This is a genomic window from Salinigranum salinum (assembly GCF_009176545.1).
GTDB lineage: Archaea > Halobacteriota > Halobacteria > Halobacteriales > Haloferacaceae > Salinigranum > Salinigranum salinum.
The window spans coordinates 1,296,834-1,351,264 of sequence record NZ_VTOJ01000001.1; the positions used below are offsets into that span (position 1 = coordinate 1,296,834).

Annotated in this window: 58 protein-coding genes (2 of these 58 cut by a window edge); 29 read left to right on the forward strand and 29 right to left on the reverse strand. The window is 68.5% G+C overall.

Going from position 1 to position 54,431, the window contains the following annotated elements; translation table 11 throughout:
• The 12 genes from FZP69_RS06155 to FZP69_RS06210 form a co-directional block, all read left to right on the forward strand.
• Window positions 1-474, forward strand: the 3' end of a protein-coding gene (locus FZP69_RS06155; protein ID WP_152040463.1) for a complex I subunit 1/NuoH family protein. 603 nt of this gene lie to the left of the window's left edge; the window shows 474 of its 1,077 coding nt (coding positions 604-1,077); its start codon lies beyond the left edge, outside the window; the stop codon is at window positions 472-474.
• On the forward strand, window positions 475-936 hold the full coding sequence (locus tag FZP69_RS06160; RefSeq protein WP_152040464.1) for a NuoI/complex I 23 kDa subunit family protein: 462 nt from the start codon (window positions 475-477) through the stop codon (window positions 934-936).
• Window positions 937-1,175: 239 nt separating this feature from the next.
• The gene (locus FZP69_RS06165; protein WP_152040465.1) at window positions 1,176-1,994 is read left to right on the forward strand and encodes an SIMPL domain-containing protein; all 819 of its coding nucleotides are present in this window, start codon (window positions 1,176-1,178) and stop codon (window positions 1,992-1,994) included.
• Window positions 1,995-2,209: 215 nt separating this feature from the next.
• Window positions 2,210-2,500 carry an NADH-quinone oxidoreductase subunit J gene (locus FZP69_RS06170; RefSeq protein ID WP_152040466.1) on the forward strand — a complete coding sequence of 97 codons (291 nt, stop codon included), beginning with the start codon at window positions 2,210-2,212 and terminating at the stop codon, window positions 2,498-2,500.
• The gene (locus FZP69_RS06175; RefSeq protein ID WP_152040467.1) at window positions 2,497-2,904 is read left to right on the forward strand and encodes a proton-conducting membrane transporter; all 408 of its coding nucleotides are present in this window, start codon (window positions 2,497-2,499) and stop codon (window positions 2,902-2,904) included. The genes FZP69_RS06170 and FZP69_RS06175 overlap by 4 nt, the downstream gene beginning before the upstream one ends.
• Complete coding sequence (gene nuoK / locus FZP69_RS06180) at window positions 2,904-3,206, forward strand: NADH-quinone oxidoreductase subunit NuoK (protein WP_152040468.1); 303 nt, start codon at window positions 2,904-2,906, stop codon at window positions 3,204-3,206. The genes FZP69_RS06175 and nuoK overlap by 1 nt, the downstream gene beginning before the upstream one ends.
• Before the next feature lies 1 nt (window position 3,207).
• On the forward strand, window positions 3,208-5,226 hold the full coding sequence (nuoL, locus tag FZP69_RS06185; protein ID WP_152040469.1) for an NADH-quinone oxidoreductase subunit L: 2,019 nt from the start codon (window positions 3,208-3,210) through the stop codon (window positions 5,224-5,226).
• Window positions 5,223-6,746, forward strand: a complete 1,524-nt coding sequence (locus FZP69_RS06190) for a complex I subunit 4 family protein (protein WP_152040470.1) — start codon at window positions 5,223-5,225, stop codon at window positions 6,744-6,746. Before nuoL ends, FZP69_RS06190 begins: the two co-directional genes overlap by 4 nt.
• A gap of 84 nt (window positions 6,747-6,830) precedes the next feature.
• A complete protein-coding gene (locus FZP69_RS06195; RefSeq protein WP_240137579.1) occupies window positions 6,831-8,300 on the forward strand; it encodes an NADH-quinone oxidoreductase subunit N in 1,470 nt (489 codons plus the stop codon).
• 179 nt (window positions 8,301-8,479) lie between these two features.
• Window positions 8,480-8,821, forward strand: coding sequence for a hypothetical protein (locus FZP69_RS06200; protein ID WP_152040472.1), 342 nt, complete (start codon window positions 8,480-8,482; stop codon window positions 8,819-8,821).
• Between the two features lie 74 nt (window positions 8,822-8,895).
• Window positions 8,896-10,359: a DHH family phosphoesterase gene (locus FZP69_RS06205; protein WP_152040473.1), complete on the forward strand. Its 1,464-nt coding sequence runs from the start codon at window positions 8,896-8,898 to the stop codon at window positions 10,357-10,359.
• A gap of 78 nt (window positions 10,360-10,437) precedes the next feature.
• Complete coding sequence (locus FZP69_RS06210) at window positions 10,438-11,220, forward strand: CBS domain-containing protein (RefSeq protein ID WP_152040474.1); 783 nt, start codon at window positions 10,438-10,440, stop codon at window positions 11,218-11,220.
• A 17-nt stretch (window positions 11,221-11,237) separates the two neighbouring features.
• Here FZP69_RS06210 and FZP69_RS06215 read toward each other — a convergent pair whose 3' ends face one another.
• From FZP69_RS06215 to FZP69_RS06220, 3 genes are all read right to left on the reverse strand, one after another.
• On the reverse strand, window positions 11,238-11,543 hold the full coding sequence (locus FZP69_RS06215; RefSeq protein ID WP_321168776.1) for a DUF7543 family protein: 306 nt from the start codon (window positions 11,541-11,543) through the stop codon (window positions 11,238-11,240).
• A gap of 40 nt (window positions 11,544-11,583) precedes the next feature.
• Window positions 11,584-11,712, reverse strand: a complete 129-nt coding sequence (locus FZP69_RS23210) for a hypothetical protein (protein ID WP_275689343.1) — start codon at window positions 11,710-11,712, stop codon at window positions 11,584-11,586.
• An 84-nt stretch (window positions 11,713-11,796) separates the two neighbouring features.
• Entirely contained in the window at window positions 11,797-12,825 is a 1,029-nt protein-coding gene (locus FZP69_RS06220; RefSeq protein ID WP_152040475.1) for a DUF7544 domain-containing protein, read from the reverse strand.
• 114 nt (window positions 12,826-12,939) lie between these two features.
• Here FZP69_RS06220 and FZP69_RS06225 point away from each other — a divergent pair, with 114 nt between their 5' ends.
• A complete protein-coding gene (locus FZP69_RS06225; RefSeq protein WP_152040476.1) occupies window positions 12,940-14,076 on the forward strand; it encodes a M24 family metallopeptidase in 1,137 nt (378 codons plus the stop codon).
• A gap of 67 nt (window positions 14,077-14,143) precedes the next feature.
• Here the strand turns inward: FZP69_RS06225 and FZP69_RS06230 are convergent, their stop codons facing one another.
• From FZP69_RS06230 to FZP69_RS06250, 5 genes are all read right to left on the reverse strand, one after another.
• Window positions 14,144-15,472: an MFS transporter gene (locus FZP69_RS06230; protein WP_152040477.1), complete on the reverse strand. Its 1,329-nt coding sequence runs from the start codon at window positions 15,470-15,472 to the stop codon at window positions 14,144-14,146.
• A 109-nt stretch (window positions 15,473-15,581) separates the two neighbouring features.
• Complete coding sequence (locus tag FZP69_RS06235; RefSeq protein WP_152040478.1) at window positions 15,582-16,667, reverse strand: phosphotransacetylase family protein; 1,086 nt, start codon at window positions 16,665-16,667, stop codon at window positions 15,582-15,584.
• On the reverse strand, window positions 16,664-18,832 hold the full coding sequence (locus tag FZP69_RS06240; RefSeq protein ID WP_152040479.1) for an acetate--CoA ligase family protein: 2,169 nt from the start codon (window positions 18,830-18,832) through the stop codon (window positions 16,664-16,666). Before FZP69_RS06240 ends, FZP69_RS06235 begins: the two co-directional genes overlap by 4 nt.
• A gap of 127 nt (window positions 18,833-18,959) precedes the next feature.
• A complete protein-coding gene (locus FZP69_RS06245) occupies window positions 18,960-19,262 on the reverse strand; it encodes a hypothetical protein (RefSeq protein WP_152040480.1) in 303 nt (100 codons plus the stop codon).
• 140 nt (window positions 19,263-19,402) lie between these two features.
• Window positions 19,403-19,879: a YbaK/EbsC family protein gene (locus FZP69_RS06250; protein ID WP_152040481.1), complete on the reverse strand. Its 477-nt coding sequence runs from the start codon at window positions 19,877-19,879 to the stop codon at window positions 19,403-19,405.
• A 399-nt stretch (window positions 19,880-20,278) separates the two neighbouring features.
• Between FZP69_RS06250 and FZP69_RS06255 the strand changes: the two genes are divergently transcribed.
• Entirely contained in the window at window positions 20,279-21,121 is an 843-nt protein-coding gene (locus FZP69_RS06255; RefSeq protein ID WP_152040482.1) for a ZIP family metal transporter, read from the forward strand.
• A gap of 138 nt (window positions 21,122-21,259) precedes the next feature.
• Window positions 21,260-21,433 (forward strand): hypothetical protein, encoded by a 174-nt coding sequence (locus FZP69_RS22415; RefSeq protein ID WP_192918485.1) that lies wholly within the window; start codon window positions 21,260-21,262, stop codon window positions 21,431-21,433.
• A gap of 121 nt (window positions 21,434-21,554) precedes the next feature.
• Here FZP69_RS22415 and FZP69_RS06260 read toward each other — a convergent pair whose 3' ends face one another.
• The 3 genes from FZP69_RS06260 to FZP69_RS06270 all read right to left on the reverse strand — a co-directional run bounded on the left by FZP69_RS06260 (window position 21,555) and on the right by FZP69_RS06270 (window position 24,205).
• Window positions 21,555-22,571, reverse strand: a complete 1,017-nt coding sequence (locus tag FZP69_RS06260; RefSeq protein WP_152040483.1) for a type II toxin-antitoxin system RelE family toxin — start codon at window positions 22,569-22,571, stop codon at window positions 21,555-21,557.
• 151 nt (window positions 22,572-22,722) lie between these two features.
• Window positions 22,723-23,007, reverse strand: a complete 285-nt coding sequence (locus FZP69_RS06265; protein WP_152040484.1) for a DUF7545 family protein — start codon at window positions 23,005-23,007, stop codon at window positions 22,723-22,725.
• Between the two features lie 121 nt (window positions 23,008-23,128).
• Window positions 23,129-24,205: an NAD(P)/FAD-dependent oxidoreductase gene (locus FZP69_RS06270; RefSeq protein WP_152040485.1), complete on the reverse strand. Its 1,077-nt coding sequence runs from the start codon at window positions 24,203-24,205 to the stop codon at window positions 23,129-23,131.
• Between the two features lie 191 nt (window positions 24,206-24,396).
• On the opposite strand from FZP69_RS06270, the gene FZP69_RS06275 reads away from it, so the two are divergent.
• The 3 genes from FZP69_RS06275 (at window position 24,397) to FZP69_RS06285 (ending at window position 25,437) form a co-directional block, all read left to right on the forward strand.
• Window positions 24,397-24,678, forward strand: coding sequence for a DUF357 domain-containing protein (locus FZP69_RS06275; RefSeq protein WP_152040486.1), 282 nt, complete (start codon window positions 24,397-24,399; stop codon window positions 24,676-24,678).
• A gap of 83 nt (window positions 24,679-24,761) precedes the next feature.
• Entirely contained in the window at window positions 24,762-25,037 is a 276-nt protein-coding gene (locus tag FZP69_RS06280; protein ID WP_152040487.1) for a winged helix-turn-helix domain-containing protein, read from the forward strand.
• 94 nt (window positions 25,038-25,131) lie between these two features.
• A complete protein-coding gene (locus FZP69_RS06285) occupies window positions 25,132-25,437 on the forward strand; it encodes a hypothetical protein (RefSeq protein WP_152040488.1) in 306 nt (101 codons plus the stop codon).
• Window positions 25,438-25,828: 391 nt separating this feature from the next.
• Here FZP69_RS06285 and cysS read toward each other — a convergent pair whose 3' ends face one another.
• From cysS to FZP69_RS06300, 3 genes are all read right to left on the reverse strand, one after another.
• A complete protein-coding gene (cysS, locus tag FZP69_RS06290; RefSeq protein WP_152040489.1) occupies window positions 25,829-27,310 on the reverse strand; it encodes a cysteine--tRNA ligase in 1,482 nt (493 codons plus the stop codon).
• Window positions 27,311-27,389: 79 nt separating this feature from the next.
• Complete coding sequence (locus FZP69_RS06295) at window positions 27,390-28,007, reverse strand: hypothetical protein (RefSeq protein ID WP_152040490.1); 618 nt, start codon at window positions 28,005-28,007, stop codon at window positions 27,390-27,392.
• A gap of 150 nt (window positions 28,008-28,157) precedes the next feature.
• On the reverse strand, window positions 28,158-28,691 hold the full coding sequence (locus FZP69_RS06300) for a DUF7523 family protein (RefSeq protein ID WP_152040491.1): 534 nt from the start codon (window positions 28,689-28,691) through the stop codon (window positions 28,158-28,160).
• A 163-nt stretch (window positions 28,692-28,854) separates the two neighbouring features.
• On the opposite strand from FZP69_RS06300, the gene FZP69_RS06305 reads away from it, so the two are divergent.
• Window positions 28,855-29,733, forward strand: a complete 879-nt coding sequence (locus FZP69_RS06305; protein WP_152040492.1) for a CbiX/SirB N-terminal domain-containing protein — start codon at window positions 28,855-28,857, stop codon at window positions 29,731-29,733.
• Between the two features lie 48 nt (window positions 29,734-29,781).
• Here FZP69_RS06305 and FZP69_RS06310 read toward each other — a convergent pair whose 3' ends face one another.
• From FZP69_RS06310 to FZP69_RS06320, 3 genes are all read right to left on the reverse strand, one after another.
• Complete coding sequence (locus tag FZP69_RS06310; protein WP_152040493.1) at window positions 29,782-30,093, reverse strand: DUF7521 family protein; 312 nt, start codon at window positions 30,091-30,093, stop codon at window positions 29,782-29,784.
• Between the two features lies 1 nt (window position 30,094).
• The gene (locus FZP69_RS06315; protein ID WP_152040494.1) at window positions 30,095-30,466 is read right to left on the reverse strand and encodes an ArsR/SmtB family transcription factor; all 372 of its coding nucleotides are present in this window, start codon (window positions 30,464-30,466) and stop codon (window positions 30,095-30,097) included.
• A gap of 123 nt (window positions 30,467-30,589) precedes the next feature.
• Window positions 30,590-31,795 (reverse strand): outer membrane lipoprotein-sorting protein, encoded by a 1,206-nt coding sequence (locus FZP69_RS06320; RefSeq protein WP_152040495.1) that lies wholly within the window; start codon window positions 31,793-31,795, stop codon window positions 30,590-30,592.
• 381 nt (window positions 31,796-32,176) lie between these two features.
• Between FZP69_RS06320 and FZP69_RS06325 the strand changes: the two genes are divergently transcribed.
• A complete protein-coding gene (locus FZP69_RS06325; RefSeq protein WP_192918486.1) occupies window positions 32,177-33,400 on the forward strand; it encodes a DR2241 family protein in 1,224 nt (407 codons plus the stop codon).
• 127 nt (window positions 33,401-33,527) lie between these two features.
• Here the strand turns inward: FZP69_RS06325 and FZP69_RS06330 are convergent, their stop codons facing one another.
• The 3 genes from FZP69_RS06330 to FZP69_RS06340 form a co-directional block, all read right to left on the reverse strand.
• Window positions 33,528-34,109, reverse strand: a complete 582-nt coding sequence (locus FZP69_RS06330) for a DUF7524 family protein (RefSeq protein ID WP_152040496.1) — start codon at window positions 34,107-34,109, stop codon at window positions 33,528-33,530.
• Window positions 34,110-34,216: 107 nt separating this feature from the next.
• A complete protein-coding gene (locus tag FZP69_RS06335) occupies window positions 34,217-34,402 on the reverse strand; it encodes a methytransferase partner Trm112 (protein ID WP_152040497.1) in 186 nt (61 codons plus the stop codon).
• A 233-nt stretch (window positions 34,403-34,635) separates the two neighbouring features.
• Window positions 34,636-35,967 (reverse strand): adenylosuccinate synthase, encoded by a 1,332-nt coding sequence (locus FZP69_RS06340; RefSeq protein ID WP_152040498.1) that lies wholly within the window; start codon window positions 35,965-35,967, stop codon window positions 34,636-34,638.
• A 201-nt stretch (window positions 35,968-36,168) separates the two neighbouring features.
• On the opposite strand from FZP69_RS06340, the gene dcd reads away from it, so the two are divergent.
• From dcd to FZP69_RS06365, 5 genes are all read left to right on the forward strand, one after another.
• The gene (gene dcd / locus FZP69_RS06345) at window positions 36,169-36,789 is read left to right on the forward strand and encodes a dCTP deaminase (protein WP_152040499.1); all 621 of its coding nucleotides are present in this window, start codon (window positions 36,169-36,171) and stop codon (window positions 36,787-36,789) included.
• Window positions 36,786-37,691, forward strand: a complete 906-nt coding sequence (locus tag FZP69_RS06350; RefSeq protein WP_152040500.1) for a thiamine-phosphate synthase family protein — start codon at window positions 36,786-36,788, stop codon at window positions 37,689-37,691. The genes dcd and FZP69_RS06350 overlap by 4 nt, the downstream gene beginning before the upstream one ends.
• A gap of 7 nt (window positions 37,692-37,698) precedes the next feature.
• Window positions 37,699-38,454, forward strand: a complete 756-nt coding sequence (locus FZP69_RS06355) for a class I SAM-dependent methyltransferase (protein ID WP_152040501.1) — start codon at window positions 37,699-37,701, stop codon at window positions 38,452-38,454.
• Window positions 38,455-38,595: 141 nt separating this feature from the next.
• Entirely contained in the window at window positions 38,596-39,624 is a 1,029-nt protein-coding gene (locus tag FZP69_RS06360; RefSeq protein ID WP_152040502.1) for a glutathione S-transferase family protein, read from the forward strand.
• 109 nt (window positions 39,625-39,733) lie between these two features.
• On the forward strand, window positions 39,734-40,792 hold the full coding sequence (locus FZP69_RS06365) for a molybdopterin-dependent oxidoreductase (protein ID WP_152040503.1): 1,059 nt from the start codon (window positions 39,734-39,736) through the stop codon (window positions 40,790-40,792).
• A 42-nt stretch (window positions 40,793-40,834) separates the two neighbouring features.
• Here FZP69_RS06365 and FZP69_RS06370 read toward each other — a convergent pair whose 3' ends face one another.
• The 3 genes from FZP69_RS06370 to aspS form a co-directional block, all read right to left on the reverse strand.
• Window positions 40,835-41,620, reverse strand: a complete 786-nt coding sequence (locus tag FZP69_RS06370; protein WP_152040504.1) for a 4-phosphopantoate--beta-alanine ligase — start codon at window positions 41,618-41,620, stop codon at window positions 40,835-40,837.
• Between the two features lie 45 nt (window positions 41,621-41,665).
• Entirely contained in the window at window positions 41,666-42,505 is an 840-nt protein-coding gene (locus FZP69_RS06375) for a pantoate kinase (RefSeq protein ID WP_152040505.1), read from the reverse strand.
• A gap of 423 nt (window positions 42,506-42,928) precedes the next feature.
• Window positions 42,929-44,233, reverse strand: coding sequence for an aspartate--tRNA(Asn) ligase (gene aspS / locus FZP69_RS06380; protein ID WP_152040506.1), 1,305 nt, complete (start codon window positions 44,231-44,233; stop codon window positions 42,929-42,931).
• Window positions 44,234-44,395: 162 nt separating this feature from the next.
• Between aspS and FZP69_RS06385 the strand changes: the two genes are divergently transcribed.
• Complete coding sequence (locus tag FZP69_RS06385; RefSeq protein ID WP_152040507.1) at window positions 44,396-45,169, forward strand: DUF4013 domain-containing protein; 774 nt, start codon at window positions 44,396-44,398, stop codon at window positions 45,167-45,169.
• A 63-nt stretch (window positions 45,170-45,232) separates the two neighbouring features.
• Here the strand turns inward: FZP69_RS06385 and FZP69_RS06390 are convergent, their stop codons facing one another.
• Entirely contained in the window at window positions 45,233-45,715 is a 483-nt protein-coding gene (locus tag FZP69_RS06390) for a DUF7522 family protein (protein ID WP_321168779.1), read from the reverse strand.
• 89 nt (window positions 45,716-45,804) lie between these two features.
• On the reverse strand, window positions 45,805-46,524 hold the full coding sequence (locus FZP69_RS06395) for a phosphoglycerol geranylgeranyltransferase (RefSeq protein WP_152040508.1): 720 nt from the start codon (window positions 46,522-46,524) through the stop codon (window positions 45,805-45,807).
• Window positions 46,525-46,642: 118 nt separating this feature from the next.
• On the opposite strand from FZP69_RS06395, the gene FZP69_RS06400 reads away from it, so the two are divergent.
• Window positions 46,643-47,830: a PQQ-binding-like beta-propeller repeat protein gene (locus tag FZP69_RS06400; RefSeq protein ID WP_152040509.1), complete on the forward strand. Its 1,188-nt coding sequence runs from the start codon at window positions 46,643-46,645 to the stop codon at window positions 47,828-47,830.
• 30 nt (window positions 47,831-47,860) lie between these two features.
• On the opposite strand, the gene FZP69_RS06405 is transcribed toward FZP69_RS06400, so the two are convergent.
• Window positions 47,861-50,386 carry a DNA topoisomerase I gene (locus FZP69_RS06405; protein WP_152040510.1) on the reverse strand — a complete coding sequence of 842 codons (2,526 nt, stop codon included), beginning with the start codon at window positions 50,384-50,386 and terminating at the stop codon, window positions 47,861-47,863.
• 315 nt (window positions 50,387-50,701) lie between these two features.
• Between FZP69_RS06405 and FZP69_RS06410 the strand changes: the two genes are divergently transcribed.
• Together FZP69_RS06410 and FZP69_RS06415 are read left to right on the forward strand one after the other, a co-directional pair.
• Entirely contained in the window at window positions 50,702-51,451 is a 750-nt protein-coding gene (locus tag FZP69_RS06410) for a hypothetical protein (RefSeq protein ID WP_152040511.1), read from the forward strand.
• 79 nt (window positions 51,452-51,530) lie between these two features.
• A complete protein-coding gene (locus FZP69_RS06415) occupies window positions 51,531-51,719 on the forward strand; it encodes a hypothetical protein (protein ID WP_152040512.1) in 189 nt (62 codons plus the stop codon).
• A gap of 205 nt (window positions 51,720-51,924) precedes the next feature.
• Here FZP69_RS06415 and gatB read toward each other — a convergent pair whose 3' ends face one another.
• The 3 genes in view from gatB to FZP69_RS06430 are tightly spaced (at most 60 nt apart) and all read right to left on the reverse strand, a layout consistent with a single transcriptional unit that may run on beyond the window.
• Window positions 51,925-53,445 (reverse strand): Asp-tRNA(Asn)/Glu-tRNA(Gln) amidotransferase subunit GatB, encoded by a 1,521-nt coding sequence (gene gatB, locus FZP69_RS06420; RefSeq protein WP_152040513.1) that lies wholly within the window; start codon window positions 53,443-53,445, stop codon window positions 51,925-51,927.
• A gap of 43 nt (window positions 53,446-53,488) precedes the next feature.
• The gene (locus FZP69_RS06425; RefSeq protein ID WP_204959919.1) at window positions 53,489-54,109 is read right to left on the reverse strand and encodes a DedA family protein; all 621 of its coding nucleotides are present in this window, start codon (window positions 54,107-54,109) and stop codon (window positions 53,489-53,491) included.
• Between the two features lie 60 nt (window positions 54,110-54,169).
• Window positions 54,170-54,431 carry the 3' end of an SDR family NAD(P)-dependent oxidoreductase gene (locus FZP69_RS06430; protein WP_152040515.1) on the reverse strand. The gene runs 557 nt beyond the window's last position, so the window shows 262 of its 819 coding nt (coding positions 558-819); its start codon lies beyond the right edge, outside the window — the gene reads right to left on this strand; it ends in the stop codon at window positions 54,170-54,172.

Consider the following 54,431-nt stretch of genomic DNA (forward strand, 5'->3'; position numbering starts at 1 on the left):
ATCGTCGCCGCGCAGACGGAGCCGCTCCTCACGGTTGGAGGCGTGTCGATCCCGAGCTGGTTCGCGTTCGTCAACCCGTTCGCGTTCGTGCTGTTCATGGCGGCGAACATGGCCGAGATCGGCCGCAACCCGTTCGACATCCCGGAGGCGCCGACCGAGATCGTCGCGGGCTACCAGACGGAGTACTCTTCGGTGTACTTCGTGCTGTTCTACCTCGGCGAGTTCATCCACATCTTCCTCGGCGGCGCGCTCGCCGCCGTGCTCTTCCTCGGCGGCCCGGCCGGCCCGGTCCTCCCGGGCTTCGTCTGGATGATCATCAAGATGTGGGCCTTCTTCCTGTTCACGCAGTGGTGCCGCTCGGCGGTGCCCCGCGTGCGTATCGACCAGCTCATCGAGATCGGCTGGAAGGGCATGCTCGTGCTCTCGTTCGCGAACCTGGTGCTCACGGCCATCATCGTGGGAGTGATCGCATAAATGATTGGAATACTCAAGGGCATGGCGACGACGATGAAACACGCACTGGACGGGCAGACGTTCACGGTCGAGTATCCGGACGTCGCGCCCGAGGTCAGCCCCCGCTTCCGGGGGGTCCACAAGTTCTCACAGGAGCGGTGCATCTGGTGCCGCCAGTGCGAGAACGTCTGTCCGAACGACACCATCCAGATCGTCACGGACGACAAGCGCAACGGCGAGCAGTACAACCTCCACATCGGGCAGTGCATCTACTGTCGGCTGTGCGAGGAGGTCTGCCCCGTCGACGCCATCTTGCTCACGCAGAACTTCGAGTTCACTGCGGACACCAAGAACGACTTCGTCTACAACAAAGAACAGCTGAAGAACGTCCCCTGGTACAAGGGGATGGACCCGCTCAACGAGCGCAACCCCGACCGCACCGCGTGGGTCGGGGAGGCCGACGGCGAGATCGACTACCAGTAACCCGCAGGGACCGGACGGCTCGGCCCGCCGGGTGACTTCGACGGCATCACTGATTCTCCGCGTGTCGAGGCGGGCCGACAGCGCGAGACGAACCGACGGCGTCACCTCCTAGATCTACGGGCTTCGACGGACGGGCCGATCGACCGGCCCGTCCGGACCGACGACGACCACGGGAGGCGAAAACGGCGATTTGACTCTTCTGAAAGCACATACCGTCCGCCACACAACGCCGACACCGTATGCCCCTCCACAGACGGACACTGCTCGCCGTCGTCCTGGCAGTCCTCCTGGCGACCGCCGGCTGTGCCGGCGCGCCGCTGTCGGGATCGACCGACGCAGGGTCGAACGCACAGCAGTCGACCACCGCCGCCGACCGGACGATCCACGTCGCCGGCTCCGGGAGCGCCGAGGCCCGTCCGAACCAGGCGAAGGTCGGCGTCGCCGTCGTCGCCACCGCCGACGACGCGGCGACCGCTCGCCAGCGCCTCGCCGCGAACGTCTCGCGGATGCGCCAGGCGCTCGTCGAGATCGGCGTCGACGAGACCCAGATCACGACCAGACATTACGATATCGACCGTGACCGCCGTCGTCCCCGCCCCGACGAGGAGGGTGGCGAGCGCGAGATCCAGTACCGCGCGTGGCACGCCTTCGAGATCACCGTCACCGAGACCGACCGCGTCGGGACGGTCATCGACACCGCCGTCCGGAACGGCGCGACCGAGATCAACCGCATCGAGTTCACGCTCTCGACCGAGCGGCGCCGCGAACTCGAGGCCGACGCGCGGAGCGCGGCGATGGCCGACGCGCGGCAGAAGGCGCAGTCGCTGGCCGCGGACGCCGACCTCACCGTCACGGGCGTGAAGGTCATCCGGACCGGCGGGAGCGACTCGCCACGACCGGTCGGCGACACCGCCGCGATGGCGACGGCGACCCCGACCGCCGAGGCCAGTACCGACCTCGAATCGGGTCCCGTAACCGTGGTGACGAGGGTCCGCGTGGTGTACAACGCCGCCCCTGTAGGGGACGAAACGACGACCGAGGCGGCGACCACCAGCTGATCGATTCCCGCGACTCATCTCGACGCCCTCCGCGTTCGACCTTCCGGACCGGGTTCTCCGGTCGAACCGGGGTGTCTGCGATCCTTCCGGTTCGGATTCAGGTGTCGAGCCTCCGCTCGACCGGGCCAGCGTCCTGCGCGCTCCCGCGCGTGACGCGCCCGACTGCGCGGTGTAAACGGTAAGCTTCAAACCGAATCCCCCAGAAGGGCCTTACAATGGCTACCGTGTATGAACTGGCCGCGTTCCTGCTGTTCGCCCTGGTGACCGTGGGGAGCAGCCTCGGCGTCGTCCTCGTGCGTGACGTCTGGCACTCCGCGCTCTTCCTCGGGGCGGCGCTCCTGAGCGTCGCGGTGCACTACGTGATGTTGCAGGCGGAGTTCCTCGCCGCCATGCAGATCCTCGTCTACGTGGGCGGGGTGCTCATCCTCATCACGTTCGCCGTGATGCTGACGCGGACGGATCCAGAACCGGACGCAGAGTCACAGACGGAGGTGAGCCGCACATGAAACCGACGACCAGACCCGAACTCGACCTCGGATCGCACCTCGCACCGGGGCTCGCGGCGTTCGCGCTGTTCGTCGTGATGGCCGGCGCGTTCATCACGGCGCAGTTCCCCGACCCGCAGGGGTTCCCCGCCGACGCGAACATCACCGCGAGCATCGGCTACGCGATGTTCAACCTCGACTTCGGCTCGGTGCCGTCGGAGTCGTTCCTCGTCGCGTTCCTCGTCATCGCGATCGCCCTCGACGCCGCGCTCGACGGGGCGATCATCCTCGCACGCCGGGAGCAGGACGGCGAGACGGTGTCGCTGCTCGCCGACGGCGGGACGGAGCTGAAGCGTGCCGTTCTCGGCGCGACGGACGCCGACGACGCGGCCGACGGCGAAACCGACGTGGGGGGTGACCGCTGATGGTCCCGCCACAGTGGTATCTGCTCCTCGCCGGCGCGGTGTTCTGCATCGGGCTGTTCGGCATCCTGACCAAGCGCAACGCGCTGTTGTTCCTGATGTCGGTCGAGCTCATGCTGAACGCCGCGAACATCAACCTCGTCGCCTTCTCGCAGTTCTGGGGGAACGTGACGGGACAGACCTTTGGGTTATTTACGATGGCGCTCGCCGCTGCCGAGGTCGCCGTGGGAATCGGCATCATCCTCGTCCTGTACCGCAACTTCAACGACATCGACGTCACCGTCCCGAACACGATGAGGTGGTAAGATGGCGGGGATATTCGACTTCGCGCCGGCCATCGTCCTGTTCCCGTTCTTCTCGTTCGTGATCGCCCTCTTCGCCGGACGGTACATGCCGAAGGGCGGGGCGCTGGCGGGGATCGCAGCGACCGGCGGATCGCTCCTCCTCTCTATCGGCGTCGTGTTGCAGGTCGCCGGTGGCGGAACGTACAACCAGACGATCTACACGTGGGCCGAGGGGCTGGAGGCCGTCGACCTGACGTTCGGCCTGCTTCTCGACCCGCTGAGCGCGATGATGCTCGTCATCGTCTCGCTCGTCGCGTTCCTCGTCCACGTCTTCTCGCTCGGCTACATGAACGACGAGGGCGAGACCGGCCTGCCGCGGTACTACGCCGCGCTCGGCCTGTTCAGCGCGTCGATGCTCGGCTTCGTCGTCAGCGACAACCTGCTGATGGCGTTCATGTTCTTCGAGCTCGTCGGGCTGTGTTCGTACCTGCTCATCGGCTTCTGGTTCCGCGAGGCCGGTCCGCCGTCGGCGGCGAAGAAGGCGTTCCTCGTCACCAGATTCGGCGACTACTTCTTCCTCGTCGGCGTCGTCGCCGTCTTCGCCACGTTCGGCACCGCGGCGTTCGCGGGGAGCGAGGCGTTCCCCGTGCTCGCCGAGGAGGCTCTCGCCGGCGAGGCGAGCGTCAACACGTTCGGCTTCGCCCCACAGACGTGGTTCACCATCGTCGGCCTCCTCGTGCTCGGGGGCGTCATCGGCAAATCCGCGCAGTTCCCGCTGCACACGTGGCTGCCCGACGCGATGGAGGGCCCGACGCCCGTTTCGGCCCTGATCCACGCCGCGACGATGGTCGCCGCCGGCGTCTACCTCGTCGCCCGGATGTACGGCTTCTACGCCGTCTCGCCGACGGCGCTCGCGATCATCGCCTTCGTCGGCGGCTTCACCGCCCTGGCGGCGGCGACGATGGGCGTCGTCAAGCGCGAGATCAAGCAGGTGCTCGCGTACTCGACCATCTCACAGTACGGCTACATCATGCTCGGACTCGGGGCGGGCGGCTACGTCGCGGCGACCTTCCACCTGATGACCCACGCGTTCTTCAAGGCGCTGCTGTTCCTGGGTGCGGGGTCGGTCATCATCGCCATGCACCACAACGAGGACATGTGGGACATGGGCGGGCTGAAGGAGAAGATGCCCGTCACGTACTACACGTTCCTCGCTGGATCGCTCGCGCTCGCGGGGATCTTCCCGTTCTCGGGGTTCTGGTCGAAGGACGAGGTGCTGTACGAGACGCTCATCCACGGCCTGGGTAGCTCGCCGATCCTCCTCGCCGCCTACGCGATGGGACTCGTCGCGGTGTTCTTCACCGGCTTCTACACCTTCCGGATGGTGTTCCTCACCTTCCACGGCGAGCCGCGGACCGCTACTGCAGAGGATCCCCACGGCGTCCGCTGGAACGTGAAGGCCCCGCTCGTGGTCCTGGGGACGCTCGCCGTCGTCGCGGGCGTCGTCAACATGGTGCCCATCGAGAAACTGCTGGGCATCGGCGGGATCGACTTCCTCCACCAGTGGCTCGACGGCGGCTTCGAGTCGCTCACCGCTCACCACTACGGCGACGTCCTCCCGTACAGCTCGTCGTACATCGGTGGCGAGGCCGCGACCGTGGCCATCGGGGCCGCCGTCTCGCTGGGGCTCGCTATCGGCGGTGCCCTGCTCGCCAGGTCGCTGTACGACGTCCCCGAGCCGGTCGAACACACCGACCGACTCGGCGGCATCAAGACGCTGCTGTACAACAACTACTACCAAGACGAGTACCAGGTCTGGCTCGCGGAGGAGGTCGTCCGGCCGATCGCCCGCATCGCCGACAAGTTCGACCAGGGCGTCGTCGACGGCGTCGTCAACGGGATCTCGTCGGTGAGCCTCTTCACGGGGTCGCGGATGCGACGCGTCCAGACCGGCGTCGTCTCTAACTACGCCGTCCTGCTCACACTGGGGCTGACGGCGCTCTTGGTAGTGTTCGGTCTGATGGGAGGCTGGTTCGCATGATCATCGAAGCACTCATCGCCGTCACGTTCGTCGCCGCGCTCGCCGTGCTCGTCGCCCCCGACGAGTACGCGGGCCGGCTGGCGGCCGTGCTCAGTCTGGTGCCCGTAGTGGGCGCGCTCTGGATGTGGCTACAGTTCGACGCGAGCGGGAACGCCCTGATGGACGGGACCATCGCGTTCGAGACGGACGTCGTGTGGTTCACGTTGGGTGGATTCGACCTCCACTGGTTCGTCGGCGTCGACGGCATCTCGCTGCCGCTGGTGGTGCTGACGACGATCCTGACGACGCTGTCGATCGTCTCGGCGTGGACGCCGATCGACGAACGGCAGAGCCAGTTCTACGGGCTGATGCTGTTCATGGAGGCCAATCTGTTGGGCGTGTTCACGGCGCTGGACTTCTTCGTCTGGTTCGTCTTCTGGGAGGCCGTCCTCGTCCCGATGTACTTCCTCGTCGGCGTCTGGGGCGGTCCCCGGAGAAAGTACGCCGCGATCAAGTTCTTCGTCTACACGAACGTCGCCTCGCTGGTGATGTTCATCGGCTTCATCGCGCTGGTGTTCGGGCTGGGTGACTCGGTCGGCTCGACCCGCCTGCCGGAGATCGCGATGGCGCTCCGTGGCGGGGAACTCGGCTCGCTGTTCGGGATCGGAGCCGGGACGCTCGCCACCGCGGCATTCGTCGCGATGTTCTTCGGCTTCGCGGTGAAGGTGCCCGTCGCCCCCCTGCACACGTGGCTGCCCGACGCCCACGTCGAGGCCCCCACGCCCGTGTCGGTGATGCTGGCGGGCGTCCTCCTGAAGATGGGGACGTACGCGCTGTTGCGGTTCAACTTCACGATGCTCCCCGACGTCGCCGTCCAGCTGGCGGTACCGATCGCCCTCCTGGCCGTGATCTCGGTGATCTACGGCGCGATGCTCGCGCTCGCCCAGGAGGACCTCAAGCGCATCGTCGCCTACTCGTCGGTGTCGTCGATGGGGTACGTCATCCTCGGGCTCGTCGCGTACACCACGTACGGCGTCGGTGGCGCGACGTTCCAGATGGTCGCTCACGGCCTCATCTCGGGGCTGATGTTCATGACTGTCGGCGTGGTCTACAACACGACCCACACCCGGATGGTCGGCGACATGTCGGGTATCGCCGATAGAATGCCCGTCACCGCGGGCATCTTCGTCGCCGGCGCGTTCGCCTACATGGGGCTGCCGCTGATGGCCGGCTTCGCGGGCGAGTTCTTCATCTTCAAGGGCGCGTTCGAGTCGACGACGTTCGCGGGGATGCCGCTGTTCACCGCGGCGGCGATGTTCGGCATCGTCATCGTCGCGGGGTACCTGCTCTTCGCGATGCAGCGGACGCTGTTCGGCCCGTTCCGCTTCGACGGCGACTACACGATCTCCGAAGCGCCCGTCCACGACGTGGCTCCCCTCGCGGTGTTGCTCGCGCTCATCATCGTCCTGGGAGTTGCGCCGGACCTGTTCTTCGGGATGATCCAGGACGCCGTCAACCCCATCCTGGGAGGTGTCTCGTAGATGTTCGACCTCACGCTCACGCCCGCATCAACGTCCACGTTCGCCCTGCAGTCGTCCGGCGCGACGCTCCCCGACTGGGCCGCCATGGCACCGGTCATCGCGCTCGCCGCGACGGCACTCGTCCTGCTGTTGATCGACACGATCGACCCCGACACGTCGAACAACACGCTGCTGGCGGGCGTCGCGACGGTCGGCGCGCTGGTGTCGTTCGGCTTCGCCGGCTGGTTCCTCGTCGCCGGCACCGGTCAGCCCGCCACTGGCGGTGCCATCGAACTGTACGGCGCGTCGATCGTCGTCGACGGGATGGCGCTGTTCTTCCAGCTCATCTTCGCCTCCGTGACAGCGCTGGTCGTCGTCGCGTCGTTCGACTACCTCGAGGGCGAGGAGTACCAGGGCGAGTTCTACTCGCTCGTGCTGTTCGCCGCGACGGGGATGGCGCTGATGGCGGCCTCGAACTCCCTGGCGACGGCGTTCGTCTCGCTCGAACTCGCCTCGCTGCCCTCGTACGCGCTCGTCGCGTTCCTCAAGCGCAACCGGGGGAGCGTCGAAGCGAGTCTCAAATACTTCCTCATCGGCGCGGTCTCCTCGGCCGTCTTCGCGTTCGGTATCTCGCTGGTGTACGCCACCACCGGGACGCTCGTCCTCGGTGACGTCGCCGCGGGGCTCGCCGAGGCGACCGGCATGGTCGGCGTCGCCGGGATCGGCGTGTTCATGATCCTCGGCGGCTTCGCGTTCAAGACCGCCTCCGTTCCGTTCCACTTCTGGGCACCCGAAGCGTACGAGGGCGCGCCCACGCCCATCTCGGGCTTCCTCTCGTCGGCGTCGAAGGCGGCCGGCTTCGCGGTGGCGTTCCGCGTGTTCACCGTCGCGTTCCCCGTGAGCGAACTCGTGCCGATGGGGATCGACTGGCCGCTCGCCTTCGCGGTGCTGGCCGTCGTCACGATGACGCTCGGCAACTTCGCGGCGGCGACACAGGAGAACGTCAAGCGGATGCTGGCGTACTCCTCGATCGGTCACGCCGGCTACGCGCTCATCGGGCTCGCCGCCCTCTCCGGTGGCGGGCCGAACGGCGATGTCGTCGGCGCGTCGATGGCCCACTTGCTGGTGTACGGCTTCATGAACACCGGCGCGTTCATCTTCATCGCCATGGTCGAACACTGGGACCTCGGGCGGACGTTCGAGGACCTCAACGGCCTCTCGACGCAGGCGCCGATGGCCTGCGTCGCGATGACCGTCTTCATGTTCTCCCTGGCGGGGCTGCCGCCGTTCGGCGGCTTCCTCTCGAAGTACGCCCTCTTCTACTCGGCCATCGAGGGTGGCTTCTGGTGGCTCGCGGCCGTGGGGGCGGTGAACAGCGCGCTGTCGCTGTTCTACTACTCGCGCGTCGTGAAGGCGATGTGGATCGAAGACCCCGTCGCGGATCTCGAACTCGGCTCGCGTCCCATGGGGCTGTACGTCGCCGTGATGGCCGCCGCGCTCGGCACGCTCCTCCTCCTGCCCGCGTTCGGTCCGGTCGTCGAGACGGCGCAGGCGTCGGCCGCGGCGCTGTTCTGACCGCCGCGCCCGGTCTCTCGGTCCACCCGCTCACCGGTTCTTCGATTCCCCAGTCCTCGCCCGAACGGCGGCCTCGTCTCGTCTCGTGCGGGTCGTCGACGCCCCGGTCGGACGACCCGTCCCGGCTCACGCACGACAGCGCGACTGTTATGCGTCGGCGGGTCGTCGCCGCGGCACCGATGCCACACGGCCCCGCCCGACTCCTGTTCGGTCTCTGTCTGCTCGTGCTCGCGAGCACGGCGTCCGTCCCCGGTTCGGCTCTCCCCACCGGTAGCGACCACCCGGAGACGACCGAGTCGCCGACGCTCGCTTCGAGCGACTCGGTCGGAGCCGCTCGAGTGACCACGGACGCGACGAACTCGCTCGGCGGGGACGACCAGCCACCCGCGAACGCGGGCGCGGACCGGTCTGGGAGCGACGGTGAGACGAGTACCGCGACGACGAACGGCATCAGCGGCCTCCTCGTCGGCGTCGCGGTCGCCGCCATCCTCCTGTGGCGACGCTGGCGGCGGTCGTCGTAGTCACACACGTCGTGGGGGATCCGCGCCGCACGAGTGCCGGCAGGGTTTTTTGCCCTCACTGGCATCTACGTACTATGTCGCGGCCTAGTCGCCTCGTTCTGGGGTGCAGTCCCGTCGCCCGGACCGTCGTCGACGCGGTCAAGAGCCGTCCGGGGAGCCTCCACGTCGTCTCCGAGGCGCGCAGCCGCGTCGAGTCGCTCCGCGAGAGCGGCGTCGACGCGACACACGACGATCCGACGGACTCCGAGACGTACCCGGAGTGGGCGACGGAGGTCGTCGTCGCGGGGCCCGACCCGGAGACGAACCTGGCTGCCGCTCGCGCCGCCCGTGATCGGTTCCCCGCGGCGCTCCTCGTCGCCTACGCCGGTTCCGACCCCGCTCCCGACGTGATCGAACAGCTCCACACGGTCGCCGACCGCGTGATCGACCCCCACGGGGCGCTCGCGACCGCGGTCGTCGACCTCCTGCGCGGGACGGACGCCACTCGCGTCGCCCGCCTCCTGCGCGTCCTCCGGAACGTCGACGGGCCGCTGGCGGTCGTGATGCACGACAACCCCGACCCGGATGCCATCGCGTCGGCGCTCGCGCTCGCCCGCATCGCCGACCAGGTGGACGTCGATGCGACGCCGTGTTACTTCGGCGAGATCTCCCACCAGGAGAACCAGGCCATGGTCAACCTCCTCGATCTGGAGCTCACCGTCCTCTCCCCCGGGACCGACATGTCCGACTACGCCGGGATCGCGCTCGTCGACCACTCGCGGCCCGGCGTCAACGACGGTCTGTCGCCGGACACCCGCATCGACATCGCCATCGACCACCACCCGCCACGTGCGCCGGTCGAGGCGCGGTGTCTCGACCTCCGCAGCGGCGTGGGAGCGACCAGCACGCTCCTGACGCACTACCTCAGGCGGCTCCAGATCGAACCGGACACGCGACTCGCCACTGCGCTGCTGTTCGGCATCCGGATCGACACCAAGGACTTCTCCCGAGAGGTGTCCGAGGCGGACTTCGAGGCGGCGGCGTTCCTCTGTGAACACGCCGACCACTCGCTCCTCGATCGGGTCGAGAGCCCGAGCATGGGTCCCGAGGTGCTCGACACGCTCGCGCGTGCCATCCGTAACCGCGAGGTGCGCGGCGACGCGCTGGCCACGAACGTCGGATCGATCCGCGACCGCGACGCGCTGGCGCAGGCGGCCGACCACCTCCTCGGCATGGAGGGGGTCACCGTCTCGCTCGTCTACGGCTACATGAACGAGACGATCTACGTCTCCGGGCGTGCTCGTGGGACCGACGTCGACCTCGGGGAGACGCTCCGCGAGGCGTTCGGCACGATCGGGAGCGCGGGGGGCCACGCCGACATGGCCGGCGCGCAGATCCAGATGGGCATCCTGAGCGACGAGAACGTCGAGAGCGCGGCGGCGCTCGCGTCGCAGGTCACCGAGGCGGTCAGCGGCCGGTTCTACGAGACGCTCGAGACCGCTCCGTCGACGTCGCCGTACGACGACGGCGAGATCGCCCTCGAGTACCCGTTCGAGTGATCGGGCGAGGTCGTGCGATCTCGTGACCGCGCGAGTCGAGTGCGTAGGGTTTTGCCCTCCGTCGCCGTAGGCTCTCCCATGACCGGGACGGCGACCGTCAAGGAGTACATGACCAGGGACGTCGCGACGGCGTCCCCAACCGACACGGTCGGGGAGGTCGCTCGACGCATCGTCGAGAGCGACGGACACAACGGCTTTCCCGTCTGCGAGACGCGCAAGGTCGAGGGGTTCGTCACCGCGAGCGACCTCCTCCTCGCCGACGATGACGCGCTCATCTTCACCGTCATGACCGAGGACCTCATCGTCGCCCACCCGGACATGGACGTCAACGACGCCGCACGGGTCATCCTCCGGTCGGGGATCCGGAAGCTTCCGGTCGTCGACGACGCCGGCAACCTCGTCGGCATCATCTCCAACACGGACGTCATCCGCTCGCAGATCGAACGCGCCACGCCCGAGAAGGTGGGCAAACTGATGCGCACGCTCGAACAGATCCACGGCATCACTGTCCACGAGGAGCGCGACGCGATCGCTCTGGACGACCTCATCCCCACGCAAGCGCGGGTGTACGCCGACGAACTCGAGGGACGGCAGTACGAGCTCGAGAACGGTCTCGCCGAACCGCTCGTCGTCATCGACAACGCGGGGACACTCCTGCTCGCCGACGGACACCACCGCGTGATGGCTGCCGATCGGCTGGGGATCGAGGAGATGGACGCGTACGTCATCGTGGTCGACGACCCCGTCGAACTGGGGATGGAGCGAACCGCCGAGAAGGAGGGGCTCCGATCGATCGGCGACATCGAGATCGTCGACTACGCGCGCCACCCGCTGGTCGAGACGACCCGTCGCCTCCAGTGACCGGTGCGGCCGGGACGTTACCCGGGTTCGCTCTCACTCGCACTTTCACTCTCGGTCGCTGTCTCGCCCCCGTCGTCGCTCCCGGGCTCGCCGGCGATGTCGTACGTCGACTGCCACGCGGTGACGATCCGGTCCGCGTCCGCCCGCGTCTCGGTCCGTTCTTCACGGTAGAGCGACCCCTCGGGTGCCTGCGTCAGCCGGTCGAGCCTGACCACCCACGTCCCGTCGGCGCGTCGACGCCGCCGCAGGGTCGCCCAGCCGTCGGCGCGCTCCCACTCGACCAGCGACCCGTCCGCTCCACGCCGTCGCTCCGTCCAGCCCATAGACGTCGGTCGTCGCCGACCGGCCTGTAGCTTACGTCCGCTAGTTGCGCCTCGCCGTCCCGCAGCGACGACACACCGGGTAGCCGAACCGGTTGTACTCGACGTTCGTCGTACAGTCGCTCGCGCCGCAGTGTGCACAGTCGTACACCGACACCCACTCGAATGACATACAGGATACGAAGAATTTCAAGAACGTAGTTATGAGCTCCATGCAGGCGATTAACGAGGGATTTATCCCGCGTTCGTCGCGGTGTCACGCCCGTCGAGTCGGCGGCTCCCCCACGAGGTCGAGACGGTCGTCGAGATCGCCCAGCACGAAGAGCCCGTAGTACCGGAAGTACGTGACGACGGGGACCTGGACCAGGACGCTCACGGCGACGACCGCGGCGACGAAGCCGACGGCGAGGCCGGCGGCGACGGCCAGTCCGGCCCCCCGGAGACCGACAGTGAACGCGACCGCCCCACCGGCGAGCACGAACGGGATGGCGACGACCAGCGCCGCGAGACCGACGACGAGGCCGACGACGAAACTCGCCGCGACGCCGAGGCCGAACCGGATCAGGACGAAGAGGGCGACTTCTCGCCACTCCGAGCGGATCAGCGGCAGGAGGCGGCGCCACGCCGAGAGCACGGTGCGGCCCTCGGCGATCATCGTCGGCACGACCAGGTCGGTCGTCAGTCGGAGGACGAGCAGTCCGACGATCCACGCGACGCCGACGCCGACGACGAGCAGGGGGACGAACAGGGTTCCCGCGACGTCGACCGAGACCACACCGACGGCGACGAGGACCGGCAGGGCACCGAGGAAGACGAGCACCGCCACGACCGCCATCCGGAAGACGAACAGCCGGAGTCCGGGGGTGAGAAACTGTCGGAACGGTCGACGGAGCTCGACCCGCCGGACGCGGAGGCACGCCACGAGGACGAACTCCATGACCGCACCGACGATCGCGTGGACGACGACGAGCGCGACGAGGACGGCGGCCGCGCCGAGGATCGCCGCGCCGACACTCTCCGGGGAAACCGTCGGGAGCGATGGGAGGTCGACGTCGGCGACGGTGGCTCCCGGCGGCCGTGGTGACGACACCGCGCCCTGTGCGGCCTGTCCCGCTCCACCGGCCCCGCCGACGCCGCCGACGAAGAACGTCACGACGGCGAGACGGAGCCACGCACGCCAGGAGACGGGCACGAGGAGCGACTGCGTCGCGGCCCGTGCGTCGTCAAGCGACTCGACGGCGTCCCACGACATCGTCTCGTAGAGCCCGACGCCCGCGTCGTACAAAAATCGCGTGGAGCCGTCCCGGGCATGTGACTGCTCCAGTACCGTCGCGTTCGCTCCCTGGACCGACGACGCCCACGCGGTACTGTATTGCCCACCCGTCCACAACTACTGCGCATGACCGAGACGCCACACGAACGCCGCACCCGTGCCTGTCAGGAACGCCTCCGCGACGGCGACGCCGCGGCCGTCGTGCTCTCACCGGGCGCGAACCTGCAGTATCTGACCGGGATCGCGGAGTCCCCGAGCGAACGGCACTTCCTCTGCGTCGTCCCCCGCGAGGGGGGGCCGGTGTTCCTCGTCCCCGAACTCTCCGGCACGCAGGTCCGCGAACAGACTTGGGTCGCCCACGTCCGGACGTGGGCCGACGACGACGACCCCACGGCCGCGCTTCGCGAGACTGTCGCCGACTGCGGCCTCGGCTCGGGCCGGGTGTTCCTCGACGACACGATGCCCGCACGGTTCTGCCTCGACGTCCAGCGAGCCTTCGGTGGCGAACGGGGTCGACAGCGACCGTTCGGTCTGGCGAGCGAGGTGCTCGGGCCGCTCCGTGCCCGGAAGGACGACGCGGAACTCGTTGCGTTACGCCGGGCCGGGGAGATCGCGGACGAGGTCGCGCTGAGCCTCCGACGCGACGCCGCGGACCTCGTGGGGCGGTCGGAGGCATCGCTCGCCCGCGAGATCGAACACCGACTCGCGGCGGCCGGCGGCGACGGCGTCTCCTTCGAGCCGATCGTCGCCGCGGGGCCAAACGGCGCGAAGCCGCACCACGGACACGGCGAGCGGACGATCGAACCGGGCGACCCCGTCGTCGTCGACTTCGGGACGTGGGTCGACGGCTACGCGAGCGACACCACCCGGACGATCGTCTTCGCAGGCGATCCCTCGGAGGAGTTCGAGCGGGTCCACGCCGTGGTCGCGGCGGCACAGGCCGCGGGGGTCGACGCGGTCGAGCCCGGCGTCGAGGCACGCGCCGTCGACCGGGCGGTCCGCGAAGTGGTCGAAGAGGCGGGCTACGGCGACGCGTTCGTCCACCGCACCGGCCACGGCGTCGGCCTCGAGATCCACGAGGAACCATACATTGCTACCGACTCGGAGACGGTGCTCGAACCGGGCATGGTGTTCAGCGTCGAGCCCGGCGTCTATCTCGACGGGGCGTTCGGGGTCCGGATCGAGGACCTCGTGGTCGTCACCGACGACGGCTGCGAGCGGCTCAACGATTCGCCGCGTGAGTGGCGTGTCGACGCCGCGTGAGTGGTCGAGGCCGGCGGTGGTGGTCGTTCCCTCGCGGTCACTCGCACTCGGTCGCCGCCGCTCGCACTCAGTCGTCGTCGCAGTAGCCGCACTCGGCCGTCGGCCCGCAGATGCTCTCGCCGGGCCCGATCGTCCGCCGGGCTTGCACAACTGCCGACTCTGTGGGTGCAGTCGTCGCCCCGGCTCCGGCCTCGGTCGCCTCCGTCTCGCTCGTCTCGGGCAGGTACACCCAGATAAGCGCCCCGATGAGGAGCATGGCTCCGGCCGCCGCGACGGCGCTCCCGCCGTAGCCGACGGAGGCGAACGCGACGCCCGCGACGGCCCCGCCCAGCCCGGAGCCGACCTGCCCGACGCCGACGGTGAGACTCATGAGCGATCCGCGTCTGTCGCCCGAGACGAGTTCCGTGAGGAGCGTCTGGAACGGCGTCGCACGCGAGGCGAACAGTCCCATCGCGAGGAAGAAGACGGCGTAGGCGGCGACCGTGCCACCGACGACGAACGGGGTGGCGGCCATCACGACGGCCACGCCCACGCTGGCGGCGACGATCACCCGTTTCCGCCCCACCCGGTCGGAGAGCACGCCCGCCCGCGGCCCCGCGATCACGTTGGCGACGCCGCCGACGAGGAACATCCCGCCGACGGCGCCGGCGGTCATCCCGACCGAGGACTCGAGCCACGTCGGCAGGTAGGTGGTGTAGAGGGCGTTCCCGCCGAACATCACGACGAAGACGACGGTGGCGGCGGCGATCTCGGGCCGCCGGAGGAGCGACCCGTACCCCGCGAGGGCGCTCCGGATCGAGAGCCGGCCGGTCGCCAGGGCCACGCTCGGAACGGGTAACAGCCACCAGACCAGCACCGTCTCGACCGCGAGGAGGACCGCGAAGGCGACGAACGGCGCGCGGAAACCGAACCACGCGGCGAGCAGCGACCCCAGCGGGATGCCGGCGATCTGGCCCGCGGCGAAGCCGCTGAACACCCAGCCGTTCGCCCAGCCTCTGCGGGTCGGGGCGAAGTAGTCGCCGACGTACGCGACCGCCGCGCCATTGAGGACGCCGCCCGCGACGCCCGCGAACGCCCGGACCGCGACGAGCGACGCGAACCCGTTCGCGGTCCAGTGTAACCCCAGCGCGACGGCCATGAACGCGGAGCCGACGAGGAGGACGCGGTGGCGGCCGACGTGGTCGGAGACGGGGCCGACGACGAGCGCGAAGACGCCCACGCTCACCGAGTACGCCGTGATGAGCACGCCGAGTAAGGCCTCCTCGGTGCCGAGTTGTTCGGCGATCCGCGGGAGGATCGGCGCGACAACGAGCGCCTGCGTCCCGGTGGCGAACACCAGGAGCCAGAGCACGAAGACGACCAGCCGGTCCGACCGTTCGCGGGTGTTCGTGCTCACGCGTCGGGACTCCCGGTACGGTCGGTGTCGAACGTCACGCGAGCGGTAGGTCGTCGGCCGTGATAACGCTGCCTCGACCGGGTCGTGGGTCGTCGTCCGTGGGCGCGGGCTACGCCTCGTCGCCGTCTCCGGCACCGACGAGCGCGTCGACGTCGGCGTGTTCGAACAGCAGGTCGTGCATCAGATCGACAGTCTTCTCGTCGCGGGTCCGCCCACTGTGGACGACGTCCTCGCAGCGCTCGACGATCGAGAGGGTGTCACCGCTGACCAGGAGGACGGGGACGCCCCGCTGTTCGGCCTTGCCGACGACGGCTCCTGGCGGGCGGTGTGCGCCCGTGAGCAGGAGACACTTCACGCCCGGTGCCTCGAGCGCGGCGGTGTGGATCTCGGCGCGGTCGCCGCCGGTGATGACGGCGGCGTTCTTCGTCCGGCGGAAGTACCGCAACGCCTCGTCGCCGCCCATGGCACCCACCAGGAACCGTTCGACGAAGACGTCGGTCGGCGCGTCGTTGACGACCTCGGCACCGAGTTCGGTCGCGAGGTCGGCGACGGTGACGCCGGCGAGTTCCTGGACGCGCGGGACGATGCCCACGACGGGCACGCCGCGCCCCTCGAGGAACGGGACGACGTCCTCTTCGAGTTCGTCGTACAGCGAGTCGGCGACGCGGTTGAACAGGACGCCGGCGAGGTCGTCACCGATGTCGGCGACCGCCGCGAGCACGTCGTCGAGGTCCCGCGGACCGGTGTACTCCGTCACGAGGAGTACCTCGGCGCCGAGGAGGTCGGCGATCTGTGGGTCGGTGAGGTCGACGATCCCGCCCGTGGTGTGACTGCCGCCGCCCTCGACGAGCACGAGGTCGCGCCCCTCCGCGAGGGAGTCGTACTGTTCGCGGACGACCGCGGCGAGTTCGTCGGGGTCCTCCTGGCCCCTGATGGCGCCCTGGACGAACGTCGGCGAGTAGACGATGGGCTCCATCTGGTGCATCTCCGAGTCGAGGTCGAGGAGGTCGCGCGCGAGCATCGGGTCGCGATCGAGCGTCTTCCCGACGTTCGACTGCAGGCGCGTCCCCTTCGGTTTCATGTAGCCGACGTCGAGGCCGCGCTCCTTGGCGAGGAGGCCCAGCGCGAGGGTGATCGCCGTCTTGCCTGTGCTCTCTCCGGTCGAGGTAACGAGTAGTGTCTTGGTCTGGGTCATTGGTCGGGCTCCGTGTCGACGAGCGTCTGCTCGTTCGGTTCGTCTGTGGCGTCGGCGTCGCCCGCGTCGACGGCGAGTTCGTCGAGGTCGACCGTCAGCCGGACGTCGATCGCCTGCGCGCCCTCGGGCGTCGCCACCAGCGGGTTGATGTCGAGTTCGAGGATCGCCGGGAAGTCCGTCACCAGCTGTGAGAGCCGCTGGATCGTCTCCGCGACGGTCTCGACGTCGACGGGGTCGCGCCCGCGTGCGCCCCGCAGGAGCGGCGCGGCGTTGATCTCGCCGGTCATCTCCCGCGCCTCCGTGCCGGAGACGGGTGCGACGCGGAACGTGGTGTCCTCGAGCACCTCGACGAAGATACCGCCGAGGCCGAACAGCACCAGCGGCCCGAACTGTGGATCGCGGTTCGTGCCGACGATGGTCTCCACACCCGCGTCGAGGTCGACGATCTCCTGGACCTGGACGCCGAGGATCTCGGCGTCGGGCTGGTAGTTGTGGGCGCGGGTGACGAGGTCCTCGTACGCGTCGTACACCTCCTCGTTCGGCACGCCGACCTTCACGCCGCCGATGTCCGACTTGTGGAGGATGTCGGGTGAGACGATCTTCATGACGACGTCACCGTCGATCGCCTCCGCGAGCTCCAGCGCGTCGGACGGGTCGGCCGCGATCCCGCCCTGAGGGGTTGGGATGCCGTACGCGTCGAGGAGGTCCATCGCCTCGACACCCAGGCGTGGTTCGTCGCGGTCGACCGCCCGCGCGAGCACGTCGCGCGCCGCCTCGCGGTCGACGTCGAACTCGGTCGGGGAGTCGTACTCGCGCGTCGAGATCTCCCTGAACCGGACCAGCGCGTCGAGGCCCTCGACCGCGCGGGCGGGGTCGAAGTAGTTCGGGATGCCCGCGTCGTCGAGGACGTCGGCGGCCGCCTCGACGCGGCTCCCGCCCATGAAGCACGCGGTGACCGGCTTACCGTGTTTCCGCTGGAGTTCGACCGTGTCGCGGGCGAGTCCTTCGTAGTCGAGCACCGCGGTCGGACACGAGAGCACGAGCGCACAGCCGACGTTCTCGTCGCCGAGGGCGACGTCGAGCGCCTCCCGGAAGCGGGCGTTGTCGGCGTCGCCGACGATGTCGACGGGGTTGTAGATGTTGCCCTCCTCGGGGAGCGTCTCGGAGAACGCGTCGAGCGTCTCGTCGGTGAACGAGGCCATCCCCAGCCGGGAGTCGCCGACGGCGTCCGTGGACATGACGCCGGGGCCGCCGGCGTTCGTGATCACGGCCACCTGGTCGTTCTCCGGCATCGGCTGTGACTCGAGGACGCGCGCGGCGTCGAACAGTTCCTGGACCGAGTCGGCCCGGATGACGCCCGCCTGGTCGAGGCCGGTCTCGTACGCCTGCTCGGACCCCGCGAGCGTCCCGGTGTGTGACGACGCGGCCTGTGCGCCCGCCTCGGTCCGGCCGGACTTGACGAGGACGACCGGCGTCTCCTGGGTCACCTCGCGCGCGGTGTCGATGAACGCTCTCCCTTCTTCGATCCCCTCGAGGTAGCCGATGATGACGTCCGTCTCGGGATCGTCACCCCACTCGCTCACGAAGTCCGCCTCGTCGAGGACCGCCTTGTTCCCCAGCGAGACGACGTCTTTGAAGCCGATACCCTGGTCGTTGGCCCAGTCGAGCACCGCCGTGATGAACGCCCCCGACTGCGACATGAACGACAGTCCGCCGGGCAGCGCGTTGTCCGGGCCGAACGTCGCGTTCAGCCCGCGCCGGGTCGACAGGACGCCGAGCGAGTTGGGGCCGACGAGGTTCATGCCGTACTCCTCGGCGACCGCGGTCAGTTCGTCCTCGCGCGCGGCTCCCTCGCTGCCGGTCTCGCCGAAGCCGGCGGTGATGACGACCACGTTCGAGACGCCGCTCTCGCCCGCCTCTCGGACGACGTCGACGGCGACCGACGGCGGGACGACGACCACGGCGAGGTCGGCGTCGGCCTCACCGACCGACCCGACGCAGGGCCGACCGAGCACCTCGTCGCGCTTGGGGTTCACGGGGACCACCTCCCCTTCGTAGTCGGCGAGGAGGTTCTCCATGATGGCGCGGCCGACCGACCCCTCGCGGTCCGTGGCGCCGACGACGGCGACGCGTTCGGGGGCAAACAGTGCAGCTAACTCTCCCATCGCTCTCGGGTTCACTCGGGACGGAATTAAAACCGTCTCCTCTCGCCCGGCGAGCGCTGTCACGCCCACCCGGGACTCCGACACGGGACGACGACGGGGATCCGGCGGCAGTCGACGCCCTCGGTGCTCAGACGACGTCGTCCGGGTCGTACCGTGCACGCACCCGCTCGGCTTCGGCGGCGTAGCGCTCGCGCGTCTCCGCGTCGTCGACGGCCCCCAGCGAGTCGGCGGCCACGTCCACGGCTGCCGTCGTGTCGCGTCGATCGGAGAAGCTCACCAGCGCCCGCTCCTTGCGGTAGTAGCGGCTCCCGTCGGGGGTGGCGTAGACGAGGATGATGATGTTCTGTTCGTCGTCGGAGTAGGTCCGCTCGACGAGCCAGACGCGCGTCTCCTCGCTCGATCCGACGACCGTCCCTGAGTCGGAGGTCATACGCACCGTCGGCGGTCGAGCGGCAAAAGTCCGACCGCGATTGCCGCCGAGTGAGAACCACCCCCACCTCGGTCGTCCGGCGACGTGTCGTCGACGCGAACACGTTCGCCGTCCGGTCCCCTGACCGATCGGGGCGGGCGCTACTCGGCGACGGCCACCACGTCCGCGTTGGCGAGGCGGCGGAGGTCGGCGGGAGCGATCGGGAACACCGCCTCGGGCGTGCCGGCCGCGGCCCACACCGTCTCGTGCGCGAGGAGCGTCTCGTCGAGGACGACGGGCAACGTCGCGTCGTGACAGAAGGGTGGGACGCCGCCGATCGACCAGCCGACGACGTCGGCGATCCGGTCGGGGTCGGCCATTCCGACCGCCGACTCGTCGACTTCGTAGTGGTCGGCGAGCCGCGTCTCGCTCACCCGGTTGGCACCGCTCGTCACGACGATCACGAGGTCCCCGTCGACGACGAACACCAGGCTACTGGCGATCTGCGCGACCTCGCAGCCGATGGCCGCCGCCGCGTCCGCCGCGGTCTTCGTTCCACCCGTGAACTCCCGGACGTCGACGTTGACGCCGTGATGGTCCCGTGCCCGGTCGGCGAACTCGGCCGCTCGTGGATGCATACCGGAGCGAGACCGTCGGGCGACAAAAACTCCGGGGCGATCCCTCCGCGCCGTCGCGGTGACCTGTCGGTATCTCTCCTGATACTTGCGTGACTGGATTTATGTACACGCTCGCGAACACCGGAACGCGCACAGTCGACGGCGGTCGGTCGATCGGGGGAGAGGGGAGATCGACTGCGCACCCACCCACTGCACCACAGCCCCGTGGCGACCGACGTCGATGCGCGCCCCACTGTTACCATGTGTCCCGGGCGGTCCGCTACCGCCCGCTTTCGGCTCCACGCGACTCCCAGTCCTGGCCCCACCGCTCCGTGAGCGTCGCCGACGTGAGTTTAGGTCTCCCGAAACCTATCGAGTAGATGATAATATTTATCGGCACACCGATGGTAGCGTCGCCCGATGGTCGAACTCGCGAACCTCACGTTCGTCTTCGTGGCCGGGTTCGTCACGGCGCTCGCCACGGGCATCGGGGCGGTCCCGTTCTTCTTCGTCGAGGACGTCGGCGACCGCTGGAACGTCGCGCTGTGGGGGATCGCCTCCGGCATCATGGTCTCCGCGTCGGTCTTCGGGCTCGTCCTCGAAGCGTTCGGATCGTACGTGACGCTCTCGTTCGACGGCCTCCGGGTCGGTGTCGTCCCGAACAGGCTCGTCGGGTTGCTGGCTCTCGGCCTGTTGACGGGCGTCGTCCTCGTCGTGGTCGCCCACCGGATCATCGACGACTACGAAGTGTCTCCCAAACGATACGAACAGGCGGACTTCAAGAAGCTCCTGTTGATCCTCGGCATCCTCACGGTCCACTCCTTCCCCGAGGGGGTCGCCGTCGGCGTCGCCTTCGCCGACCTCGGCTTCTCGGGCCCGACGGTCTTCGGCTTCGTCGTTCCCGTCCTGGGGATCTTCATGACTCTCGCCATCTCGATCCACAACGTCCCCGAGGGGCTCGCGATCTCCATCCCGCTGCGGGCGATGGGTGTCTCGGAGTGGCGGATGGTCTGGTGGGCCGTCTTCTCGTCGCTGCCACAGCCCGTGGGTGCGGTCATCGCCTTCTACTTCGTGCGTCTCGCCCGCGAGTTCCTCCCCTTCGGTTTCGGCTTCGCCGCCGGCGCGATGATCTACCTGGTGCTCACGGAGTTCATCCCCGAGGCACTCGAACTCGGGCAGGGACTCCCCGGCGGCGGGCGGAGCGAACTCGTCACCGGCCTCCTCGTCGGCTTCGCGGTGATGGTGCCGCTGGCGTTCCTGTGACCGCTCTCCGTTCGGATTACTCTCGGACCGTCCCCCTCGTGCTTCCCGCTCGTCGGGAGCGACGCCCGCGACCGAACGATCTGACGGGTCGGTACCCAGTCCCGTCTCGGGCGAAACTTTGTCGTGTGTCGAGTCCTCATGGTACAACGTACCATGTGTCACCACGTCGATTCCTACCGATGGGACGTCCGAACAGCCGACGAGTTCGACGAGGAGCCGGACGAGTCCGAGGAGCCCGAGACGCCGGCGTTCCTCGTCGAAGAGTCCGCCGAGGACGTCGACCTGCTGACCGACGGCGGCGACGAGGAGTAATCGGATCACAGGGTGGCGTTCAGCCGTGGTCCGCTTTAGGACCACGGTCCCTCCCCAGTGACCACAACCGCTTCTTTTCAATCGTCGCGTTCCGTGACGCCGGGTAGTGTCGCCCGGTCTGTCAGGAGCCACCGTCCATCGGTTTTCCCTCTCGATCGGTGAAGCCAGCGATTCCCCTCTCGGACGCGCCTTCGAGCCACTCTTTCGTCTCGTCGGAGACGTCCACGTCGATCTGGACCAACGCTACCGCGTGGAGCGGTCCAAACTCACTCACGAGGTAGGTTATCGCGACCCCGGACTCCACGTACACCAGCGTCTCGATTCCCTCCCGTTCGGAGATCTTGTAGTATCCGTCCTCGTTCCCACTCGGACTCGGGTCGTCCCGCACGCTCTCGATCGCGTTCATGACTCTCTGCCGTTGCGAACGCTCCAGCGATTCCAGCTCACGATTGATCTCGTCTCTAGCGAAGACTCTGGTCCGGCCCAGGCGTTCACCTTCGAGCTCCACCTCGTGTACGCCCTCCGGGAGGTGCGACAAGATCTCGTCATACACGCTTTCGTTGGCTCGCGCCCCAATTCGGCTGCCCACTTCGACACCCGCCCTGGTTTTGTTCCCGACCACACGGCTCGCCTTCCGAACGGCCGACTTCGACCGATCGAAGATGGAGGAGACGTCGGTCGGGTCGGAACTGTCTGAAACAGCGGGGCCGTCGCTCGTGCCGGTACGTGCTTCCTCGTCGGGCCCATCGCGTATCGGGTACTCTTCGATGGACACGTTCGACCCGTCTGCCGGGATCGTCCTCGTCGAACCCCTTCTCAGACCCTTCGAAATGGTCCTGGCACCCCAACCGACCGCTTCCCGACCGAAGAACACGTCTCCTCTTCGGCTTATCGCCACCGCCAACTCGTCTCCTCCGTCAGTCGCGTCCGTCCCGTCGTGATCCTTGAGGAACTGGTACAGCAAGCCAACGAGCGCGAGAAGCGTGGCGATGCTCGCAGATTCTATGGTCAACGCACCGATCCGCAAAACCGCCGTGAGAATCAACGTGAGTACCAGCGCTACGAGGACGGCGGTCAGCAACTTCCCGATCGGCGTCCTCCTCCTGGCTCTCGGACGGACCAGGCTCTCTCTGTTCACGAGAACGTATCGACTCAGAAATATTTATACATTATTCTATGTGATATTTTTTACGTACGTTTCCACGGATCGTCCCCGGAAGCGGACGGTTCGCGTGTGGATCTCTCACCTCGCTCTCGTGTGTTCAACGGGTACGAACCGTTTGATCCGTTTAGTGCGAGTGGCCCATCGCGTCGGCGAGCGAGACGCCGAAGCGTGCCTCGAACAGCTCTTCCATCTTCTCGTTGAGCGCCTGGAGGTCCTCCGGAGTGCCCCCTTCGGCGTGGTGGACGACGACGTGTGCCTGCTGTGCGAACGACTGGACGACGATGTCGCCGACGACGTCGGTCGGCTCCTCGCCCTGTTCGGCGAAGACGTCGACGAGCCCTGCCGGGAGTTCGATCTCTTCGACGTCGCCGTCGGGTCCTTCGATGGTGTACGTCTCTGTTTCGACCATATCCTCCCTGGGAGGTCACCACTAATGGGTCTGTGGTATTCGGACCGTGACGGCGCACGGCTGTGTGCGGCGAGACGAGCGACGAGACGAGTGAGCGCCGGAGCGAACGCCCGGAGGTCGGTCAGTCGTCGGACTCGGCCGCGGCGGGTTCGCCCGTCTCGACGCCCGCACGTTCGAGGTCCTCGAGGTAGCCGTCGGCGTCGATGGCGGCCTTACAGCCCATCGACCCCGCCGTGATCGCTTGCTGGTAGTGGTAGTCGACGACGTCGCCGGCCCCGAAGATCCCGTCGACGTCCGTGGCGGTCTGGCCGCCGTCGAAGCCGCCCGCGGTCTTGAGGTAGCCTTCGTCGTCCATCCGGACGCCCGTCCCCTCAAGGTAGGCGGTGTTCGGCGTGTGGCCGATGGCGTAGAACACCGCACCGACGTCGAAGTCGAACTCCTCGACCTCGTCGGCCCGGTCGGAGTCGAGCTTCTCTTTCGGGTGCCCCTCGGGGTGACGGACGAGGATGACGTGGTCGACACCGTCCTCCGGACTGCCGTGGATCTCGGTCAACTCGGTGTTGCGCATGATCTCGATCTCCCCCGCGTCGACCTTCTCCATGGTGCGGTCGATCCAGTAGTCCTCGGCGCGGAACTCCTCGCGGCGGTGGACCAGATACACCGTCGAGGCGAACTTGGTGAGGAAGTTCGCCTCCTCCATCGCGGCGTCGCCCCCGCCGACGACCATGATCTTCTCGTCGCGGAAGAACGCGCCGTCACAGGTCGCACACGTCGAGAGTCCGTAGCCCATGAGCTCGTCCTCCCCGGGAACCCCCAGCGTACGGGCGGAGGCACCCGACGCGGCGATGACGGCGTCGGCGGTGTAGACGTCGCCGTTCTTCAGTTCGAGCCGGAAGGGCCGTGACGAATCGTCGACGTCGACGACGATGCCGTGTTTCACCTCGGCACCGAAGCGCTTGGCCTGCTCCTTCATGTTCGTCACCAGTTCGGGCCCCGAGATGCCCTCGGGGAAGCCGGGGTAGTTGTCGACTTCGGTCGTGAGGGTGAGCTGTCCCCCGGGCTCGTCGCCCTCGAACACGAGCGGTTCGTTGTTCGAGCGCGCCGCGTAGATGGCGGCCGTGAGCCCCGCGATGCCGGACCCCGCGATGACGAGCCGACGGTGTTCGACGTCGTCGGCGTCCTGAGACGTTCCTGTCATTGGACCATGATTGCCCGCGACGGGCTATTACGCTTGTGCTGTCGTGCAACGAGCGACGCCCACTCGCCGGACGCTGGCGTGTCGCACGGTCACTGCAGGACGACGGAGCTACACACTCCACGCCGCCGGCAGGGTCGCCGACTCCGGCGGGCCGCCGAAGCGCTCTTTGGCCGTGAGTGGGTGGCTCAGGCATGGCCGATCTACACGAGAAGACGGAGCGATACGAGGGGATGCTGGCGGACGCGCTCGCCGCGGCGACCGTCACCGTCCCGCCCGGGACGCCGCTCGGCGACGCCGCAGTCGAGTGCGAGGAGATGGCCCGCTCGTACCTCGACGACGGTCGCCACTTCCGGGACGAGGACGATCCCGTGAACGCGCTGGCGTCGTTCTCGTACGGCTACGGGTGGCTCGACGCCGGTGTCCGGATGGGGCTGTTCGACGTGCCGACCGACTCACACCTGTTCACCATGTGATGAACTTCGTCCGTCTCCCGCCTCTCCCCCACGACTATCCTCTGTCGATGACCTTACGTATCGGGGGTGTGTCGGGTGGGGTGATGGAGGCGGTCCTCTGGTACGTGTTCACCGGGACGCGAGGCGGAACGAACCGCCTCCGTATCCTCAAAGCGCTCGACGAGCGACCGCGAAACGCGAACCAGCTCGCCGAGGACCTCGACCTGGACTACAAGACGATCCGCCACCACCTCGACGTTCTCGGCGAGAACGACGTCGTACAGAAGAGCGGCGACGGCTACGGAGCGGTGTACCTCCCTTCCGACCGGGCCCGTCACCACTGGGAGACGATCGAGACCATCATGGAGCAGGTAGAGTGAACCCGAACACGAGCACGAGCGGACGGACGCGAACGCCGACTATGGACGAATTTGGGAAAGTGTATTTCAGGTCTCGACCGCTAGGGAGAGGTAGATGAGTATCTGGTTCGACGTAGCGCGGGCGACAGCAGCCCTGAACATCCTGCTTCTCGCCGTCTTGTTGTCCGTCTGGGGGCGAAACTACCTCGACCTCCGCTCGAAGCACGCCCTGGGACTCATGGTGTTTGCGCTCCTCCTCCTCCTCGAGAACGCCGTCGCGCTCTACATCTACCTCCTTGACCCGACGCTCTCGGTCTGGTTCTCCTCGGCCGTCCCCGCGATCGCCTGGCGCGGGATGATGTCGCTGCACGTGCTCGAGACCGTCGGCATCGGCTTCCTCGTGTGGATCACGATGGACTGAGACGACCACCGACGACCCCGGCGCATCCACGAACGGATCTCTCGCCCTTCGACGTGTCCGCGGGCGGGACGAAACTCTCACTCGACGAGCTTCACCCTCTCACTCGACGAACTCCACTCCCGTTGAACGACGTTACGTTCTTCACCCGGCCCAACACCGCGTACGCGTGCCGTCGGAGCTGGCCGGTGCGGACCCGACGCGACGCGATCCGTGCGCGCTGACCGACGTCTCACAGCCGGCGCTCGGAGGTCGTCGGGGTCCCGAGTGCGCGGGTGGGTATGGCAGGTGGGGCTGATCCTGTTTGACGCCGTTTGGTCGGTCGCTGGCAGACGAGTTCCGGTCAGTGGTGGACGTCGCCGACGGAGCCACGGCCGAACGGACGGTCGCGTCCTCACGGCAACCGGTACGTCGGGCCGTCCGCACTGTCGCCGACCTCAACACCGAGCGCCTCCAGTTCGTCGCGGAGGGCGTCGGCACGGTCGTAGTTACCCGCTTCGCGCTCCTCCTCGCGTACCGAGAGGACGAGTTCCACGAGATCGCCGGCGAGCCCGGCGTCCCCCTGATCCGTCGACCCGAACTGGAGGCCGAACACGTCGCCAGCGAGGTCGTCGAACGTCTCGATGACCGCCTTGAGCCCGCGGTAGTCGTACGCCTCGTTCGCGAGGTGGGAGTTCACCGCACGCGTGAGTTCGAGGAGCGCCGCCATCGCCTCCCGGACGTTGAAGTCGTCGTTCATCGCCTCGCGGAACGCCTCTCGCGTCGTCTCGACCGCCGTCCGGAGCGACTCGTCTTCGACCTTCGTTCGCGCGTCGACGCTGTCGCAGGCGGCGACCGCGTCCTCGTAGGTGCGTTCCAGGCGTTCGAAGCGCTCTTGAGCCTCGCGCATGGCCGCCTCCGAGAACGTCTGTTTCGTGCCGTACTGCGTCCCGAGGTAGAACGTCCGGAGGACGTTCACGCCCCAGCGCTCCAGGGCGTCGGCGACGTAGAAGTAGTTGCCGAGCGACGAGGACATCTTCTCGCCCGCCGTCTCGAGCAGACCGGTGTGGAGCCAGTACTTCGCGAACTGCTGGCCCGTCGCCGCCTCGGACTGGGCGATCTCGTTCTCGTGGTGCGGGAACACCAGGTCGTGCCCCCCGATGTGGACGTCGATAGTCGCGTCGAGGTGCGTCGTCGACATCGCGGAGCACTCGATGTGCCACCCCGGTCGCCCCTCGCTCCACGGGGAGTCCCACGTCTCGCCCGCCTCGCCCTCCAGGGGGGGGAGGTCGGGGTCGCGGTGTTCGGCGACGTCGTCGGGGGTGACGCCGCCAGCCTTCCAGAGCGCGAAGTCGGCTGGGTGACGCTTCTCCGACAGCTCGTCGTCCGGCCCCTGTGCCTCTAGCTCTTCCACGCGCTGGTTCGACAGCTTGCCGTACGCCTCGAACGTCGCGACGTCGAAGTAGACGGAGCCGTCGGTCTCGTAGGCGTACCCCTTCTCGACGAGCGTCTCGATCAGGTCGACGATCTCGGGGACGTGTTCTGAGACCCGGGGGTACACCGCCGCGCGCAGGAGGTTGAGACCCCGCATGTCCTCGATGACGCTCGCGGTGAACCGCCGGGCGACCTCGCGCTCGGAGTCGCCGAGGTCGTCCTCGCCGACGCGGGCGACGATCTTCTCGTTCACGTCGGTGAAGTTCTCGACGTGCCTGGTCGAGTAGCCCTCGTGTTCGAGCCAGCGGTGGATCACGTCGGCGTGGGTCCACACCCGCGCGTGGCCGAGGTGGGCGTCGTCCGAGACCGTCAGCCCACAGACGTACAGGAGGACCTCGTCGCCGACTGGTTCGAACGGTTCCTGTTCGCCCGAGAGGGTGTTGGTCACGGACAGTCCCGTCATGGTCCGAGGGTCGACGCGCGGCTTTTTCAACTCGTCGGAACGACCCGCACACCGAACCTCTCCGGCCCGACCCGCCGGGCTACTCGGGCCGGCCGCGTTCGCCGCGTCTGATCGCCGCCTTCGTCCCCTCGTCGAGCGTCTCCTTCACGAAGTCGGGCATCTCCGGCGGGAGGCCGTCGGTGGTGTCGTAGACCGACTCTATCCGTGATTCGCCAGCCGCCCGGGTGCCGCCGTCCGTCGTCGCCTGCGTCCGCGACTGGTCGCTGCCCTCCGCGGCGGCTTCGACCGAGCGGAGTCCGTCGAGCGCCTCGTCGATCTCGGTCGCGGTGTCGGACTGCGACCGGACGCTCTCGAGCAGCCCCTCGAGTTCGGCCGACACCTCGTCGGCCCGGTCGGCGGTCTCGTCGACCTGTCGGGCGAGTTCGGCGCTCGTCGCGGCCTGGTCGTCGGTCGCTCGCGCCACCTCCTCGATGCCCGAGGACGCCTCTCCGACGGCGTCGCGGATGCGTTCGAGGCGCGTCATCGACTCCTCGACCTCGTCGATCCCCCGTCGGATGTGGTCGTCGACGTCGTCGAGGCTGATCGCCGTCTCGATCTCGTCTCGGTCCTGGCCGATCTGCTCGGCCAGCTGCTCGGCCGAGACGCCCGTTCCGACGGAGTCGCCGGGTGCGATCGATTCCGTACGACAACGGACCACGGTGGGACGATAACGCTACGTCCTCAGTTATTACTCACGAGAGAGATCCCATTCGACGGGGACCTCACCGGCACTCGACGGCCGTGAGGCTACCGCTCGCGCCCCCGTGTGCCGTCACGACGGTCCGCTCTCCCGGCGACGGCCCGTCCGTCACTCGGGAACCGACTCGAGCGCCGCCTCGACCACCTGGAGCGCCGTTCCGCCCTGTCGCCGGGGGACGACGACGACCAGTTCGCCGCCGACGACGCCGGCCGCGTCGACCACCACCGACGCCGCGTCGAGCCGAGAGAGCACGGACCCGAGGGCCCGCGCGTCCACGTCACCCCGTGCGCGAACAGCCGTCATCTCTCCACCGCGGACGATCCACCGGTCACCGACCGCGACGACGAGATCGGCCGTCTCCTCGACGGCGAACGGCTCCGTCGAGTCGCCGTCACCCACGTCGTCGACCGGGTCGGCGAGTCCGACGCCGCTCTGCATCCGGACGGGCGCGCCGCAGTTGTGGGTGGACGGCGGGTCGAGCTCCTCGGCGTAGCGCCGGAGGGCGGTCGCCACCGCGTCGGCGTCGCCGTCGAGTGCGAGGTAGTCCGCGGCGGCGCGGTAGTTGACGACGCCGGCCGCGAGCGCGCGGTGGAGGAACGGCTCGGACCGGACGGCCTCGCGGGCCTCGGCTGCGAGTGACATGTGCCACCTCTCGCCGTCGGAGCGCAAAAAACCGCCGTCGGCGTCGTCTCCCACTCACTCCCTCGGCATCGCCGCTCACTCACACCGTCGTCCCCCAGTCGCGGATGCGTCCCGGGCGGTCGGAGCCGAAGTCCATAAGGACGCGCCAGCCTCTCTCTCGAGTATGAGCGCGCTCGTCATCGTCGCCCACGGGTCGCACCTGAACCCCGACTCCTCGACGCCCACCCACGACCACGCCGACACGATCCGCGCCGTGGAGGCGTTCGACGAGGTTCGCACGGGATTCTGGAAGGAAGAGCCGTCGTTCCGCGAGGTGCTCCGGACCGTCGACTCGGACGAGGTGTACGCCGTTCCGCTGTTCGTCAGCGAGGGCTACTTCACGGAGCAGGTGATCCCGCGCGAACTCCGGCTTGCGGGGTGGGACCCCGAGGCGTGGGACTCCGACGGTACCAGCGCGACCCACGTGACCCTCACCGCGGAGGACACGGGGCAGACGGTCCACTACTGCGGCCCCGTGGGCACGCACGACTCGATGACCGACGTGATCGTCCGCCGGGCCGAGTCGGTCACGGGCGACTCCGACGTCGGCGCGGGGTTCGGCCTCTGCGTCGTCGGCCACGGCACGAAGCGCAACGAGAACTCCGCGAAGGCGATCGAGTACCACGCCCGCCGGGTCGAGGCGATGGATCGGTTCGACGAGGTCCGGGCGCTGTTCATGGACGAGGACCCCGAGATCGACGACGTGACCGACTACTTCGAGACGGACGACGTCGTCGTCGTCCCGCTGTTCATCGCCGACGGCTTCCACACCCAGGAGGACATCCCCGAGGACATGGGACTGACCGACGACTACCGGACCGGGTGGGACACTCCCGCGACCGTCGACGGCCGCCGCATCTGGTACGCTGGCGCGGTCGGTACCGAGCCGCTGATGGCCGACGTGGTGCTCGAACGGGCCGCCGACGCGGGGGCCGACGTCGGACGGGCCATCGATCAGATTCGGGAGGAGACGCGGCAGACCGACGCCGCGGCGGGCGACTGACTGGGTAGAATCGGCGGTTCGTCGACGCCGTGTCCCGTGTTCTGCCGCCTACTTCCGGACGTGTAGCGAGTACGCGATGAGCACGACGCCGAGGAACTGGAAGCCGCGAGTGACGAGTGTGAGCGGCTGCTGGAACGTGAGCGGCAACACCCCCTGCCGGAGCAGGACGGAGCCCACGAACGCGACGAGGAAGGCGACGGCGGTGAGACAGAACAGCCCGAGCGAGAGCGCCCGCATCGTCCGGCTGTCGTGGCGGCGGTAGCCGCGGTACGCCTGGTAGCCGACGTAGCTGCCGACGACGGTCGACCCGAACGCCAGCACGAGGATGAGCCACTCCACGACGAGGTCGACGGCGACCATCTCAGAGGCCCTCCCACATCTTCACGAAGCGGTCGGCCGTGTCCTCCTCGGTCGCCCCCGGAAACGCCTCCGTCGACGCCCGCTCGACGACCGCCTCGAACGTCCCCTCGTCGAGTGAGACGGACACTTCCGAGAGCGTCGCGGTGAATTCGCTGTAGTCGTTGCCACCCGGCTCGACGCGGGTCTGTTCTTCGATCAGGTCGAACTCCTTCAGCCGGCCGACCCGCCGGTAGACCGTGGGCAGGGACATCCCGCACCGGTCGGCGATCTGGTTTGCGGACATGGGTTTCACGCTCGTTGCCGCGAGGATCTCCCGGGCGTACTCGTCGCTGAGCAACTCCAGCAGGTCGCCCAGCGCCGGGTCTTCACTCACGGATTCGTCGCCGGGCGGGACGACAATAAAGGGCGTCTCCGAGTTTCCCGCCCAGAAGCCAGCGTCCCCGAGTCGGATGGCCGTTCCCGGGTCGGATGGTCGTTCCCGCGTCCGACTCCCTGATCAGGTCGTCGCGTCGACCGACCGGGCGATCCGCACGAGCGTCCCGTTGTCGACGGGGCCCTGGACGGAGTAGGCGTAGCCGTCGGCCGTCCAGCCGATCACGTTGATCTCCCCGTGACGGTTCAGTCGCGCCGTGTGGGCCCCGACGTCGACGGCGGTCCCGGTCGAGGAGACGAACCGGTCGTCGTTGTTGACCGCGATCCGGACCGGCGGTTCGTCACCCCGGCGCTCGTACTCCAGCGTGACCACGGTAGGGTCGTCCGACCGGTGGCTCGCACGGCGGAGTTCGTACCCCTCGGGCACGTCCGGGTCGGGCACCGGCATCGAGACGTTCGTGGCCAGGGCGTCGCGCGTGAGGTACGACCGGATCCACGTCTTCTCGACGTCTGCCGGGAGACGCTCGCGGTCGAACCGGAAGGTTTCCGGCGGGATATCTGGGTTGAACGTGACGTTCCGGTAGGTTGTCAGATACTCGTACCGGTCGCCGTGCGCGACGAACTCGACCCGGTGTTTGAGTGGGTAGAGGTACTCGGTGTCGAGCCACATCGTCTGGTCCTTGAGCGAGGCGTTCGGCGACACCGGGTCGACTTCGAGGCGGTAGGTCTGCCGTTCGTCGACCGGCTCGGTGCCGTTGTACCGGACCCTGACCAGGTGGTCGCGGTAGGACGTCGACCCGTTCGCGGCGCCCTCCGTGTCGTCGTCGCGTGGCACCTGCGGGAGCGCGGAGACGCCCGGCGTCGGCCGGGGGATCGTCTCGTTCTCGCGGGCCGCAGCGAGCAGGTCGAGATACCGAGGCTCCCGGCTTCGGTCGGGGCTCACGAGGTACGAGACGGTCTGCTCCTCGGGACGGTACAGCACTGTCATCGTCTCGTTCGTGACCGTCAGGTGCCCCTCTGTGGCGTACACCCGGTCGGTGACGTTCGACTCCACCGACCGGGTGCGACTCCGGTACCCCAGCGGTTCGAGTCGCTGTTTCACCGCGCTGACGGTGACGGTCGTCCCTCCTGCCGTGTGTTGGACCGTCCGCACCGTCGCGTCGAGCGTCTCGAGCGACGCCGCGCGTTCCTCGGCCTCGTCGGGGGCCGGAAGCGCCGGCTGTGGCTCGGCGAGGCTGGTCAGTCCCGCGCAACCGGACAGCGGGACGACGAGGAGGAGGACGAAGCTGACGGCGACGGCTCGGTGCGTGAGAGGACTCGACCGGGTCATGGGTGCATCTCGTCGGATCGGGGTGGGCGGCGACCGACCCGATGCGTCCGGATGTGACGGCGACACGGATAAGTTCGGCGCACGTACCCGTCGGTACCGCCGGTCGACGCCGACACCGGGTGGATCGCTGCGTGGTGACAGTCTAGGCCAGACATGCTCGGCGAACGTGACGAACGAGGAGGGCCGGGGGCTGCAGCGTCAGCGGGGACTGATTCGCTGCGTCTCGGTCGTCGGCCGGACAGAGTATATAACCAGTAACCGAGTTTCCGACTCAGAAAACGGGCCACCACGAGCGACTCTCGTCGTCGTGGAGTCGTGCCACGCGTGGCGCGGAACGGGTGAACCGGCCGACTTTTTCCGTTCCACCCCTTGGCTCCGGATATGACTACCGAACACGTCGCGCACGCCGACGCGCTGGCGAGGGCCGCCGCCGACGGCATCGACTTCGACGGCCTCCGCGTCTCGTCGGAGGCCGACGGCTACACGTTCGAGACGCCGGTCGAGGAGCACACCGGACTCGACGAGACCGGCCTCCGTGACGTCGCCGCCGACTCGGCGTACGCGACGAACTGGTACTTCTGGCACGCGGTCGCCCCGCAGAAGACCGACCGGTGGGCGTTCCTCCGGTGGCTCGAGGGGGCCGATGGCGGTGACGAGGCCGCGAGCGACGTCACCGAGCGGTACGAGTCGCTCGCCGACGGTGTGACGACCGAGTGGGGTCAATTGCTCGTCACCGCGACGCTCGGCGAGACTGGCCGCCGCCGGTACTACCTCCGGCACGTCGACGACGTGGACGTGGAGGCGGCGGCGCTCGCGAACCACGACGACCCGCTCGCCGCCCGAGACCTGGCGAAACGGGACGAACGCGGCCGGTACCGCCCCCTGAAGACCGCGCCCTCGCTCCGGACGGGGTGGCGGCTCGCAGATCTGGACCCGGCCGCCCTCGTCGAGGCGGTCGAGGCGTTCTACCCGGCGACGATCGCCAACTGGCACCGCGAGCGCGCGGGCGACCTCGACGTGAACCACTGGCGGGAGACGATGGAGCGACAGACCGGGATGTACGGCGTCGTCGAGACCTGGGATCGCGGCGAGGGGTACGAGCACGTCAACTGGGTCGCCGAGGCGTGCTGTGACGACTCGCAGTGCCTCAAACGCCGCGAGTGGCAGTACGACTCGACCACGGACCTCGATGTCGACGGCGGCGACGGTGTCTTCCCCTGTCGGGAGCCCTGCTCGGTCGTGATCGCTGCGGCGCGCACCTGGACGAAGCTCGAGGCCGAGGAGCCGCGGACGTACGAGTTCGAGCTCACACCGTCGGAGAAAGAACAGCTCGAGGCGGTAATCGACGCGGTCGCGGACGGCCGGATCGACGACATCAGAGAGGCCGACGTCTACGAGGGTGCGAACCGCTACCGGACGCGCTTCCTCCGCGCGAAACTGTTCGACGACGAGGGGAACCTGGCCGGGGTGCCGACCGACCCGGACGAGCACGGTGACACCGGTGACGACGCCGACCACGACGACGCCGATCACGACGACACGTCGGAGGAAGACGCCGGAGGTGCGGACGACGACGAGACCGAGGTCGAGGCGGACGACGACTGATCGTCGGGGTCACTCTCTCGAGATGACGACTGACTGTCGGTTTCACTCTCTCTCGGGACGACGTGCAGGGAGGTGGATCGATCCCTGACGAGACGGGACGACCGGTAGGGCCGGCCGAGTCGCGCGGTCACTTCGCGATGAAGATGAGCGCCGCGATCGCCCCCCCGAGGACCACGCCGACGCCGACGAGCACCGCGGGACTGTTGGCACCGACGAAGACCACGGCCCCGATGGCGACGGCGACCGCCAGGAGGACGAAGAGGACGAACGGAAGCGCGTCGGGGCCGGGGAGTCCGCCGAGCACCCTGGCGAGCGCCGACTGCTGTGGCTGCTGGGGCTTCGGTTTCGAGAGCGACTCGTCGACGGCGACGTGTCGGGTCTCCTCCTCGACGGGTTCGACCGTCACGTCGACGTACGTCGTCTCCGCGCCGTAGCCGGTCGACACCTTCAGCCGGCCGGTGTGGGACGTCGAGGGGGTCCCGTCGACGACGACGTCGACCGTCGTGGTGGTGTCGCCGGCGACGAAGACGTTGGCGTCGTCGATGTGAGCGACTGCAGAGAGGTCGTCGTCGAGGTGGACGTGGACGTGGACGCCCTCGCCGTGGTTCGAGAGGTCGACGTGGAACGACCCGTCGGTGGTGAACTCGGGCGGTGCCTCGATGGCGTGCAGGCGTTCACGGTTCAGCTCGACGGGTAGCGTCGCTGGCACACCTACGACTCTGTTCGGGGGAGGAAAAAGGTGCAGGATTGACGATTCGGTGGCTGATCCGGCTCGGGCTCGGCCCTCGGACGACGGTCGATCGGGGAGTCAGCGGCTCACTCGTCCCGCATGTCCGGCGGCCGGAGGTCCGGGATGCCGTCCTCGATCGGGTACTCCTCGCCCGTGACCGTTCCCACGAACTTCCCCTCGATGATCTCGTCGCCCTCCCGCTTCGTGACGTGGAGTTCGAGTTCGCTCTTGTCGAGCGGGTCGCAGAGGATGTCTACGAGTGACTCTTTCATCGCCTCCACCTTGGCGGGTGCCGACAAAAAGCGTGCGGCTTCGTCGCCCGGTCGGGGTCCGCCTCGACGGACACCTGTCGTCCCCGCGACCGCCTGTCGCGTCCGGGGACCCCCCGACGCGTACCCGCGGGTCACGACGTGAGCGCGACCGACCGCGTCGCCGCGTTCCGCGCGATGCAGTCGATCGCGGCGACGGGGCCGAACGGAGCAGTGCGTCCGCTCTCCGTCTCCGGCTACTGTTCGAAGGGGTCGACGAGTTCGATCGTCTCCGCACGGTCGGGACCGACGCCGACGGCGTACACGGGTGCGCCGACCTCTCCCGAAACGTAGTCGAGGTACTCGCGTGCGTTCGTCGGCATCGCGTCGTACCCCTCCTCGGCGACCGTGGTCCAGTCGACCGCGGGCCACGGCTCGAACTCCTTCAAGACGGGGTCGCACCGCGCCCACTGCTCGGTCGTCGCGGGGATCGTCTCGATCACGTCGCCGTCGAGTTCGTAGGCGGCGGCGAGTTTGACCGTGTCGAGGTCGGCGAGGACGTCGACGTGGTTGACCGCGATCCCGGTGAAGCCGCTCACGCGGGCGGCGTGTCGGAGCATCGGGACGTCGAGCCAGCCGATGCGACGAGGGCGTCCGGTCACGGTTCCGAACTCGCCGCCCTTCTCTCGAATGCGGTCGGCGAGCCGCTCCTCGCGCTCGTCGCCGTCGAGTTCGGTCGGCATCGGTCCCTCGCCGACCCGCGAGAGGTACGCCTTCACGATGCCGACGACCTCGCCGCGCCCGGTGACGGTCGGCCCGACGCCCGTCCCGGTCGCGGCACCCCCCGCAGTGGGGTTCGACGAGGTAACGTACGGGTAGCTCCCGTGATCGATGTCGATGAGAGTGCCCTGCGCCCCCTCGAACATGACGGCGTCGCCGGCCTGTCGACGTTCGTAGAGGAAGTCCGAACAGTTCACTGTCATCCCCTCCTCGCGGAGACGGCGGCCGAACGCGGCGTACTCCTCGACGAGCGACTCGACGTCGCACTCGTCGCCGGCCGCCAGCCCGTACACCTCCTCGATGAGCGCCCGTTTCTGCGGGACCACGTACTCGAGTCGGTCGCGGAGGACGTTGGTGTCGAGGAGGTCGCCGACCCGAACGCCGCGGCGACCGGCTTTGTCCTCGTATGTCGGGCCGATTCCCCGGCCGGTCGTGCCGACCTCGACACCCGAGTCGGATTTGGCCTCCTCTTCGATCCCGTCGAGTCGGCGGTGGTACGGCATGATGACGTGTGCGCGCTCGGCGACCCGGACATCGGGGTCGAGGCCGCGGTCGCGCAGCGTGTCGATCTCCTCGAACAGCGTCCGCGGGTTGACGACGCACCCGTTACCGAGGACACCGACCTTGCCGCGGACGGCACCCGACGGGACGAGCGAGAGCTTGTACTCGTCGCCGCCCTCGACGACGGTGTGGCCGGCGTTGTCGCCGCCCTGATACCGGGCGACGACGTCGGCCGCGCCACCCCACAGGTCGACGAGCGCGCCTTTGCCCTCGTCGCCCAGCTGAGAGCCGACAATCGTGACGGTCATGCACGCGGCTTTCACCCCGTCGGTCAAACCGATTACGGTCCGGTCACGCGACCTGTCGACGGACGAAGGAGACGTTTCCACGGACCGACAGGGGAGACCATCCCGACCGGACACGGGACACCGCGATTCCACGCGACTGCGGGACACCTCGATCCCGATTGGACACTAAAGACTAAAGCCGTGCGCGCGCCGCCTCCCTGTATGATTCTGTCGGACACGGACCTCCTCACTCGGCTGCGGGACGGCGACCTCGTCGTCGAGCCGCTCGACGACGTCGATCTGCAGGTCCAGCCCGCGAGTATCGACGTCCGACTCGGCCGCGAGTTCTTGGAGTTCCAGCGCGCGAACATCCCCTGTATCCACCCCAACAGCGAGGCCGAGGTCGACGAGTACGTCTCCGAGACGGTCGTCGACGACGGGAACGAGTTCATCCTCCACCCCGGCGACTTCGTGCTCGGCACGACCAGAGAACGCGTCGAGGTGCCCCCGGACCTCGTCGCACAGGTCGAGGGGCGGTCGTCGCTCGGTCGGCTGGCCGTGGTGGTTCACGCAACAGCGGGCTTCATCGATCCCGGATTCCGGGGGAAGATCACGCTCGAACTCTCCAACCTCGGCACGGCACCCGTGGCGCTCACGCCGGGGATGCGCATCTCGCAGCTGGTGTTCACCGAGCTGAAGAGCCCGTCGACCAGACCGTACGGCACCGAGCGCGGGTCGAAGTACCAGGACCAGGCCGGGCCACAGGCGTCGCGGATCGGCGGCGACGACGAGTTCCGCACGCGGCGCTCCGCGGGCGACAGCCCGGGAGCGGACGACCGATGAAGTTCATCGAGGAGATCGTCGTCGAGGAGTTCCTCCCGACGTTCCGCTCGATGCTCGCCGAGGAGCTCCGGGAGCGGGGGCTGACGCAGAACGAGGTCGCCGCGGCGCTCGGGATCAGTCAGAGCGCCGTCTCGAAGTACGCCCACGGCGACGTATCGCGCAACGAGCGGATCGTCGCCGACGACCGCGTCCGCGACCTGGTCGAACGCGTCGGCGCGGGGCTGGCGAGCGGCGACATGACCCGCGTCCAGGCGCTCGTCGAAAGCGAGGTGCTCGTCCGCAGGCTGGAGGCGGGCGACCTCCTCGCGGACCTCCACGAGGAGGCGATGCCCGAACTCGCGGCGGTCGACCACGCACACATCCACGACCCCGACAGCGCCGTCCGCACGACAGAGCGGGTCCGTGCGTCGGTGCGACGGGGACTCCGCACGCTCACCAACGCGTCGGGCTTCTCGACGCTGATCCCCAACGTCGGCGCGAACCTCGTCGAGTGCCTCCCCGAGGCGACGACCATCGACGACGTCTGTGCCGTCCCCGGCCGCATCTTCGACGTGAAAGGACGCGCGACCGTCCCCGGCGACCCCGAGTTCGGCGTGAGCGAGTACGTCGCGTCGGTCCTCCTCGCGGTCCGCGACCGATCGTCCGCACGCGCCGCGGCGAACGTCCGGTACGACCCCGAACTCGTGGACCGCCTGCGCGACGCCGGCCACCCCTGCATCGAGTTCGTCCCCGACGACGGCGACGAGGTGGGTGGCGTCCACGCGGCGCTCGACGACCTCGACGCCGACCTCGCCGGGGTTTTCGTCCTCTACCAGACGGGCGGGTACGGCATCGAACCGATCACCTACGTCCTCGGACCGGACGCACCGACGGTGGCCACGACGGTCCGGTCGTTGCTCTGAGCCGACGATGGATACCGACCCACCACTCGGAGACGACGCCCGCGATCGAACCGCCACCCGCGAGCCCCGCGACTCTCTCCTCACCGACGGCGGCGTCGCCACCACGCAGGCGTTCTACACGCGGTGGGCGCGGCTGTACGACGCCATCGCGCGGCGAACGCCCGGGATCGGTGGCCTCCGCGAACGGGCGGCGGAGCGTCTCGCGCCGGCGCGAGGCGACGTCGTGGTAGACATGGGCTGTGGGACCGGCGCGAACCTGCCGTACTTTCGCGAACGGGTCGCGCCCGAGGGGAGAGTCCTCGGCGTCGACTTCACGCCCGGCGTGCTCGCCGTCGCTCACGACCGCCTCCGCGACGTTCCGGCCGTGAGCGTGGTCCGTGGCGACGCCACCCGTCCGCCCGTCGACGAGGCCGACGCCGTGTTCGCGTCGTTCGTCTCGGGGATGCTCGCGGACCCGGCTGCCGCGGTGCGGACGTGGGCCGAGATCGTCGGACCCGGCGGTCGCCTCGGTCTGCTCGACCTCGCCCGGAGCACCCGTCCCGTGGGCCGCCCGCTCAACGACGTCTTCCGACTCGTCGTCCGTGCTACGTCGCCGCCGGGCACGCGCTCGCGCCTCGACGACTCTCCGGCGGCGCGACTCGACCGGCGCGTCGTCGCCGCCCACCGCGCCCTCCTCGAGTGCTGCGACGACGTCGAACACGAGACGGCTGCCCTCGGCTACGCGCGGCTGAGCGTCGGCACCGTCGCCGAGTCCCGGGAGTGACGGGGTCGCTCCCGCTCGCCGCGTCGACCGCGGCCGACCCGCGTCGCGCCGACACGACGCCCTCGTTCCACACGACCGAGCAACCCTTTTCGGTCGTCGCGCCCTTCCCCCTCGTATGCAGCTGACCGCTGCGGTGAGACGATGAACATGCTCGTCGACGGCGAGTGGCGCGTTGACGCGTACGAGTCGACGGACGACGACGGCGAGTTCGACCGGCAGGAGACCTCCTTCCGCGAGTGGGTCGGCGGCGAGGGCGTCCGCGACGGCGCGGCCCCCGACCCCGACGCCGAGTTCCCCGTTGAGGCCGGCCGGTACCACGTCTACATCTGCCGGGCGTGTCCGTGGGCGCACCGCGTGGCGATGACCCGGGCAGTCAAAGGGCTCGAGGACGCGATCTCGCTCTCGCTGGTCGAACCCGTCCGCATCGACGACGGCTGGGAGTTCTCCGAGGAGTACCCCGATCCGCTCTACGACGAACCCTACCTCCGCGACGTCTACACGCGGGCCGACCCCGAGTTCACGGGGCGCGTGACGGTGCCCGTGCTGTGGGACCGCGAGCGCGAGACGATCGTCAACAACGAGTCGCGGGAGATCATGCGGATGCTGAACGTCGCGTTCGACGACGTCGCCACCAGGGACGTCGACCTCTGGCCCGAGGGCCGCAGGGACGCGGTCGAGCAACTGCTCGACGACGTCTACGAGCCGATCAACAACGGCGTCTACCGCGCGGGCTTCGCCGGCTCGCAGGCGGCGTACGACCGTGCCGTCGGGGAACTGTTCGACGCGCTGGACCACTACGAGGAGCTGCTGGGAGACCAGCGCTACCTCGCCGGCGACGTCCTCACCGAGGCGGACGTCGCCATGTTCGTGACACTCGTCCGGTTCGATCACGTCTACCACACCCACTTCAAGTGCAACAGACGGGCGATCCACGAGTACCCGAACCTCTGGAACTACACGAAGGAGCTCTACCAGCTTCCCGGGGTCGAGGAGACGGTGAACGTGCAGCACATCGTCGACCACTACTACGGGAGCCACGGCTCGATCAATCCGTCCCGGCTGGTTCCCACCGGCCCCGACATCGACTTCACAGAACCCCACGACCGCGACCGGCTCCCCGGCGGCCCACCGGCGGACCTCGTCGACACGGCGGCACCCGCGGACGACTGACGACCGCCCTCTCCGCGCGTTCCCCCGCGGACGACTGACGACTCTCCTCCCCGCGCGTTTCTCCGGACGACGCCGACGCGCTCTTCTCCGTGCCGCCCTATCTTCCACTATGGCCGGGTCGCCACTGGACGCCCTCGAACCCCACCCCCGTCTGGTCGACTGGTCCATCCTCGCCTGTGTCCTCCTCGAGACCCTGACGGGGGTCGTCTCCCTCGGTGCCGGTGCTGCAGACCAGTGGCCGCTCTTCTGGGTCCACCGCGTCGTCGGTCCCGTGCTCGTCGTCCTCCTCTTCTTCAAGCTTCGAAGAGTGAAGCCGAGACTCCGAAGACGGAACTGGGACCGCACGACGCCCGTGTCCGTCCTCGCCGCCGTCGTCGCGCTCGCCGCGCTCGCGACTGGGGGCGCGTGGCTGCTCGGCGTCGACGTCGACCTCGGCTTCTGGACGCTGCTCAACCTCCACATCGGGCTCGGCCTCCTCCTCGTGCCGCTCGTCCTCGTCCACCTCCGAGCCCGGTTTCGTCCCGTCCGCCGCGCGGACTTCGAGGGGAGACGGACTGCCCTTCAGTACGGCGCGCTCCTCGTCGGCGGGGCCGTCGTCGTCCGCCTCCAGGAGGCGGCGAACGACCTCACGGGATCGCCGGGAGTGACGCGCCGTTTCACCGGCTCGAAACCGGTCGACGGCGACGGCTTCCCCGTCACCTCGTGGGTGGCAGACGACCCCGACCCGGTCGACACTGGCGACTGGCGGCTCCGGGTCGACGGCCTGCTTGCTTCGACGTTCGAAGTCGAATACGACGACCTCGAGTCGGACGACGATCTGCGCGCGCTCCTCGACTGCACCAGCGGCTGGTACACGACGCAGGACTGGCGCGGTGTCCGGCTCGGCGCGCTCCTCGACCGGACCGATGTCGACGCTGCGGCTCGCTGGGTGACCGTCCACTCGGTGACGGGCTACCGCTGGAGCTTCCCGATCGAGGAGGCCCGCGGCTTGCTCCTCGCCACGCACGTCGGCGGCGATCGACTGACGCACGGCCACGGCTTCCCGGCTCGGCTCGTGGCACCCGACAGGCGGGGCTTCCAGTGGGTCAAGTGGGTCACGAGAATCGAAGTTCGGCGGCGGCGCGACGTCTCACAGTACCTCGCGACGCTGATCAGTGGCTTCGAGTAGGGATGACTCCGCTCGTCCGGATCGCTCGCTCGCGACTGGCGGTCAGTCGTCGGTGTACTGGCCGTCCGTCCTCGCCCGTGTGTCGAGGCTGCCGCCGCGGATCGTCGCCTCGGCCGCTCGTAGCGCCGCCTCGCGGTCGAACCGTTCGACGATCGCTTCGAGTTCCGCTCTGGGGGCGTCCGCGAGGTCGCGGGCGTGAGACGCGATGTTCGGCACGGCGCGGACGATGTTGTCGACGACCGGCACCGCGGCCGTCGTCGCCGACCGTGACAGGGGGTTGAGGTCGACGACGATCTCCGTCTTGCCGGCGTTCGAGAGCGCCTCCGCGCGGTCGCCGTCCTCGAGCGGGACGAGGACGACGTCGGCGTCGGCGATGCCGTCGGCGTCGACCGCCGCGCGCCCGTGATCGAGGCCGGGGATCCGGGCGTCGCCGTCGAGTCCCTTCACCTCGGTCGCGCCGTGGTCGCGCAGGTGGTCGGCGATCGCTCGCATCCGCTCGTCCGTGCGGTTGAAGATGTTGACTTCGACGTCGCCGTCGACGACGCGTGCGAGTTCGACGACCGCCTCGGGCACGAGCGCGGCGACGTTTCCGTTGACGGAGACGACGGGATGCCGTGCCAGGAGGAGGTGTGCAGCCGCCGCTCGTTCGGCGTCGTCGGCCGATTCGATGGTGCGTTCGCCGAGCAGGTAGTCGAACGCTTCGCCGCGTCCTTCGGCGATGAGCCCTTGCTTCGAGGTGATCCCCTTCTCGACGCCGGCCTCGATCCGGTGTCGGGTTCGCAACGACTCCTGCCGGGGGTGCGACTCCGGCACCTCCACGTCGCTCATACACCCCGATGGTCGCCCAGTGGATAAAAATCGGCCGTCTCGTACTCAGGGGTGACAGAGATGCGCACCCGAGGGGTACGTCTCGCAGACCTGCGGGTCGTAGCCCGCGTCCGAGAGCCCCGTCCCGAGGGCGAACACGGAGCGACCGAGCATCGCCATCGCGGCCTCCCCACCCGCGTCGGAGACGGCTTCGATCGCCGTCTCGACCTCGGGAACGAGCAGTCCCGCCTCGCGTGCGAACCGTCGGGACAGGCGGACGAGGTGGGGCAACGTCGGGCGCTCGCGCAACTCCGACAGCGCACGCTCGCCCGCCCGCGACAGTCGGGTGGTGTCGCCCTCGATCACCTCCGCGGTCGACAGCTCGCCGAACGTCAGATACTCCACGCGCGCACTCGTCGGCACGCCGTCGAGCACGCCGTGACCGGGAGCCCCCGGTTCGACTCGAATGGGAATCCCGCCGCGTGCCTGCGAGACGACGTCCCCGAGGCCCGTCCCCGACTCGACCTCGGCCACGTGCGCCAGTTCGACCAGATCGTTCTCGGACCGATCGCCGTCGAACACCGTGTTGCTCGCCAGCGCCGTCCCGAGCGCGGCCGCCCCGGAGACGCCGAAGCCGGAGCCGACCGGGAGGTCGCTGTCGACGACGACGGTCGCGGTAGTCCCGAACGTGTCGACGACGCGCTCGACCGGCGGCATCTCGGTCCGTCGTCCGTCGAGGTCGACACGCGTCGTCTCCGCGGGCGTGACCGTCACGCGGACCCCGTCCGAGAGCGTCAGTCCCCCACCCCGCGATCCGGTCGTCGCCGGGTCGTCCGTGCGGTGGGCGCTGAAGAATCCGGTGACGTGGCCGGGAACGAACGCGGTCGCCGTCGACTGATCGCTCATCTACTCTCTCTTTCCCCCCGAGCACTGTTTAACGCTTCAGATTTCGTCGTCCGAACGGTTCGTCGATCGTGCGGGATCGTCCGCCCGCCGTCCCGTTCGGTCGGGCCGGCTCTCAGCGTTGATGCTCGGGGCGATAACTTGAGGTACTCCCGTCGTCTCTCACCGGACGTCGTCGATCCACGAGGATGGGACGACCGCGCGGAATCAACCATTACACCCCTACCCGCGTTTTCCCGACGTCCGACCGGTGAGTGGTACCTGCGTCCACTCGGGCGACAGTCGCTGCCGGTCTGACGAGACTCGCTGCGCTCGTCTCGCTGGTTCGAGAGGTCCTCACCGTTGCGGGCTCGGACGCTGCCTGTCTCGCGGGAACAGCGTCACTTCGCTTCGCTCGTGACGAGCACCCACGTTCTGACGGCTTCGTCAGGGACTCAGCCGTTGACGGTCCCGTGGGAACAACACACCCTCGCGGATGTTCGGCAGACCGAGCATCGTCATCACGAGTCGCTCACCGCCGAGTCCCCAGCCGGCGTGCGGAGGCATGCCGTACTTGAACATCTTGGTGTAGTACTCGAACGCCTCGGGGTCGAGCCCCTGCTGTTCGAAGCCCGCGACGAGGTGATCGTAGCGGTGTTCGCGCTGGCCGCCCGAGACGATCTCCATCCGTGGGTGCATCATGTCGAACCCCGTCGACAGCTCCGAATCGTCGTCGTGGTCCTTGATGTAGAACGGCTTGATCTCGGAGGGCCAGTCGGTGATGAAGTAGTGCGTGCCGACGTCCTCTCCGAGGGCTTTCTCGCCCTCGGTGGGGAGGTCGTCGCCCCACACGAGCTGTTCGTCGAGTTCGCCCGTCGCGTTGATGCGCTGGATGGCCTCCTCGTAGGTGAGTCGGGGGAACTCGTCGTCGGGAACCGAGAAGTCGTCGGCGAGGTCGAGCGCCTCTAGCTGGCGCTGACAGTTCTCGGCGACGCCCTCGTAGGCGGCCCGGACGACGGTCTCGCAGGCGTCCATCGCCTCGGCGTCGTCGATGAACGCCGACTCGAAGTCGATCGACGTCGCCTCGTTGAGGTGGCGCGGCGTGTTGTGTTCCTCCGCGCGGAAGATCGGGCCGATCTCGAACACCCGTTCGAGCCCGGAGCCGACCATCAGCTGTTTGAACAGCTGTGGCGACTGGTTCATGAACGCTTCGCGGCCGAAGTACGTGATGGGAAAGAGTTCAGTACCGCCCTCGGTTCCGGTGGCGACGATCTTCGGCGTGTTGATCTCGGTACAGCCCAGCGAACGGAAGGCGTCGCGGACCGAGCGGAGGATCTCGGCGCGGATCTCGAAGATCGCCTTCACCCCCTCCTTGCGGAGGTCGAGCGTCCGGTTGTCCAGTCGAGTGGAGAGCTCGGCGTCGACCTTCCCGGAGGGATCGAGCGGGAGCTGTGGGTCGGCTTCGGCGAGCACCTCGACGGAGGTGGGCGTGATCTCGACCCCCGTCGGCGCGCGCGGCTCCTCTTCGACGGCACCGGTGACGACGATGACGCTCTCGCGGTGGACGCCCAGCCCCGTCTCGACGAGCGCGTCGTCCATCTCGTCCTTCTCGAACTTGACCTGGATCTTGCCGGTCTTGTCCCGGAGGATGAGGAAGGCGATTCCGCCGAGGTCCCTGATCTCGTGGACCCAGCCGGCGACCGTGACCGTGTCGCCGGGGTCGGCGTCGGCCGTGTAGGTTCGATCCTGCATGGTGGTTCCTATCGGTGGCCTCGTCTTAAACGCGGCCATTCCGTCCGGATCCGGTCCCGCCGCCGAGGGCCCTGCAACCGTTCCCACGGCGTGTCGACGCAGCCTCCGATCACCCACGGGTTTATATCCGAGAACGGAACCACCCTGTCGTGGTCCAGCATCATGACGACGCTCGATCCACGCGCAGACGACGAACCGAACGGTGACCTCCTCGACGCCGCGTTCCCGGCGGCACTCCTGCTCGGCGTGGCCACCTGGCTTCCGGCCGCGGTGTTCCTCCTCGGCTACAGCGTGCGCGTCATCCGCGCGGAACTCGCCGGTGACGACGACCTGCCGTCGCTCGACGACGTCCGCGGTCTCGGCGCGACCGGGCTCCGTGCCGCTCTCCCGCTCGCCGTGTTTCAGCTCCCGGCGCTGTGCTGTCTCGGTCTCGTCTTCGTGTGCTGGCTCGTCGTCGACCGTGGTCGGGTCTCCGGCGACGTTCTCGGACTCGTGCTCACCGACCCACTGGCGTTCGCGAACCTCACCGTGCTCTCCTCCGGGAGCGGCTCCCTCGTCGCCGGAGGGCTCGTCCTCACGGCGGTCGTCGCCGTCCTCGCGAGTTACGTGGGGACGGTCGCACTCGTCACGTTCGCGGCCACGGACCGACTCGCCCCGGCGTTCGACCCCGACACGCTCCTCGCAGGCGCCCGATCGTCGCGCTTCCGCCGGGGGTACCTCCTCGCTGTCGTGCTCTGCTTCGTCGGCTCCGGCGCCGCCTGGCTCGTGACGCTCGTCCCCGTGGTCGGTCCGTTCGCCGCCGCGTTCGTCGAACTGTTCGCCCTGGTCGGCGCGCTCCGCGTCGTCGCCGACGGCTACGACGTGCCGGTCGTGGAGCAAGAGCGGGTCCCTTCACGTGCTGGCGAGCACGGAGCAGCCCGCGCGTCGGACGCGTGAGGTTCGAGGCCCGACGGTCGACTCACATCCGACGGTCGACTCGTCTGGCGTGCGACTGACCGTTCACTCGTACGCCGCCGCCAGCAACCCCCGGAGGGCGATCGCGACTTCCTCGACCCGGTCGACGTCGAGCTCTTCGGCGGTGAGGAGGAGGCCGTCGTCGGCCACGATGATCCGGCAGACGAACCCGTCCGTGAACACGCGGATCGTGAACTCGTAGTCGCCGCGGACCGGATCGCTCCCCGCACCGGCCGAGTGCGGTTCGTAGCGCTCGTAGGGAGTAAAACCGACCCGCTCGCTCTCGATCAGCGACGCCTTCACCTCCAGCGCCCGCCGGCGATCGTTGCCGTAGAGGTCAGAGCGGAGGTACAGCAGTTCCGAGTCGTCACGCGTGAAGTGGATCACGCTCCGGAGCGAGTCGCCGACGGTCGTCCGGCAGAGCCGAACCAGTTCGTCGACCAGTTCGCGTCGCGTGCGGTTCGACTCCGTCACCCCGTGGAGGGACCGTTCGGCGGCGTCCGGCGGAGCGTCGGCGTAGTGGCTCATACCCGTCCTCAGGCAACGAGACGTGATAAATATTGCCTCAATTATCCTAATACGTTCCCATTCGGGGATATATTTTGGCGAATCGGTATTCAATTGGTCTCCGCGGCGTGGGCGTCTTTCACACCCTCGACCGTCTCGCGGACGGCGTCACACCCCTCGTCGTGGAGCAGGTCGCCGACGACGATCGTGTCGGCGTTCTTCCCCATCTCGTGCGCGGAGTCGTAGTCGTGGATGCCGCCCCCGTAGAAGAGGGTCGCGTCGTCGAGCGCGTCCCGTGCAGCGGCGACCTTCTCGGTGTCGCCGAACGTCCCGGAGTACTCGATGTAGACGATCTCCTGGCCGAACATCCGCTCGGCGACTCTGGCGTACGAGGCGACGTCCTCGGCGGACTGGTCGCAGTCGGCGTCGGTGTACTCGGCGACGGCGGAGTCGGGGTTGAGGACGATGTACGCCTCGGTGTGGGTCCGTTCCCAGTCGAGGCTGTCGGCGATCCGGACCCACTCTTTGTGTGCGCCCGTCACCCAGAAGACGTCGCCGGCGTTGAACACCGTCGGGATGAGGTAGCCGTCGAGCGCGGCGGAGTCGATGACGACCCCCGGGTTCGACGGCTCCTGGTAGAGGGGGACGCCGTACTCGGCACAGGCGTCGATCACCGCGCTCATGTTGTTCTTCGTCATCCCCGTCGTTCCGCCGATCTCGATCGCGTCGGTCCCCGTCTCGCAGACGTCGGCGAACGTCTCGTCGCCGACGAGTTCCTTGTCGGGGTCCACCTTCAGGACGTGGTCCCACGCTTCCCACGGGCCGGTCATTGCTCGACCATCGACGGGGCACGACTAAAAAGCGCGTGGATTCACCGGGTCGGGCGATCCGTTCGCCGTCCCCCACGTCGAACGACAGCGGTTTACTGCCGAGGACGGATCCTCACGTATGCCCTCCAGACGACAGCTTCTCGCCGGTGCCGGTCTCGGCGCGCTCGGTCTCGGCGTCGCAGCCAGCCAGTCCGGCGGCTTCGAACCGTACTACGACGGCGAGTCGGAACCCGACACCGTGTGGTGGCCCCAGCCGACGTTCGACCGCATCGGCTCGTGTTACAACCCCCGTCCGGTCGGTCCTCGGGACGGCGTCACCGAACGCTGGGCGAGAGAGATCCCGGGACCGTCGGCACGGCCCGTCGTCGTCGACGACCGCGCGTTCTTGCCGACGGCCGAGGCGCTCCTCGCCGTGGACGCCGCGACGGGCGAGGAACTGTGGCGCGAGAACGGCGGCGACGCGCCGATGTGGCCGCGGTCGGTCGTCGTCCACGACGAGACCGTCTACGTGACGCAGGTCGGCGACCCCGCGTTGCTCGCGCTCGACCCCGCGACCGGTGACCGGCAGTGGGCGTTCTCGACACCCGAGTACGGCCTCCGACCGCTCCTCGTCGATCCGAAGCGACCGACGCTGTTTACCGGCGACAGCGAGGGGACGGTGTACGCGCTCGACCCCGCGACCGGCGACGTTCGGTGGCAGCGACGCGTCTTCGGCACCGTCTCGGCACTCGTCCAGAGCATTCCCGACCTCGTCGTCGGCACGGAGTCGGGCGACGTCTACGGCCTGTACCCGGGCGACGGGCGTGGACTCTGGCGACACGGCGTCGCCGGTTCGGTCACCGCGCTCGCCACCGCCAACGGCCGCGGCGCGTTCGTCAGCACGTTCGGCGGCCCGACGGTGGAACTCGACGGCGGTCGCGGTGGCGAACCGGTGTGGTCGGCCGACGTCTGGAGCGACGACTCGTTCGTCGTCGCCGGCCGGAACCTCTTCGCTGCGGGCCACCGCCTCGTCGACCTCGACGTCCGCGGTGGCGACCGACGGTGGACCGGCGGCGAGACGACGCAGTGCGGCCCAGCGGCTGCCGGTGACACTGTCTACGCGGCCTCCGAGAGTCACGTCGCAGGGTATGCGGTTCGAGGTGGCGTCGGCGTCGGCCCTCTCAGACTCGACGCCCGGCGGTGGTCTCACCCCGTCGAAGGAAGCCCCGAGCAGGGGCTCGTGGTCGCCGACGGTGCCGTGTTCGCCCTCACCGAGGGCGGCGGTAGGGACGAACGGTCGATGGCGTACGCGCTCGAAGAAGCGTGAGGCCTCGTGGACCGTGAGGCCTCGTGAAACTCAGTCCGCTTTCGCCTGCCAGTCGCGCACCCGGTCGGCGCCGACGCCGTCGACCCGCGCGGCGACCTCGTCGGGGTCGGCGTTCTTCAGCGACTCCACGTCGGTGATCTCCGCCATCTTGAGCTTCTCGGCCGTCTTCTCGCCGATGCCGTCGATGGTCTCCAGTTCGGAGCCGTTCTGTCGCGCCTGGTACTCGCGGTAGTTGCAGATGGGACAGCCGAGTTCCCACGGCTCGCGGTCGCTGTCGGGGTAGACGACCGTGAGTTCGGGCAGGCCGTGTTCCTCGCAGTGGTCGTCGGTCACCTCGATGTCGCCCCGACGGGGCAGGGGAAGCGAGTACTCGCAGTCGGGATAGCGCGTACAGCCTACGAGCCGCGATCCCGAGCGGAGGCGTTTGATCGCGAGTTCTCCCCCGTATTCCTCACCGCAGTCGGGACACGTCCCGATGACGAGGTCGTCCTCCGCGTCGGCCTCGTCGGCCTTGCACTGCGGGCAGCCGTGGACGAACGTCTTCCGCCCCGCGAGCATCTTCACCTCGTGGAGGCCGTGTTCCTCACACTCCGCCTCGAGGATGAGCGGTCGTCCCGTCGAGGGGAGCGGGAGCGTGTGCGTGCAGTCGGGGTAGCCGTTGCAGCCGACGAAGTACGATCCGTGCCGGGACTTGCGGATCAGGAGGTCGTCGCCGCACTCCGGACAGGGGCCGAGCGTCTTGTCGGCCTTCATCGACTTCTGGAGGTGGTTTCCCAGCGCCTCGCGGTTCTCCATCAGCCCCTCGAACACGTGTCTGAGATACTCGCGGGATTCGGCGGTGACGTCGTCGAGCGTCGCCTCCCCTTCGGCGATGGCAGCCATGTCCTGCTCGAGTTGGGCGGTCATCTCCTCGCTCACGATGAGGTCAGCGAACTCCTCCGACGCCTCGACGACCGCCCGCGCCAGCCGAGTCGGGCGGGGCGGGTCGCCCTCGATGTAGCCGCGGTCGTACAGCTTCTGGATGACGTCGTGTCTGGTGGCTTTGGTCCCGATGCCCATCGACTCCATCGTCTCGATGAGCCGCGACTGGCCGTACCGTCGGGGGGGCTGGGTCTGTTTCGCCGCCAGCTCCAGTTCCGAGACCGCGAGTTCCTGGCCCACCTCGACGTCGGGGACGATGTTCTCCGAGGAGTTGTAGTACGGGTAGACGGCGTGGTAGCCCGGGTCGACCAGCCGCTTGCCGTTGGCTTTCAGCGACTCCCCGCCGGCCTCGACGACGACGCGCAGGTGTTCCCACGTCGCGGGCGGTGCGACGGTCGCGAAGAAACGCCGCACCACGAGTTCGTACACCTCCCACTCGTCGTCGGAGAGGTCGCTCGCGGCCGGGAGCTCTCCCGTAGGGTGAATCGGCGGGTGGTCGGTCGTCTCCTCGTCGCCGGCAGTCGGGTCGATCTCCTCCTGGTCGAGGAGGAAGTCGGCGTCGTCGGCGAACGTCGAGTTCGAGAAGGCCTCGAGGAGTTCGCGCGGGTCCAGATCCTCGGGATAAACCGTGTTGTCCGTCCGGGGATACGTCACGTAGCCGGCCGTGTAGAGGTCCTCGGCGATGCTCATCGCTCGCTGGGCCGAGTAGCCGATGCTCCCCGCCGCGCGGATGAACTGCGTGGTGTTGAACGGCGCCGGCGGCGTGTCGGTCCGCGTGCGCCGCTGGACGTCCTCGACGACGGCTTCCTGCGCTGCGGCGAGCGCCATGTGTGCCGTCTCCGCCGCGGTCTGGTCCCAGACGCGTTCGGCCTCGGTGCCGTCGTCGTCGATGTAGAAGTACTGCGCCTCGAACGTCTCGCTCTCGTCGGTTCCCTCGTCCGACGCCGTGGTCGTCAGGTCGGCGTAGATCTCCCAGTAGTCCTCGGGAACGAAGGCGTCGATCTCGCGCTCGCGGTCGACGATCAGCTTCAGCGTGGGGCCCTGCACCCGACCGACGGAGATGAAGTCCTCGCCCAGCTGTCGCGCCGACAGGGAGAGAAAGCGCGTCAGCGCCGCCCCCCACACGAGGTCGACGATCTGCCGGGCCTCGCCCGCCGCCGCGAGGTCGAAGTCGAGTTCGTCGGGCTCGGCGAACGCCTCCGTCACCTCCCGGTCGGTGATCGAGGAGAAGCGCACCCGGTCGACCGGCACCTCGTCGTTCACCTCTCGGACCAGTTCGTACGCCTCCTTCCCGATGAGTTCGCCCTCGCGGTCGTAGTCGGTCGCGATGACGACCCGTCCGGCCCGGCGCGATAGCCGCCGAAGCGCGCGGACGATGTTCTCCTGCGTGGGCCGTTTCTCGACGCTCGCGTCGATCAGCTCGACGGGCTCGACGTCCCGCCAGTCCTCGTACTCCGGCGGGAAGTCGACGCCGACGACGTGTCCGGAGAGTCCGACGACGCGGGTGCCACCCCAGGTGTAGACGTTGACGCCGTTCATCCGCTCGGTCTCGGCGGTGCCGTCGCTGAGAATGTCCGCGATACGGCGGGCGGCGTTGTCCTTCTCGGTGATGATCAGTTCCGGGCCGCTGCTCATTGGCTGCCGGTATGCGCAGCGGCCGGGTAAAGGTTTCGTGGCATCGAATCGCAAGACTGCACGGGGACGAGGTGCGCGTGTCGTCCACTGGCGGGAACGCGTGACCACCGTGGACTGTGCCTGCCACTCGCCACAGACAGGGTCTCGGTACTCACCAGAGACTCGATCTAGTGTCCACCGTGGACCGAAGACGGATGGTCCGCTTCGCCTGTCGCGTGCTCCCGAGAGCGGTCCCCGCACCGCCTCCGTCCCGTCGCGACGACAGTCTGCCGAACCGTGCATATGTTCTTTGATAACACGTAGCGTACTTTCCCCATGCAGTCCGAAGCCGACCTGCGCGCGGTCTGGGAGGAGTACTGGGACGCTCACTACGCGGACGACCGGCGGGCCCGTCGGCTGCGGGCAGTCGCGACCGACTACCCGGTGAAACGCGGCATCGTGGTGTCGTATCCGGACTTGCTCGACGCGGGGATGAGCGAGCGGGAGCTACGGACACGCCCCGACCGGACGCTGGGGATGGGGGTCGAGACATTCGAGTCGTTCGTCCGCGACCTCGACCTCGACGACGTGTGGGACCGGTCGTTCGACGTGATGATCCTCCACGTCGACGATCTCCCCGGCGGGTTCAAACCGTTCGACTCGAACCTCATGGGGCACCTGAACGAACTCGTCCAGCTCGAAGTGACGATCCACGGGGCCCCCGAACGGATCTCGGACCTGATGGAAGCGGCGTTCGTCTGCACCACGGGCCACGTCACGCGCATCCACCAGCCGGGCCGCCGTCGACGCGACATCGGACACTGTCCCGAGTGCGGCGACCCCGTCTACCTCGAGGAACGCGAGAGCCTCTTCGCCGAGATCCAGCGCGTCCAGGTGAGCGGCGACGGGTTCGACCGACTCACCGCCATCCTGGGCGGTCGTCGGTGGAAGGGCCTCTCGCTCGGTGAGGGCGATACTGGAGTCATCAACGCTGTCCCCCGCGCGGACTTCCGTGAGGACTCCACGCACGGTTCGGCGTACCTCGACGTCCTCCACCTCGAAGTCGAGGAAGATCTGCCGTTCTGACGGCGGATCGACCTACTCGCGGACCGCTCACCGATCCGACGCCCCAAGATATTTGTAAAGATATGACAGTTCCTCCGGTATGGCGCACGCACCCGAACGGCTCGAGCAGTACGTCTGCATGAACTGCCAGGTGACGTACGCGGGGTCGGTGACCAAGGCGGACGGCACGCACCACTTCTCGCCGCCCGACGACTGCCACGTCTGTGGGAACCCCGACTTCGTCGAGGCCGAAGGATACGTCCACCGGGCGGTCGCGGAGTCGGAGTAGCGAAAAGACCGAGGCCGGCTCTCGGACGCAGCCCGCGGCGCGACGCGCTGTCGGCGCGTCGTCGTCCTTCCCGTCGAGCGACGCCTGCGTCCCGACGGCGAACGTCGATAGCTCGAGCGAGACGGCCTCGAACCGGACCACGGAGCCGTCCGCACCGACGACGCGGGTCTCCAGCGCCGCCCACGCGCCGTCGTGGTGTGGTAGCCTACCCTTCGAGCTCCTCGCGCAGCAGCTGGTTCACCGTGGCCGGATCGGCGCTCCCCTTCGACTTCTGCATGACTTGGCCGACGAGGAAGTTGAGCGCCCCGTCCTCGCCGTTCTCGTAATCTTCCACGGCCGAGGGGTTCTCCTCGACGGCCTCCGTGACGAACGCCGCGACCGTGTCGTCGTCGGTCTTGCCGAGTCCCTCCGCCGCGACCACCTCGTCGGGCGTCTTCCCCTCGTCGAGCATCGTCCGCAGGACGGTTTCACGGGCGTTCTTCGTCGTGATCTCTTCGGTGGCGACGAGTTCGACGAGGCGCTCGATCTCGTCCAGCCTGTGCGAGACGTCCGTGATCCGCATGTCGCGGTAGTTCAGTTCGCCCAGGAGGGTGTCGGCGACCCAGGTCGCCGCCAGATCGGGATCGAACGTCTCCGTGAGATGCTCGTAGAAGTCGGCGACCTCCTTCGTGGAGGTGAGTTTGGCGGCGGATTCGGCGTCGAGGCCGTACTCGGTCTCGAAGCGGTCGCGGCGGGCGTCGGGCAACTCGGGGATGTCGAGTTCGTCGCGCCAGCTCGCCACCCGCAGGGCGGGCAGGTCGGCCTCGCGGAAGTAGCGGTAATCCTTCTCCTCCTCCTTCGAGCGCATCGACACCGTGATCCCCCGCGACTCGTCCCAGTGGCGCGTCTCCTGCTCGACGCTCCGGCCGCGCTCGATGGCGTTGCGCTGTCGGGTCACCTCGTACGCCAGCGCCTTCTCGGCCCCCTTGTGTGAGGAGATGTTTTTCACCTCCGTCCGGTTGGCCGCTTCGAGCGTCTCCGTCGAGATCGAGCCGTCGTCGTCGACCGCCTCGGCGGGCACCATCGAGATGTTGGCGTCGACTCGCAAGGAGCCGTCGCGCCCCGCGTCGAACACGCCAAGGTACTCCAGCACCTCCTCGAGTTTCGCCAGGAAGGCTCGCGTCTCCCGGGGCGAGCGGAAGTCCGGCCGAGTGACGATCTCCATCAGCGGCGTCCCCGCGCGGTTGTAGTCGACGAGCGTGTAGTCCGCGCGGTCGACGCTCACCGTCCGGGTCTCGACGGGCCGGGTCCCCTCCCGTACGTGCCGGAGGCTGCCGGGGTCCTCCTCGAGGTGGGCACGCTCGATGCCGATCTCGCGCGTGTCGCCCTCGACCGTCACCTCGAGGTGGCCGTCGGCGCAGATCGGCGCGTCGTACTGCGTGATCTGGAAGTTCTTCGGGAGGTCGGGGTAGTAGTAGTTCTTCCGGTGGAACGTGGTCTCTCTGACCACGTCCGCCGAGAGCGCCTTGCCCACCTTGACGGCGGCCTCGACGGCCGCCTCGTTCAGTACGGGGAGCGCGCCCGGGAGGCCGAGACAGACCGGGCACGTTCGCGTGTTCGGCTCCTCGTTCTCGGTCGAAGCGGTCGAACAGCCGCAGAAGATCTTCGTGTCGGTCTCGAGCTGGACGTGGACCTCGAGCCCGATGACGCACGCGAGTCCGCGCCCTTCGAGCGCCTGAGCAGTCATTGCACGCGGTTCGACGTGAGCCGGCTAAAGGCTAACGGGACGGTCAGCGACGGTACCGGTGGCCGAACCGGGACCAGACGAGGAGTCCTCCGCCGAGCACCGCGAGGAGCGCGACCCCCGTCAGGATCGGTCTGTCGACCGCGACGGCGACGACCGCGGCGAAGAGCGACCGCTGGCGGCCGTAGTAGACGAGGGCCCCGGTGGCCGCGTAGAACCCGGCGGTTCCGAGCCCCGTGAAGAGCCCGAACCGATACGGGTCCATCCGGGCGACGCCGGCCGGCACCGAGATCACCGACCGGAGCACCGGGAGGAACCGCCCCCAGAGCACCGACGACTCGCCCCACCGCCGAAACCACGCCCCTCCACGGTCGATCCGTTCACCGGAGACCCTGATCCGGCTCCCGAGCCACTCGGCCTCGCTGAGTCGGGTGCCGTAACACACGGAGTAGGGAACGAACGCGCCGGCGACGCCCCCGACGCCGGCCGCCGTCACGAACACGACGAACGACGCGGGGTCGGTGACGAGCACCGCGGCGGCCGCCGGCACGACCACCTCGCTCGGGGCGAACGGGAACAGCATCGACGTCTCGAGGAACGTGAAGACGCACAGCGCCACCGGGCCGTACAGGCGGACGAACTCGAGCGTGGTCGCCGTCGGGTCCACCACAGTGGCGGTACGGCGCGGTCCGGTAACGTTCCACCGGTCGAGGCGGCAGCCGGCGGATCAGCCCTCCCAGAAGTCGGCGGACAGCTTCGCAGCCCGTGACTTCGGGAGCAGCCGAGTGAGATGCCACAGCAGCTTCGCCCTCGGCGTCGGCACCTCGATGGCGTCGCCGGCACGGAGCGCCTCGTAGCCGGCCCGGGCGACCGCTTCGGCCGTCGCCATCGGCTGCGAGGTCAGGCCGGACTCGCCCATCCCCCCGTGTTCGAAGATCTCGGTGTCGGTGACGCTGGGGCAGAGCGCCGTGACGGTGATCCCGTGGGGG

What these genes read in the sequence shown, in the direction of transcription:
- FZP69_RS06300 (WP_152040491.1), bottom strand. Translation starts at nt 28,691, where the DNA reads ATGTCACTCGCAGCCGAGGCCCGCGAGGCCGTCCGGTCCGAGCCGTTC.
- gatB (WP_152040513.1), bottom strand. Translation starts at nt 53,445, where the DNA reads ATGACTGCTCAGGCGCTCGAAGGGCGCGGACTCGCGTGCGTCATCGGG.
- FZP69_RS06370 (WP_152040504.1), bottom strand. Translation starts at nt 41,620, where the DNA reads ATGAGCGACGTGGAGGTGCCGGAGTCGCACCCCCGGCAGGAGTCGTTG.
- FZP69_RS06395 (WP_152040508.1), bottom strand. Translation starts at nt 46,524, where the DNA reads ATGACCGGCCCGTGGGAAGCGTGGGACCACGTCCTGAAGGTGGACCCC.
- FZP69_RS06235 (WP_152040478.1), bottom strand. Translation starts at nt 16,667, where the DNA reads ATGACCCAGACCAAGACACTACTCGTTACCTCGACCGGAGAGAGCACA.
- FZP69_RS06280 (WP_152040487.1), top strand. Translation starts at nt 24,762, where the DNA reads ATGGAGGCGGTCCTCTGGTACGTGTTCACCGGGACGCGAGGCGGAACG.
- FZP69_RS06245 (WP_152040480.1), bottom strand. Translation starts at nt 19,262, where the DNA reads ATGACCTCCGACTCAGGGACGGTCGTCGGATCGAGCGAGGAGACGCGC.
- FZP69_RS06375 (WP_152040505.1), bottom strand. Translation starts at nt 42,505, where the DNA reads ATGAGCGATCAGTCGACGGCGACCGCGTTCGTTCCCGGCCACGTCACC.
- FZP69_RS06400 (WP_152040509.1), top strand. Translation starts at nt 46,643, where the DNA reads ATGCCCTCCAGACGACAGCTTCTCGCCGGTGCCGGTCTCGGCGCGCTC.
- FZP69_RS06340 (WP_152040498.1), bottom strand. Translation starts at nt 35,967, where the DNA reads ATGACCGTCACGATTGTCGGCTCTCAGCTGGGCGACGAGGGCAAAGGC.
- FZP69_RS06200 (WP_152040472.1), top strand. Translation starts at nt 8,480, where the DNA reads ATGCCACACGGCCCCGCCCGACTCCTGTTCGGTCTCTGTCTGCTCGTG.
- FZP69_RS06215 (WP_321168776.1), bottom strand. Translation starts at nt 11,543, where the DNA reads ATGGGCTGGACGGAGCGACGGCGTGGAGCGGACGGGTCGCTGGTCGAG.
- FZP69_RS06265 (WP_152040484.1), bottom strand. Translation starts at nt 23,007, where the DNA reads ATGGTCGAAACAGAGACGTACACCATCGAAGGACCCGACGGCGACGTC.
- FZP69_RS06365 (WP_152040503.1), top strand. Translation starts at nt 39,734, where the DNA reads ATGGCCGGGTCGCCACTGGACGCCCTCGAACCCCACCCCCGTCTGGTC.
- FZP69_RS06285 (WP_152040488.1), top strand. Translation starts at nt 25,132, where the DNA reads ATGAGTATCTGGTTCGACGTAGCGCGGGCGACAGCAGCCCTGAACATC.
- FZP69_RS06405 (WP_152040510.1), bottom strand. Translation starts at nt 50,386, where the DNA reads ATGAGCAGCGGCCCGGAACTGATCATCACCGAGAAGGACAACGCCGCC.
- FZP69_RS06240 (WP_152040479.1), bottom strand. Translation starts at nt 18,832, where the DNA reads ATGGGAGAGTTAGCTGCACTGTTTGCCCCCGAACGCGTCGCCGTCGTC.
- FZP69_RS06275 (WP_152040486.1), top strand. Translation starts at nt 24,397, where the DNA reads ATGGCCGATCTACACGAGAAGACGGAGCGATACGAGGGGATGCTGGCG.
- FZP69_RS06385 (WP_152040507.1), top strand. Translation starts at nt 44,396, where the DNA reads ATGACGACGCTCGATCCACGCGCAGACGACGAACCGAACGGTGACCTC.
- FZP69_RS06210 (WP_152040474.1), top strand. Translation starts at nt 10,438, where the DNA reads ATGACCGGGACGGCGACCGTCAAGGAGTACATGACCAGGGACGTCGCG.
- FZP69_RS06175 (WP_152040467.1), top strand. Translation starts at nt 2,497, where the DNA reads ATGAAACCGACGACCAGACCCGAACTCGACCTCGGATCGCACCTCGCA.
- FZP69_RS06205 (WP_152040473.1), top strand. Translation starts at nt 8,896, where the DNA reads ATGTCGCGGCCTAGTCGCCTCGTTCTGGGGTGCAGTCCCGTCGCCCGG.
- FZP69_RS06350 (WP_152040500.1), top strand. Translation starts at nt 36,786, where the DNA reads ATGAAGTTCATCGAGGAGATCGTCGTCGAGGAGTTCCTCCCGACGTTC.
- FZP69_RS06355 (WP_152040501.1), top strand. Translation starts at nt 37,699, where the DNA reads ATGGATACCGACCCACCACTCGGAGACGACGCCCGCGATCGAACCGCC.
- FZP69_RS06195 (WP_240137579.1), top strand. Translation starts at nt 6,831, where the DNA reads ATGGCACCGGTCATCGCGCTCGCCGCGACGGCACTCGTCCTGCTGTTG.
- FZP69_RS06360 (WP_152040502.1), top strand. Translation starts at nt 38,596, where the DNA reads ATGAACATGCTCGTCGACGGCGAGTGGCGCGTTGACGCGTACGAGTCG.
- FZP69_RS06255 (WP_152040482.1), top strand. Translation starts at nt 20,279, where the DNA reads ATGGTCGAACTCGCGAACCTCACGTTCGTCTTCGTGGCCGGGTTCGTC.
- FZP69_RS06170 (WP_152040466.1), top strand. Translation starts at nt 2,210, where the DNA reads ATGGCTACCGTGTATGAACTGGCCGCGTTCCTGCTGTTCGCCCTGGTG.
- aspS (WP_152040506.1), bottom strand. Translation starts at nt 44,233, where the DNA reads ATGCAGGATCGAACCTACACGGCCGACGCCGACCCCGGCGACACGGTC.
- FZP69_RS06320 (WP_152040495.1), bottom strand. Translation starts at nt 31,795, where the DNA reads ATGACCCGGTCGAGTCCTCTCACGCACCGAGCCGTCGCCGTCAGCTTC.
- FZP69_RS06165 (WP_152040465.1), top strand. Translation starts at nt 1,176, where the DNA reads ATGCCCCTCCACAGACGGACACTGCTCGCCGTCGTCCTGGCAGTCCTC.
- dcd (WP_152040499.1), top strand. Translation starts at nt 36,169, where the DNA reads ATGATTCTGTCGGACACGGACCTCCTCACTCGGCTGCGGGACGGCGAC.
- FZP69_RS23210 (WP_275689343.1), bottom strand. Translation starts at nt 11,712, where the DNA reads ATGTCATTCGAGTGGGTGTCGGTGTACGACTGTGCACACTGCGGCGCG.
- FZP69_RS06225 (WP_152040476.1), top strand. Translation starts at nt 12,940, where the DNA reads ATGACCGAGACGCCACACGAACGCCGCACCCGTGCCTGTCAGGAACGC.
- nuoL (WP_152040469.1), top strand. Translation starts at nt 3,208, where the DNA reads ATGGCGGGGATATTCGACTTCGCGCCGGCCATCGTCCTGTTCCCGTTC.
- FZP69_RS06270 (WP_152040485.1), bottom strand. Translation starts at nt 24,205, where the DNA reads ATGACAGGAACGTCTCAGGACGCCGACGACGTCGAACACCGTCGGCTC.
- FZP69_RS22415 (WP_192918485.1), top strand. Translation starts at nt 21,260, where the DNA reads ATGGTACAACGTACCATGTGTCACCACGTCGATTCCTACCGATGGGAC.
- nuoK (WP_152040468.1), top strand. Translation starts at nt 2,904, where the DNA reads ATGGTCCCGCCACAGTGGTATCTGCTCCTCGCCGGCGCGGTGTTCTGC.
- FZP69_RS06250 (WP_152040481.1), bottom strand. Translation starts at nt 19,879, where the DNA reads ATGCATCCACGAGCGGCCGAGTTCGCCGACCGGGCACGGGACCATCAC.
- FZP69_RS06325 (WP_192918486.1), top strand. Translation starts at nt 32,177, where the DNA reads ATGACTACCGAACACGTCGCGCACGCCGACGCGCTGGCGAGGGCCGCC.
- FZP69_RS06335 (WP_152040497.1), bottom strand. Translation starts at nt 34,402, where the DNA reads ATGAAAGAGTCACTCGTAGACATCCTCTGCGACCCGCTCGACAAGAGC.
- FZP69_RS06305 (WP_152040492.1), top strand. Translation starts at nt 28,855, where the DNA reads ATGAGCGCGCTCGTCATCGTCGCCCACGGGTCGCACCTGAACCCCGAC.
- FZP69_RS06415 (WP_152040512.1), top strand. Translation starts at nt 51,531, where the DNA reads ATGGCGCACGCACCCGAACGGCTCGAGCAGTACGTCTGCATGAACTGC.
- FZP69_RS06190 (WP_152040470.1), top strand. Translation starts at nt 5,223, where the DNA reads ATGATCATCGAAGCACTCATCGCCGTCACGTTCGTCGCCGCGCTCGCC.
- FZP69_RS06390 (WP_321168779.1), bottom strand. Translation starts at nt 45,715, where the DNA reads ATGAGCCACTACGCCGACGCTCCGCCGGACGCCGCCGAACGGTCCCTC.
- FZP69_RS06160 (WP_152040464.1), top strand. Translation starts at nt 475, where the DNA reads ATGATTGGAATACTCAAGGGCATGGCGACGACGATGAAACACGCACTG.
- FZP69_RS06410 (WP_152040511.1), top strand. Translation starts at nt 50,702, where the DNA reads ATGCAGTCCGAAGCCGACCTGCGCGCGGTCTGGGAGGAGTACTGGGAC.
- FZP69_RS06310 (WP_152040493.1), bottom strand. Translation starts at nt 30,093, where the DNA reads ATGGTCGCCGTCGACCTCGTCGTGGAGTGGCTCATCCTCGTGCTGGCG.
- cysS (WP_152040489.1), bottom strand. Translation starts at nt 27,310, where the DNA reads ATGACGGGACTGTCCGTGACCAACACCCTCTCGGGCGAACAGGAACCG.